The 57,671-nt window shown below is 66.6% G+C and carries 46 protein-coding genes (1 of these 46 running past the window's edge); 23 read left to right on the top strand and 23 right to left on the bottom strand.

The genetic code is table 11. The annotated features are described in order from the left end of the window. A protein-coding gene (locus N5J73_RS09535) for an MliC family protein (RefSeq protein ID WP_049447135.1) crosses the window boundary here: on the top strand, positions 1-3 show its 3' end. The gene continues 690 nt to the left of window position 1, outside the view; only the last 3 of its 693 coding nucleotides appear in the window; its start codon lies off the left edge, out of view; its stop codon occupies positions 1-3. 119 nt (positions 4-122) lie between these two features. Here the strand turns inward: N5J73_RS09535 and yeiP are convergent, their stop codons facing one another. The 5 genes from yeiP to N5J73_RS09510 all read right to left on the bottom strand — a co-directional run bounded on the left by yeiP (position 123) and on the right by N5J73_RS09510 (position 3,695). Next, complete coding sequence (gene yeiP, locus N5J73_RS09530) at positions 123-689, bottom strand: elongation factor P-like protein YeiP (protein ID WP_005409468.1); 567 nt, start codon at positions 687-689, stop codon at positions 123-125. 49 nt (positions 690-738) lie between these two features. After that, positions 739-1,509 carry an SDR family oxidoreductase gene (locus tag N5J73_RS09525; RefSeq protein ID WP_043399005.1) on the bottom strand — a complete coding sequence of 257 codons (771 nt, stop codon included), beginning with the start codon at positions 1,507-1,509 and terminating at the stop codon, positions 739-741. Positions 1,510-1,609: 100 nt separating this feature from the next. Next, positions 1,610-2,506: a hydroxymethylglutaryl-CoA lyase gene (locus tag N5J73_RS09520; RefSeq protein WP_049447131.1), complete on the bottom strand. Its 897-nt coding sequence runs from the start codon at positions 2,504-2,506 to the stop codon at positions 1,610-1,612. Beyond that, positions 2,503-2,904, bottom strand: coding sequence for a VOC family protein (locus N5J73_RS09515; protein ID WP_049447130.1), 402 nt, complete (start codon positions 2,902-2,904; stop codon positions 2,503-2,505). The genes N5J73_RS09520 and N5J73_RS09515 overlap by 4 nt, the downstream gene beginning before the upstream one ends. A 2-nt stretch (positions 2,905-2,906) precedes the next feature. After that, a complete protein-coding gene (locus N5J73_RS09510; RefSeq protein ID WP_049447128.1) occupies positions 2,907-3,695 on the bottom strand; it encodes an enoyl-CoA hydratase/isomerase family protein in 789 nt (262 codons plus the stop codon). A gap of 119 nt (positions 3,696-3,814) precedes the next feature. Here N5J73_RS09510 and N5J73_RS09505 point away from each other — a divergent pair, with 119 nt between their 5' ends. From N5J73_RS09505 to N5J73_RS09495, 3 genes are read left to right on the top strand one after another with little or no spacing between them, the layout of a single operon-like run. Beyond that, entirely contained in the window at positions 3,815-4,069 is a 255-nt protein-coding gene (locus tag N5J73_RS09505) for a FeoA family protein (RefSeq protein ID WP_010482534.1), read from the top strand. Beyond that, positions 4,066-5,931, top strand: a complete 1,866-nt coding sequence (locus N5J73_RS09500) for a ferrous iron transporter B (protein WP_049447125.1) — start codon at positions 4,066-4,068, stop codon at positions 5,929-5,931. Before N5J73_RS09505 ends, N5J73_RS09500 begins: the two co-directional genes overlap by 4 nt. Beyond that, entirely contained in the window at positions 5,931-6,176 is a 246-nt protein-coding gene (locus N5J73_RS09495; protein ID WP_049447124.1) for a DUF6587 family protein, read from the top strand. Before N5J73_RS09500 ends, N5J73_RS09495 begins: the two co-directional genes overlap by 1 nt. Before the next feature lie 65 nt (positions 6,177-6,241). Here the strand turns inward: N5J73_RS09495 and N5J73_RS09490 are convergent, their stop codons facing one another. From N5J73_RS09490 to N5J73_RS09475, 4 genes are all read right to left on the bottom strand, one after another. After that, the gene (locus N5J73_RS09490; RefSeq protein ID WP_049447122.1) at positions 6,242-6,703 is read right to left on the bottom strand and encodes a DUF4304 domain-containing protein; all 462 of its coding nucleotides are present in this window, start codon (positions 6,701-6,703) and stop codon (positions 6,242-6,244) included. Positions 6,704-6,841: 138 nt separating this feature from the next. Continuing rightward, positions 6,842-7,423: an NAD(P)H-dependent oxidoreductase gene (locus tag N5J73_RS09485; RefSeq protein ID WP_049447173.1), complete on the bottom strand. Its 582-nt coding sequence runs from the start codon at positions 7,421-7,423 to the stop codon at positions 6,842-6,844. Between the two features lie 56 nt (positions 7,424-7,479). Next, positions 7,480-7,875 carry a MerR family transcriptional regulator gene (locus tag N5J73_RS09480; RefSeq protein WP_049447120.1) on the bottom strand — a complete coding sequence of 132 codons (396 nt, stop codon included), beginning with the start codon at positions 7,873-7,875 and terminating at the stop codon, positions 7,480-7,482. A 4-nt stretch (positions 7,876-7,879) separates the two neighbouring features. Beyond that, entirely contained in the window at positions 7,880-8,659 is a 780-nt protein-coding gene (locus tag N5J73_RS09475) for a 3-oxoacyl-ACP reductase (RefSeq protein WP_049447119.1), read from the bottom strand. A 72-nt stretch (positions 8,660-8,731) separates the two neighbouring features. On the opposite strand from N5J73_RS09475, the gene dapB reads away from it, so the two are divergent. The 5 genes from dapB (at position 8,732) to N5J73_RS09450 (ending at position 15,675) form a co-directional block, all read left to right on the top strand. Continuing rightward, the gene (dapB, locus tag N5J73_RS09470; protein WP_080354883.1) at positions 8,732-9,451 is read left to right on the top strand and encodes a 4-hydroxy-tetrahydrodipicolinate reductase; all 720 of its coding nucleotides are present in this window, start codon (positions 8,732-8,734) and stop codon (positions 9,449-9,451) included. Between the two features lie 309 nt (positions 9,452-9,760). Next, a complete protein-coding gene (gene carA, locus N5J73_RS09465; RefSeq protein WP_014646993.1) occupies positions 9,761-10,888 on the top strand; it encodes a glutamine-hydrolyzing carbamoyl-phosphate synthase small subunit in 1,128 nt (375 codons plus the stop codon). 149 nt (positions 10,889-11,037) lie between these two features. Then, entirely contained in the window at positions 11,038-14,280 is a 3,243-nt protein-coding gene (gene carB, locus N5J73_RS09460) for a carbamoyl-phosphate synthase large subunit (protein WP_279940865.1), read from the top strand. Between the two features lie 8 nt (positions 14,281-14,288). Continuing rightward, the gene (gene greA, locus N5J73_RS09455; RefSeq protein ID WP_170272484.1) at positions 14,289-14,753 is read left to right on the top strand and encodes a transcription elongation factor GreA; all 465 of its coding nucleotides are present in this window, start codon (positions 14,289-14,291) and stop codon (positions 14,751-14,753) included. A 4-nt stretch (positions 14,754-14,757) separates the two neighbouring features. Beyond that, positions 14,758-15,675, top strand: coding sequence for a phosphoglycerate mutase (locus N5J73_RS09450; RefSeq protein ID WP_049447113.1), 918 nt, complete (start codon positions 14,758-14,760; stop codon positions 15,673-15,675). 37 nt (positions 15,676-15,712) lie between these two features. Here the strand turns inward: N5J73_RS09450 and N5J73_RS09445 are convergent, their stop codons facing one another. Both N5J73_RS09445 and N5J73_RS09440 read right to left on the bottom strand, forming a co-directional pair. Then, positions 15,713-16,720: a DUF1176 domain-containing protein gene (locus N5J73_RS09445; protein ID WP_160314181.1), complete on the bottom strand. Its 1,008-nt coding sequence runs from the start codon at positions 16,718-16,720 to the stop codon at positions 15,713-15,715. A gap of 51 nt (positions 16,721-16,771) precedes the next feature. Further along, the gene (locus tag N5J73_RS09440) at positions 16,772-17,815 is read right to left on the bottom strand and encodes a DUF1176 domain-containing protein (RefSeq protein ID WP_049447109.1); all 1,044 of its coding nucleotides are present in this window, start codon (positions 17,813-17,815) and stop codon (positions 16,772-16,774) included. Between the two features lie 122 nt (positions 17,816-17,937). Here N5J73_RS09440 and recJ point away from each other — a divergent pair, with 122 nt between their 5' ends. Both recJ and N5J73_RS09430 read left to right on the top strand, forming a co-directional pair. Further along, positions 17,938-19,695, top strand: coding sequence for a single-stranded-DNA-specific exonuclease RecJ (gene recJ, locus N5J73_RS09435; RefSeq protein ID WP_049447106.1), 1,758 nt, complete (start codon positions 17,938-17,940; stop codon positions 19,693-19,695). 144 nt (positions 19,696-19,839) lie between these two features. After that, the gene (locus N5J73_RS09430) at positions 19,840-22,752 is read left to right on the top strand and encodes a VIT domain-containing protein (protein WP_164078684.1); all 2,913 of its coding nucleotides are present in this window, start codon (positions 19,840-19,842) and stop codon (positions 22,750-22,752) included. Positions 22,753-22,854: 102 nt separating this feature from the next. On the opposite strand, the gene N5J73_RS09425 is transcribed toward N5J73_RS09430, so the two are convergent. Next, complete coding sequence (locus N5J73_RS09425; RefSeq protein ID WP_049447101.1) at positions 22,855-24,054, bottom strand: acyltransferase family protein; 1,200 nt, start codon at positions 24,052-24,054, stop codon at positions 22,855-22,857. A gap of 175 nt (positions 24,055-24,229) precedes the next feature. Here N5J73_RS09425 and N5J73_RS09420 point away from each other — a divergent pair, with 175 nt between their 5' ends. From N5J73_RS09420 to N5J73_RS09385, 8 genes are all read left to right on the top strand, one after another. Beyond that, entirely contained in the window at positions 24,230-25,090 is an 861-nt protein-coding gene (locus tag N5J73_RS09420; protein ID WP_049447100.1) for a LytTR family DNA-binding domain-containing protein, read from the top strand. 162 nt (positions 25,091-25,252) lie between these two features. Then, positions 25,253-26,378, top strand: a protein-coding gene (prfB, locus tag N5J73_RS09415) for a peptide chain release factor 2 (protein ID WP_014037064.1) whose coding sequence is annotated in 2 segments (ribosomal slippage) — positions 25,253-25,327 and positions 25,329-26,378 — 1,125 coding nt in all. Because the reading frame shifts where the segments join, the coding sequence is not laid out codon by codon here. A 154-nt stretch (positions 26,379-26,532) separates the two neighbouring features. Beyond that, entirely contained in the window at positions 26,533-27,315 is a 783-nt protein-coding gene (locus tag N5J73_RS09410; protein ID WP_049447098.1) for a helix-turn-helix transcriptional regulator, read from the top strand. A gap of 617 nt (positions 27,316-27,932) precedes the next feature. Then, positions 27,933-29,318 (top strand): NAD-dependent succinate-semialdehyde dehydrogenase, encoded by a 1,386-nt coding sequence (locus N5J73_RS09405; RefSeq protein ID WP_049444803.1) that lies wholly within the window; start codon positions 27,933-27,935, stop codon positions 29,316-29,318. Positions 29,319-29,381: 63 nt separating this feature from the next. Then, positions 29,382-31,022 carry an acetolactate synthase large subunit gene (locus N5J73_RS09400; RefSeq protein ID WP_049444802.1) on the top strand — a complete coding sequence of 547 codons (1,641 nt, stop codon included), beginning with the start codon at positions 29,382-29,384 and terminating at the stop codon, positions 31,020-31,022. Between the two features lie 251 nt (positions 31,023-31,273). Beyond that, the gene (gene lysS / locus N5J73_RS09395; protein WP_049444799.1) at positions 31,274-32,785 is read left to right on the top strand and encodes a lysine--tRNA ligase; all 1,512 of its coding nucleotides are present in this window, start codon (positions 31,274-31,276) and stop codon (positions 32,783-32,785) included. Between the two features lie 205 nt (positions 32,786-32,990). Next, positions 32,991-34,130, top strand: coding sequence for a two-component system response regulator (locus tag N5J73_RS09390; protein WP_006364528.1), 1,140 nt, complete (start codon positions 32,991-32,993; stop codon positions 34,128-34,130). After that, on the top strand, positions 34,123-36,855 hold the full coding sequence (locus tag N5J73_RS09385) for a response regulator (protein ID WP_049444796.1): 2,733 nt from the start codon (positions 34,123-34,125) through the stop codon (positions 36,853-36,855). Before N5J73_RS09390 ends, N5J73_RS09385 begins: the two co-directional genes overlap by 8 nt. 12 nt (positions 36,856-36,867) lie before the next feature. Here N5J73_RS09385 and N5J73_RS09380 read toward each other — a convergent pair whose 3' ends face one another. From N5J73_RS09380 to betI, 5 genes are all read right to left on the bottom strand, one after another. Beyond that, positions 36,868-37,737 carry a crotonase/enoyl-CoA hydratase family protein gene (locus tag N5J73_RS09380; protein WP_012480080.1) on the bottom strand — a complete coding sequence of 290 codons (870 nt, stop codon included), beginning with the start codon at positions 37,735-37,737 and terminating at the stop codon, positions 36,868-36,870. A gap of 200 nt (positions 37,738-37,937) precedes the next feature. After that, complete coding sequence (locus N5J73_RS09375) at positions 37,938-39,614, bottom strand: long-chain fatty acid--CoA ligase (RefSeq protein ID WP_049444794.1); 1,677 nt, start codon at positions 39,612-39,614, stop codon at positions 37,938-37,940. A gap of 235 nt (positions 39,615-39,849) precedes the next feature. Beyond that, positions 39,850-41,532, bottom strand: coding sequence for a choline dehydrogenase (gene betA, locus N5J73_RS09370; protein WP_049429885.1), 1,683 nt, complete (start codon positions 41,530-41,532; stop codon positions 39,850-39,852). Positions 41,533-41,633: 101 nt separating this feature from the next. Next, a complete protein-coding gene (betB, locus tag N5J73_RS09365; protein WP_049444792.1) occupies positions 41,634-43,106 on the bottom strand; it encodes a betaine-aldehyde dehydrogenase in 1,473 nt (490 codons plus the stop codon). Positions 43,107-43,144: 38 nt separating this feature from the next. After that, positions 43,145-43,735, bottom strand: coding sequence for a transcriptional regulator BetI (betI, locus tag N5J73_RS09360; RefSeq protein WP_005409501.1), 591 nt, complete (start codon positions 43,733-43,735; stop codon positions 43,145-43,147). A gap of 170 nt (positions 43,736-43,905) precedes the next feature. On the opposite strand from betI, the gene N5J73_RS09355 reads away from it, so the two are divergent. Beyond that, positions 43,906-45,456, top strand: coding sequence for a BCCT family transporter (locus N5J73_RS09355; RefSeq protein ID WP_029379823.1), 1,551 nt, complete (start codon positions 43,906-43,908; stop codon positions 45,454-45,456). 90 nt (positions 45,457-45,546) lie between these two features. Here the strand turns inward: N5J73_RS09355 and acnA are convergent, their stop codons facing one another. Further along, complete coding sequence (gene acnA, locus N5J73_RS09350; RefSeq protein ID WP_049444790.1) at positions 45,547-48,300, bottom strand: aconitate hydratase AcnA; 2,754 nt, start codon at positions 48,298-48,300, stop codon at positions 45,547-45,549. A 301-nt stretch (positions 48,301-48,601) separates the two neighbouring features. Between acnA and N5J73_RS09345 the strand changes: the two genes are divergently transcribed. From N5J73_RS09345 to acnB, 3 genes are read left to right on the top strand one after another with little or no spacing between them, the layout of a single operon-like run. Beyond that, a complete protein-coding gene (locus tag N5J73_RS09345; protein ID WP_005409505.1) occupies positions 48,602-48,826 on the top strand; it encodes an AbrB/MazE/SpoVT family DNA-binding domain-containing protein in 225 nt (74 codons plus the stop codon). Positions 48,827-48,832: 6 nt separating this feature from the next. After that, positions 48,833-49,231, top strand: a complete 399-nt coding sequence (locus N5J73_RS09340; RefSeq protein WP_005409506.1) for a type II toxin-antitoxin system VapC family toxin — start codon at positions 48,833-48,835, stop codon at positions 49,229-49,231. 43 nt (positions 49,232-49,274) lie between these two features. Further along, complete coding sequence (gene acnB, locus N5J73_RS09335) at positions 49,275-51,866, top strand: bifunctional aconitate hydratase 2/2-methylisocitrate dehydratase (RefSeq protein WP_049444787.1); 2,592 nt, start codon at positions 49,275-49,277, stop codon at positions 51,864-51,866. A gap of 84 nt (positions 51,867-51,950) precedes the next feature. Here the strand turns inward: acnB and N5J73_RS09330 are convergent, their stop codons facing one another. From N5J73_RS09330 to N5J73_RS09310, 5 genes are all read right to left on the bottom strand, one after another. Further along, the gene (locus N5J73_RS09330) at positions 51,951-52,322 is read right to left on the bottom strand and encodes a hypothetical protein (RefSeq protein WP_152906644.1); all 372 of its coding nucleotides are present in this window, start codon (positions 52,320-52,322) and stop codon (positions 51,951-51,953) included. 238 nt (positions 52,323-52,560) lie between these two features. Continuing rightward, positions 52,561-53,634 (bottom strand): chemotaxis response regulator protein-glutamate methylesterase, encoded by a 1,074-nt coding sequence (locus tag N5J73_RS09325; protein WP_099589497.1) that lies wholly within the window; start codon positions 53,632-53,634, stop codon positions 52,561-52,563. After that, positions 53,631-54,227, bottom strand: a complete 597-nt coding sequence (cheD, locus tag N5J73_RS09320) for a chemoreceptor glutamine deamidase CheD (RefSeq protein ID WP_008264676.1) — start codon at positions 54,225-54,227, stop codon at positions 53,631-53,633. The genes N5J73_RS09325 and cheD overlap by 4 nt, the downstream gene beginning before the upstream one ends. Beyond that, entirely contained in the window at positions 54,224-55,093 is an 870-nt protein-coding gene (locus N5J73_RS09315) for a CheR family methyltransferase (protein ID WP_049448390.1), read from the bottom strand. Before N5J73_RS09315 ends, cheD begins: the two co-directional genes overlap by 4 nt. A gap of 37 nt (positions 55,094-55,130) precedes the next feature. Next, a complete protein-coding gene (locus N5J73_RS09310) occupies positions 55,131-57,413 on the bottom strand; it encodes a methyl-accepting chemotaxis protein (protein WP_107379544.1) in 2,283 nt (760 codons plus the stop codon). Positions 57,414-57,671: the final 258 nt, after the last annotated feature.

Raw genomic sequence — 57,671 nt, 5'->3', positions numbered from 1 at the left:
TAAGCCTTCTGTAGAGCCGAGCCCACGCTCGGCTCTACACGATCGCTGCATCCGATGCGCTGTCCGCTGCCTGCGGCGAACACGCCGCAAGCAGGGACAGCCAGCCGATCAGCGCGAGGCGCTTAGTCGGCACGGCCCGCGAATTCACCGGTCGCGGTGTTCACCAGCACGCGCTCGCCGTTGACGATGTACTCCGGCACCATGATCTCGATGCCGGTGTTGAGCTTGGCCGGCTTCGGGCGCTTGGTGGCGGTGCCACCCTTCAGTTCCGGCGGCGTTTCGATCACTTCCAGCACCACCGAGGCCGGCAGCTGGATCGCCACCGGCTGCTCGTCGATCACCTGCACGTAGATGCCGGTCAGGCCGTCGGTGATGTAGCCGGCGTCGTCGCCGATCACGTCTGCGTCCAGGGTGTAGGGGGTGTAGTCCTCGTCATCGAGGAACACGAACGCGTCGCCGTCCTTGTACGAATAGGTGGACTGGCGGCGCAGCAGTTCGACCTCGACCAGGTTGTCGTCGGCATCGAAGCTGGCGTCGAGCTTGTTGCCGCCCGGCACGCTGTACATGATGAAGCGGAAGCGGACGTTGCCGCCGCGACCCTGCGGCGAGCTGCGCTCGATGTCGCGGATCTGGTACACGCCGTTGTTGTACTCGACGACGTTGCCCTTCTTGATGTCGTTGGCTTTCATGGTGATCTAGGTCGTTGGGGGAGGGCGCCGTCCCGGCGCCCGTGGGGAATCACTTCGGAGCGAGGCGGGTAGCGCCGTCCAGGCGGATGGTCTCGCCGTTGAGGTAGGTGTTGCCGAGGATGAAGCCGACCAGGCTGGCGAAGTCTTCCGGCTTGCCCAGGCGCGACGGGAACGGAATCGAGGCGGCCAGCGACTGCTGCACGGCTTCGGGCATGCCGTCGACCATCGGTGTCCAGAACACGCCCGGAGCGATGGTATTGACGCGGATGCCGAACCGCGACAGTTCGCGTGCCATCGGCAGCGTCATCGACACCACGCCGCCCTTGCTGGCGGCATATGCGGCCTGGCCGATCTGGCCTTCATAGGCGGCGATGCTGGCGGTGTTGATGATCACGCCGCGCTCGCCGTCGGTGCCGGCTTCGTTGTGCTGCATGCGGTTGGCCGCAGCCTTGGCGACGTTGAAGCTGCCGACCAGGTTGACCATCACCGTGCCCTGGAAGCCGGCCAGCGGCATCGGGCCTTCCTTGCCGAGCACGCGGCCGGCGCCGAGGATGCCGGCGCAGTTCATCGCCACGTTCAGGCCGCCGAGGAAATCGTGGGCCTGGTCGATGGCCGCAGCCACGGCCGCCTCATCGCTGACGTTGACGTTGAAATAGCGGGCCTTGTCGGCACCCAGCCCGGCAACGGCGGCTGCGCCCTTGTCGTCGTTGAGGTCGAACAGGGCTACCTTGCCGCCCTGGGCGACGAGGTGCTGGGCCACGGCCAGGCCGAGGCCGGAGACGCCGCCAGTGATCACGGCACGTACGGAAGACAGCTGCATTGAACGGTCCTGCAGGTTCGAGAACCGCCGATTCTAACGGAAGCCGCGACCGCCGCTGTTGTGCACTGCGCCGCCTTTGCTGGGCGGCGCAGTGCGGTGGTCAACCGGCCGCGGCCAGCGCCTGCCCGGTACGGCTGGCGGTGGCGCGTCCGAGCAGGCCGGCCAGCCAACGGCCGGTCTCGGCCAGTGCCAGCAGGTCCACGCCGCTGTCCAGCCCCAGGCCCTGCAGCAGGTAGACCACGTCTTCGCTGGCCACATTGCCGCTGGCGCCCTTGGCATACGGGCAGCCACCGGCGCCGGAGACGGCGCTGTCGACCACGCGCACGCCTTCCTCCAGGCAGGTGGCGATGTTGGCGATGGCCTGGCCGTAAGTGTCGTGGAAGTGCACGGCCAACGCCGCCATCGGAATCTCGGCCGCCACCGCCTGCAGCATCGCGCGTGCCTTGCGCGGGGTGCCGACACCGATGGTGTCGCCCAGCGAGATTTCGTAACAGCCCATCTGGTGCAGGGCGCGTGCAACACGCACCACGTCGGCCAGCGGCACTTCGCCCTGGTAGGGGCAGCCGAGCACGGTCGAGACGTAGCCGCGCACGCGCACGCCATCGGCGGCGGCGCGGCGCAGGATCGGTTCAAAGCGGGCCAGCGACTCGTCGATGCCGGCATTGGTGTTGGTGCGGTTGAACGCCTCGGACGCGGCGGTGAACACCGCTACTTCCTCCACGCCCACCGCACGGGCGCGGTCGTAGCCCTGTTCGTTCGGCACCAGTACCGGGTAATGGATGCCGGGCCGGCGCTGGATGCCGGCATAGACCTCGGCGGCGTCGGCCAGCTGCGGGATCCACTTCGGGCTGACGAAACTGGTCGCTTCGATGCTGCGCAGGCCGGTAGCCGACAGGCGGTTGATCAGTTCGACCTTGTCGGCGGTGGAGACCGACTGCTTTTCGTTCTGCAGGCCGTCACGCGGGCCGACCTCGACGATGCGGACGTAGTCGCTCATGCGGCCACCCCGGCGGCGGGGTGGTGGCAGACCGCCTCGATGTTGTTGCCGTCCGGATCGAGCACGAAGGCGGCGTAGTAGTCGGGGTGGTACCACGGGCGCAGGCCCGGCGCGCCGTTGTCGCGGCCGCCCGCGGCGAGGGCGGCGGCATGGAAGGCGTCCACCTGGTCGCGGCTGGTGCAGGCGAAGGCCACGTGCATGCCGTGGCTGGCGGTGCCGCCATTGCCGAGCCAGAAGAATGGCTTGCCATCGCTGCCGAAGCCGATGTGGTCGTGGGCGCCGGTCTGTTCGGCGGTCACTTCCATCACCACGCCGATCTGCAGCGGCGCCAGCGCCTGCAGGAAGAAGGTCTTGCTGCGCGCCAGGTCGGCGCTGGTCAAACCAAGATGATCGAGCATGTTCAGGCTTCCGTGACCCAATGGGGGGCGCGCTTGTCAAGGAAGGCGCCGAGGCCTTCCTGGCCCTCGGCGGACACCCGCAGGCGCGCGATCAGGGCGGCATTATCGCGATCCAGCGTGTCGCGGTCATGGCTGTCGCGGACCTGCCGCACCAGTTGCTTGGCGCTGGACGAGGCGATGGGGCCGGCCTTGTCGAGCAGGGCCAGCTGGCGTTGCAGTGCCTCGTCCAGGCGTTCGGGCTCGACCAGCTGGTGGACCAGGCCGATGCGCAGCGCGGTGTCGGCGTCGAAATGCTCGCCGGTGGCGAACCAGCGGCGGGCCTGGCGCGGGCCGATGGCCTCGATCACATAGGGCGAGATCACCGCCGGCAGCAGGCCGAGGCGGCTTTCGGTCAGGCCGAAGCGGGCCGAGGTGCTGGCGATGGCGATGTCGCAGCAGGCGACCAGGCCGACGCCGCCGCCGAAGGCCGCACCGTGGACCCGGGCCAGGGTCGGCTTGGGCAGCTCGTCCAGGGTGCGCATCAGCCGCGCCAGCGCCAGTGAGTCCTCGCGGTTGTCGGCCTCGCTGGCCGCAGCCATGCCGCGCATCCACTGCATGTCGGCGCCGGCCGAGAAGGAGGCGCCGTGGCCGGCCACTACCACCGCGCGCACCGAATCATCGTGGCCGGCGGCCTCCAGTGCGGCGGTCAGCCGGGCGATCAGCCCGGCGTCAAAGGCGTTGTGCAGCTCCGGCCGGTTCAGCCAGAGGGTGAGGACGGCGCCGCTGCGCTCGATCTGCAAAGCATCGTTCATGGGATTCCAGGGTCACTCCATACCTGTATGGATCATAGCGGGCCATTGGTCATGGGCCATGACGCGACGCGGGAATGTTAGAATCGAGAACCATTTACATCCAGCAGAGAACACGCTAGATGACGCTGTCCGAACTGCCGCTGCACACCTCGGCCGTGGTCGAGTCCGTGCAGGACCTGCATGCCAACGATGCCATTGCCCGTCGCCTGCGCGAGCTGGGCTTCGTGAAGGGCGAGGAAGTACGCCTGGTGGCCAAGGGTCCGGTGGGGGGCGAGCCGCTGCTGGTGCAGGTCGGGTTCACCCGTTTCGCGCTGCGGATCAGTGAAGCCAAGCGGATCGTGGTCGACGCCGCCAGCCAGGAACGACGCGCATGACTGCTACTGCCACTACCGCCCCGCTGCGCGTTGCGCTGGTCGGTAACCCCAACAGCGGCAAGACCGCATTGTTCAACCAGCTGACCGGCAGCCGGCAGAAGGTTGCCAACTACACCGGCGTCACCGTCGAGCGCAAGGAAGGCCGCCTGCGTGCGCCGTCCGGCCGTGAATTCGCGGTGCTCGACCTGCCGGGCGCCTACAGCCTGCATCCGGCCAGCCTGGACGAGGCGATCACCCGTGACCTGTGCCGGGGCTTCTACCCGGGCGAAGCCGCGCCGGACGTGCTGCTGTGCGTGATCGACGCCACCAACCTGCGCTTGCACCTGCGTTTCGCGCTGGAACTGCGCGAGCTGGGCAAGCCGATGGTGGTGGCGCTGAACATGGTTGATGCGGCCCAGCGCCGTGGCATCCAGGTGGATGTGGCCGCGCTGGAGCGCGAGCTGGGCGTCCCGGTAGTGGAAACCGTGGCGGTGCGCAAGCAGGGCGCCAAGGCCCTGGTCGAACGCCTCGATGCGATGGTGCCGCACCTGGATGCGCCGGTGCCGGGCCCGGAAGGTGGCATCGACTACCACGCCAAGGTGCGCGAGATCCTGTCGGTGGCCGTGCGCATGCCGGCGCGGACCGCGAAGATCGACGACGCGCTGGACCGCTGGCTGCTGCATCCGGTGTTCGGCCTGGTCAGCCTGGCGGTGGTGATGTTCCTGATCTTCCAGGCGGTGTACGCCTGGGCGACGCCGTTGATGGATGGCATCGAGGCCGGCTTTGCCTGGTTGGGCACCTTCGTTGGCAGCGTGCTGCCGGAAGGCCCGCTGGCCAGCCTGCTGACCGACGGCATCATCGCCGGTGTCGGTGGCGTGGTGGTGTTCCTGCCGCAGATCCTGATCCTGTTCTTCTTCATTCTGGTGCTGGAGGAATCCGGCTATCTGCCGCGTGCGGCGTTCCTGCTCGACCGCATGATGGCGGCCGCCGGCCTGTCCGGCCGCTCGTTCATCCCGCTGCTGTCCAGCTTCGCCTGCGCGGTGCCGGGCATCATGTCCACGCGCAGCATCCAGGACCCGCGTGACCGCCTGGCCACGATCCTGGTGGCGCCGCTGATGACCTGTTCCGCACGCCTGCCGGTGTACGCGCTGCTGATCGGTGCGTTCATCCCGCAGAAGACGGTGTGGGGCGTGTTCAACCAGCAGGGCCTGGTGCTGTTCGGCTTGTACGCGGCGGGCATCCTCAGCGCGCTGGCGATGTCGTGGATCATGAAGAAGTGGCGCCGCGACAAGAGCGAGCATCCGCTGATGCTGGAGCTGCCGTCGTACCGGTTGCCGCACGTGCGCGACCTGGCGGTGGGGCTGTACGAGCGCGGCATGATCTTCCTCAAGCGCGTCGGTGGCATCATCCTGGCGCTGACCATCCTGTTGTGGGTGCTGCTGTCGTTCCCGGCGGCACCGGCCGACGCCACGATGCCAGCCATTGATTACAGTTACGCCGGCCAGATCGGCCATGCGATGGCGGTGTTCTTCGCGCCGCTGGGCTTCAACTGGCAGATCTGCATCGCGTTGATTCCGGGCCTGGCCGCGCGCGAGGTGGCGGTGTCTTCGCTGGCCACCGTGTATGCACTGTCGGCCGCCGATGACGATGCGGCCAGCCAGGCGCTGACCCCGTTGATCAGCGATGGCTGGTCGCTGGCGACGGCTCTTTCGCTGCTGGTCTGGTACATCTACGCCCCGATGTGCATCTCGACGCTGGCCACCATCAAGCGCGAGACCAACTCGTGGAAGCAGATGGGCTTTGCTGCGTTCTACCTGTTTGCCGCAGCCTACGTGGCGGCGCTGATCACCTACCAGGTGACCAAGGCGCTGGGAGGCGGCTGATGGATACCGGCCTGCTGATCCAGTACCTGATCATCGCGGTGGCCGTGCTGGTCAGTGTCTGGGTGGTGCTGAAGAAGCAGTTTCCCGGCACCGTGCGCAAGCTGCGTGGGGTATTGGCGCTGGCGCTGCTTAAGCCGGGCCGCGCTGCCTGGCTGCAGGCGCTGGGGCGGAAGGTCGCGCCGCCGGCGAGCGGGGGTGGTGGCGCCTGTGGCGGTTGCGACAGCTGCGGGCCGACGAAGAAGTAGCGTCGAGCCATGCTCGACCGCGGCCGCCTTGTGGGTGCGAACCTTGGTTCGCACGATCCCGGGGTTCAGACCTCTTTGCGGATGATCGCGCGAAAGCGTCCCTCCTGCTGCATCCGCCGTACCGAAGCGCGGTTCCCATGGATTGCCGCGAAGCCCGCCACGTCGGCAAGGGCATTGAGCAGCAGGCGCTTCATCGCGTTGCGATCGCCAGCTTCGAGCAGGTCATGAAGGTCCTGTTGGGTGAAGACCCGGCGCAGCCCTGGCGTCTCTTCGATCCGCCAGTCCACATGGGGGGTGGGAATGCTGGTGCGGTACCTGAAGGCCTTCTCGAGGTCGCACGGTTCAAGCGGGTGCTCAAGCAGCTCCGCAAAGTAGAGCCCGGCATTTACATAGAAGCCCCTGCCGTGACTGGCGGCTTGGTGATTTACGACAAGCGAAGCGCCGTCCAGCAACCGGTAGCGTGTGGTCGTTGTCCCGGCAAAGCCTGTTTTCCTGGCACATCTGCTGAAGACTGTCGCGGATTTCATGCGTTCTGCCTGGGCCGGACGAAGGGTCCACAGCCTTGAGGCGCAGTGATTTCAGGTCAATTGGCAAATGCGACACGCGCAACGAGCGCCCCAGGTGGGTGCGAACCTTGGTTCGCACGCCTTGCCCGTGGCCTGGATCTAGCCGGCCCGCGCTCCCAGCTCCGCTGCCAGCGCCAGCCACTTGCTGCGCTGCGCCGGGGTGCTGCTGCGCACCGCGCCCACGCGGCTGACCCGCACCGGGCGGATGCCACAGAACTCCAGGATGGTGGCGCGGATCTGGGTGATGCCCGGGTCGCGGTAGATCCAGCGGTAGTACCAGGGCGGCGTGTCCAGCGTGGTGATCACCCGCGCGCTGCGCCCGGCGAGCAGGCGGTCCCACCACACCGAATCGCGCCGGTAGCGGAAGGCGTATCCCGGCAACAGCACGCGATCGAAGAAGCCCTTCAGCAGCGCCGGCATCGCGCCCCACCAGGTGGGATAGACCAGGACCAGGTGATCGCAGGCTTGAATCGCCTCGGCGGCGTCCTGCAGATCGGCCTCCAGCGGCTGGATCTGGCGGTAGCCGTGGCGCAGAACCGGGTCGAATTCGAGATCTCCCAGTGCGATCAGGCGCACTCGGTGGCCGGCGTTCTCGGCGGCCGTGGCATAGCGCTGGGCGAGGGCGCCGCACAGGCTGTCACGGTCAGGATGGCCGAGCAGGATCAGGATGGAACGGGACACGCGCAACCTCGGGCAATGGAAAGTGCGCGAGACTGCGGTCTGCCCCTGGGGCAGAGTCAAACCCCGGTGGTGCAGCCGCCGGGTTCCAGTACGCAGTCGCCGCTGCCGGAGTGCAGCCACCGCTGAAGTTCGTCGCTGACCTGCTGCAGATCGCGCTCGACCTGTGCAAGCCGTGCCCGTTCGCTGGCAACGCGGCCGCGCTGCTGCTCCAGCAAGGCCAGCACCGCTGGCCAGTCGAGCCGCCCGTCGCGGCCCTGCAGGCGTGAGATCGACGCAAGCGTGATACCCAGCCCCAGCGCCTGGCGGATCAGCTGCACCCAGGCCACGTCCTGTTCGCTGTAGTCGCGATATCGGTTCAGGCGCGGCACCGGCGGCAGCAGGCCGCGTGCTTCGTACAGGCGGATGGCCTTGGCACTGGCGCCGGTCAGGCGGCTGACTTCGGAGATGCGCATCGGCTCAGTCCCGCACGAGTCCGCCATCGACCACCAGATTCTGGCCGGTCACCGCGCGCGACCAGGGGCTGGCGAAGAACAGTGCGGTATCGGCGAACTCGGCCGGGGTGGTGACGCTGCGCAGCGGGGTGTTGGCGGCGATGTAGTCGAACACCGCTTCCGGCGTGGCAGCACTGGCATCGGTGGTACGCAGCAGGCCGCCGGACAGCATGTTCACGGTGATGCCATGCGGGCCGAGGTCACCGGCCAGCGTGCGGGTCAGTGCCAACAGGGCGGCTTTGGCCGCGGTGTAGTCGTGGTAGGGCACCACCGGGTTCTGGAACAGGTTGGTGCCGATGTTGATCACGCGGCCGAAGCGGCGGGCCTGCATGCCGGGCAGGGCGGCCTGCACGGTGTTCAGCGCGCCGCGCACGCTGCCCTCGAACTGCGCCTGGAAGGCCGGCCAGCCGATAGCGGCGGCGCCGTCGCGGGCATCACCATTGAACGAGAACGCAGCGAGTGCGTTGTTGACCACCGTGGTGACGCCCTGGCCGAAGTGGGCCAGGGCATGCTGCAGCATCGCATCGACCTGGCTGCGATCAGTGACGTCGGCCGGCAGTGCGATTGCCTGTCCGCCCAGCTCGGTGGCCAGCGCCCGTGCGGCGCCTTCGCTGCGGTGATAGTTGACGATGACGCGCGCACCCTGCGCAGCGAACGCGCGGGCGATGTGCTGGCCAAGGCCGCGGCCGGCGCCGGTGACCAGCACCAGCTGTTCGCTGATCTGCATGACGGAGCTGCCATCCATTGCATGAAAGGGCATGCAGCGTAGCAGCGATGGCGCTTGCCGGAGCGGGCGTGCTGCCGCTAGCCTGCAGGCATGAACCAGACTCCCCTGCGATTGCTCATTCACGGTGCCTCCGGGCGCATGGGCCAGGCCCTGCTGCGGTTGGCCGCCGAACATCCCGAAACCCTGCAGATCGTGGCCGCAGTGACCGGCCGTGCGCCGGCGCAGCGCGTGGTCGACGGCGTGCCGTTCTTCGGTGCCAGCGAGCTGCCCGGCGCGCCGGTGTTCGATGTGGCGATCGACTTCAGCCTGCCGGAGGGCTTCGACCCGCTGCTGGCGTTGTGCGTGGAGCGGGGTGCCGGGCTGGTGTCGGGGACCACCGGCATCTCCAGCACGCAGCGCCAGGCGCTGGAGGCTGCGGCGGCGAAGATCCCGCTGGTCTGGGCCTCGAACTTCAGTCTGGGCGTGGCGGTGCTGGACGAACTGGTCGAGCGCGCGGCGCAGGCGCTGCCAGGCTGGGGCTGCGACATCGTCGAGTCTCACCACACCCAGAAGAAGGACGCGCCGTCGGGTACCGCACTGACCCTGGGTGCGGCCGCGCAGCGGGGTGGGGCGGAACCGCATTACGCCAGCCTGCGTGCCGGTGACATCGTCGGCGAGCACCTGGTGCAGTTCACCGGGCTGGGCGAGCGCATCGAGCTGGTGCATCGGGCCACCAACCGCGACATCTTCGCCCGCGGCGCCCTGTTCGCCGCCCGCCAGCTGCAGGGCCGGGCCCCGGGCAGCTATCGGGTAAGGGACCTGCTGCAGTAAGTCGGTAGTGCCGGCCGCTGGCCGGCAACCTCATGAAGCCCGACGGCAAGGGAATTGCCGGCCAGCGGCCTGCAGTACCGGGTGGCGGACCCCGCATACGCCGCCGGATTGAAATGAATGCGCAATCGCCTGTTCATCAAGTGCGATAACCGCTGGCGCGAGCGCCCCGGCAGCGCTACAATTCGCACTCGCCGAATCACGAAAGCCGGACCGGTCCCAGACCGTACGTCCGCGCTTTTTTGCAACCGGATTTCCGTGAAGCGCAGGCGTGACTTCGGCAGCCCCCTCGGTAGCCAAAGTGAGATTCCCGTGACCCAAGCCGCAATCCTCGTCCTCGAAGACGGCACCGTATTCGAGGGCGAATCCGTAGGCGCGCCCGGCCTGTCCGTCGGTGAGGTGGTGTTCAACACCGCCATGACCGGCTACCAGGAAGTGCTGACCGACCCGTCCTACGCCCGGCAGATGGTCACGCTGACCTATCCGCATATCGGTAACACCGGCATGACCGACCAGGACAATGAAGCGTCCAAGGTGTGGTCGGCCGGTCTGATCGTGCGCGACGTTCCCCGTCGTCCCAGCAACTGGCGCAGCCAGGTGTCGCTGCAGGATTGGCTGATCCAGCGTGGCGTGGTCGCCATCGCCGGCATCGACACCCGCAAGCTGACCCGCATCCTGCGCGAGAAGGGCGCGCAGAACGGTGCGCTGATGGCCGGTGACATCGACGTGGAAAAGGCACTGGAAGCCGCCCGCAAGTTCCCGGGGCTGAAGGGCATGGATCTGGCCAAGGTCGTCACTACCGAGAAGACCTACACCTGGACCGAGGGCCAGCTGGACCTGGATGCCAACGCCTTCGTCAGCGTGCCGGCCCGGTTCAAGGTCGTGGCCTACGACTTCGGCGTGAAGACCAACATCCTGCGCATGCTGGCCGAGCGTGGTTGCGAAGTGACCGTGGTGCCGGCGCAGACCCCGGCCGCCGAAGTGCTGGCGCTGAAGCCGGATGGGGTGTTCCTGTCCAACGGCCCGGGTGACCCGGAACCGTGCGACTACGCCATCGAAGCGATCAAGACCTTCATCGACGTGAAGATCCCGACCTTCGGCATCTGCCTGGGCCACCAGCTGCTGGGCCTGGCCTCGGGCGCGCAGACCATGAAGATGGGCCACGGCCACCACGGTGCCAACCACCCGGTGCAGGACCTGGACAGCGGCCGGGTGATGATCACCTCGCAGAACCACGGCTTCGCGATCGATGAAGCGACCCTGCCGCCGACCCTGCGCGTGACCCACCGTTCGCTGTTCGATGGCACCAACCAGGGCGTGGCCCGCACCGACGTGCCGGCGTTCTCGTTCCAGGGCCACCCGGAAGCGTCGCCGGGCCCGACCGATGTCGGTCCGCTGTTCGACCGCTTCGTGGTGCTGATGGAGCAGGCCAAGGCGTGATCAGTACGCCGCCGGCCCCCCGGTGGCGTCGCGATGGACCGTAAACCGCCGCAACGCTGCTGCCTCTGGCGCGGCGCTGCGGATCAAGATTCCTGATCGACAGCGTGCGATCACCCCCCTTGTCACGCTGTACTGACTTAGAGAAGAAAATGCCCAAGCGCACTGACCTCAAGACCATCCTCATCATCGGTGCTGGCCCGATCGTCATCGGCCAGGCCTGCGAGTTCGACTACTCCGGCGCCCAGGCCTGCAAGGCCCTGCGTGACGAGGGTTACCGCGTGGTGCTGGTCAACAGCAACCCGGCCACGATCATGACCGACCCGGAGATGGCCGACGCCGTCTACATCGAGCCGATCAACTGGCAGACGGTCGAGAAGATCATCGCCAAGGAAAAGCCCGATGCGCTGCTGCCGACCATGGGTGGCCAGACCGCGCTGAACTGCGCGCTGGACCTGGCCGACCACGGCGTGCTGGAGAAGTACAACGTCGAACTGATCGGCGCCAAGCGCGAAGCGATCCGCATGGCCGAAGACCGCGAGCTGTTCCGCGTCGCCATGGGTGAGATCGGCCTGGAATGCCCGACCGCCGCCGTCGCCCACACCCTGGACGAAGCGCTGGAGATCCAGACCCGCGTCGGCTACCCGACCATCATCCGCCCCAGCTTCACCCTGGGCGGCAGCGGTGGCGGCATTGCCTACAACCGCGAAGAGCTGGTCGACATCGTCAGCCGCGGCCTGGAACTGTCGCCGACCACCGAAGTGCTGGTGGAAGAGTCGGTGCTGGGCTGGAAGGAATTCGAGATGGAAGTGGTCCGCGATACCGCGGACAACTGCATCATCGTCTGCTCGATCGAAAACCTTGACCCGATGGGCGTGCACACCGGTGACTCGATCACCGTGGCCCCGGCGCAGACCCTGACCGACAAGGAATACCAGCGCCTGCGCGATGCCTCCATCGCCGTGCTGCGCAAGATCGGCGTCGATACCGGTGGCTCGAACGTGCAGTTCGGCATCAACCCGAAGACCGGCCGCGTGGTCGTCATCGAGATGAATCCGCGCGTGTCGCGTTCCTCGGCGCTGGCTTCCAAGGCCACTGGCTTCCCGATCGCCAAGGTCGCCGCCAAGCTGGCCGTGGGCTACACCCTGGACGAACTGAAGAACGAGATCACCGGTGGCCTGACCCCGGCCTCGTTCGAGCCGTCCATCGATTACGTCGTCACCAAGATCCCGCGCTTCGCCTTCGAGAAGTTCCCGGCCGCCGATGCCCGCCTGACCACCCAGATGAAGTCGGTGGGCGAGGTGATGGCGATGGGCCGCACTTTCCAGGAGTCGGTGCAGAAGGCCCTGCGTGGTCTGGAAACCGGCAAGGTCGGCTTCGACCCGACCGGCCTGGACCTGGCCAACGAAGAAGACCTGCAGACCCTGCGTCGCGAGCTGAAGGCGCCGGGCCCGGAGCGCCTGTTCTTCGTCGCCGATGCGTTCCGCGCCGGCATGAGCGTGGAAGAGATCTACGCACTGTCGTTCATCGACCACTGGTTCCTGGACCAGATCGAGGAAATCATCGCTGCAGAAGGCGAAGTCGCTGCCGGTGGCATCGACGCGCTGGACGCCGCACGCCTGCGCAAGCTGAAGCGCGCTGGCTTCTCCGACGCGCGCCTGGCACAGCTGACCGGCACCAACGAAGCCGCCATCCGCGCGCTGCGCCGTGCGCACAAGGTGCGTCCGGTCTACAAGCGCGTGGACTCCTGTGCAGGTGAATTCTCCACCGGTACCGCCTACCTGTACTCGACCTACGAGGACGAGTGCGAGGCTGCACCGAGCAACCGCGACAAGATCATGATCCTGGGTGGTGGCCCGAACCGCATCGGCCAAGGCATCGAGTTCGACTACTGCTGCGTGCACGCGGCACTGGCGCTGCGCGAGGATGGCTATGAAACCATCATGGTCAACTGCAACCCGGAAACCGTGTCGACCGACTACGACACCTCCGACCGCCTGTACTTCGAGCCGCTGACCCTGGAAGACGTGCTGGAAATCGTCGAACTGGAACAGCCGAAGGGCGTGATCGTGCAGTACGGCGGCCAGACCCCGCTGAAGCTGGCGCGCGCGCTGGAGGCCAACGGCGTGCCGGTGATCGGCACCAGCCCGGACTCGATCGACCTGGCCGAAGACCGCGAGCGCTTCCAGCAGCTGGTCGACAAGCTCGGCCTGAAGCAACCGCCGAACCGCATCGCCCGCAACGACCAGGAAGCCCTGCTGCTGGCCCGCGAGATCGGCTACCCGCTGGTGGTTCGCCCGAGCTACGTGCTGGGCGGCCGTGCGATGGAAATCGTCTACGGCGAAGCCGACCTGGCCCGCTACGTGCGCGACGCGGTGAAGGTGTCCAACGATTCGCCGGTGCTGCTGGACCGCTTCCTCGACAACGCCGTCGAGTGCGACGTCGACATCATCGCCGACAAGGAGGGCAACGTCCTGATCGGTGGCGTGATGGAGCACATCGAAGAAGCCGGCGTGCACTCGGGCGATTCCTCCTGCTCGCTGCCGCCGTACTCACTGTCGGCTGAGACCCAGGCCGAACTGCGTCGTCAGGTGGTGGAACTGGCCAAGGCCCTGAACGTGGTCGGCCTGATGAACACCCAGTTCGCGATCCAGACCAGTGACGAAGGTGCCGACACCATCTACCTGCTGGAAGTGAACCCGCGTGCCTCGCGCACCGTTCCGTTCGTGTCCAAGGCCACCGGCATGCCGCTGGCCAAGATCGCCGCCCGTTGCATGGCTGGCAAGAGCCTGGCCGAGCAGGGCGCAACCAAGGAAATCGTGCCGGACTATTACTCGGTGAAGGAAGCGATCTTCCCGTTTGCCAAGTTCCAGGGCGTCGATCCGATCCTCGGGCCGGAGATGCGCTCCACCGGTGAGGTGATGGGCGTGGGCCGCACCTTCAACGCCGCCTTTGCGCGTGCGCAGGAAGCCGGTGGCATCAAGGCCCCGCTGGTCGGCAAGGCCTTCGTCTCGGTGCGTGATCCGGACAAGAAGCGCGTGCTGCCGGTGGCCAAGGCGCTGCTGGCGCGAGGCTACAGCCTGGTCGCCACCCGTGGCACCGCCGCGTGGCTGCAGCAGCACGGCATGGACTGCGAGATCATCAACAAGGTGGTCGAAGGCCGTCCGCACATCGTCGACTCGATCAAGAACGGTGAGATCGTCTACATCGTCAATACGACCGAAGGTCGTTCGGCGATCAACGACTCGTTCTCGATCCGCCGCGAGGCGCTGCAGCATCGCGTCACCTACTCGACCACCATTGCCGGCGCCAAGGCGCTGGTGGATTCACTGGAATTCCGCGGCACCGGCCCCGTCTGGTCGCTGCAGGAGCTGCACAAGGAGTTGAATGCATGAGAGCCCCCATCACGATGAAGGGCGCGCAGCGTCTGCGCGATGAACTGGATCACCTGAAGTCGGTCAAGCGCCCGAAGGTGATCGCCGCGATCGCCGAAGCGCGTGAGCACGGCGACCTGAAGGAGAACGCCGAGTACCACGCCGCGCGCGAGGAGCAGGGCTTCATCGAAGGCCGCATCAAGCAGCTGGAAGGCGAGCTGTCGCACGCCGAGATCATCGACGTGAGCAAGCTCAACGCCGGCTCCAAGGTAGTGTTCGGCGCCAGCGTGACGCTGGCCGACGTGGAAACCGACGAGGAGAAGAAGTACCAGATCGTCGGTGACCTGGAAGCGGACATCAAGCTGGGCCTGATCGCGATTTCCTCGCCGGTGGCGCGCGCGATGATCGGCAAGCTGGAAGGCGATTCGATCGTGATCGACGCACCGGCCGGCCAGCGTGAGTACGAGATCGTCAGCGTCAGCTACGTGGACTGACCACGTGGCGACGGCGACCCTGCTGTTGCCTGCACGCAGCCGCTTTGCCGCGGCTGCGCTGCCGGACGATGTGACACGTGCGCTCGGCCGTGCCACCACGGTGCAGGTCGCGCCGGGCGAACGTGCGCAGCTGACGCGCCATTTCACGGTGGCCGCGCCGCACTGGCCGGTGGCCGCGTTGACCCGCCAGCGCGACGTCGGCGATGCCGCCGGCGCCAGCTGGCTGCGTGCCGATCCGGCCTGCATGGTGCCGGACATGCACGGCGCAAGGATGATGGCCTACGGCGAAACGCTGCGGCCGACGTTGGCGGACTGCCTGGCCCTGTTGCCGGTGCTGCAGCCGCTGTTCGCCGATGCCGGGTTCGTGCTCGATGCACCCGATCCTTCGCGCTGGTACCTGCGCCTGCCGATCGACCTGGCCCTGCCGGACTTCGACAGTCCGGACGAGGTTCTCGGCGATGACCTGTTCTCGCACCTGCCGGAAGGCGAGGGCGGCCGTCGTTGGCGGGCGCTGATGACCGAGGCGCAGGTGCTGCTGCACAACCATTCCTGGAACCAGCAGCGCGCCTCGCAGGGACAGCAGCCGATCAATTCGCTGTGGTTCTGGGGCGGTGGCGTGATGCCGGTGTCGGTCAGCACGCCGCACGCACAGGTGCGCAGCCGCGATGCCTTGCTGCAGGGCCTGGCTCTGGCGGCTGGCGTAGCCGTGGATGGCGAGCAGGCGGTGGATGCACTGGTCGACCTGCGCCAGCTGCGCTCCCTGCAGCAGCTCGGCAATGATGCGATCCGTCCGCTGTTGGCCGCGCTGAAGCGCGGCGAGCTGCAGCGGCTGGTGCTGGATTTCGAGGACGGCCCGCAGTTCCAGCTGGACCGCGGCCAGCGCTGGCAGTTCTGGAAGAAGCCGCGCCAGCTTCACGAGTGATTTCCCTGTAGAGCCGAGCCCACGCTCGGCTTCATCACTACTGGACGTCCGTAACGTAGGTCGGCAACGCCCAGTGCCCGCGGCTCCGGGTGGAGCAGTCATTACCCAGATACGTCGCGCTCAGGACCAGGCGCGAGCCGTCCCACGCCCAATGCCGGTTCGTGCCGCACGCATTGGTAGCGGTCACAACGCCTTCTTCAAGAAATACGGCGTACGGGTAGAGCGGAAACAGCGTGCTCGGGGTGATCAGCGTGGGCGCAAACGGTGGACGGTCGCGGATCAGCCAGGTGCCCGCCGGCACGATGTAGCGGTCGGTTGCACAGTTCAACAGCGCCAGGACATGGCTGGCATCCACCCGCTCGATGCGGAGTTGGCGTGACGACATCCGGTCGCACGCGTTTCCCGCGGCGGCCACCGGTTGCAGCTGCTGCAGCAGATCCGCCCGCTCGGCCAGCTGCGCATCGCTTTCCTGTGCTTCGACCAGAAGCGGCGGTGCCTTCAGGGGCGGCGCGGCAACCGCAGCCGGGACCTTCGACTCCGGCAGTGAGCCCTTGCGCACCAGCGCGCCGGGTGTATCCAGCCGACCTTGTGCTTCGTCCATCTTCAGCAGCAGCGTGCGGATGCCGCGGCCAGACAGCGGCCACGCGTGGCCCGAGGCATCGCTCATCTCGACGCGCTTGCCCTTCAGCAGCGCCTCGATCATGGCGGTCACGTAGCGGGTGGGCAGCTCCAGGGCAGGGTCGAGCGCTTCGCTGTGGCCGATGGCACCGAGGTCCTTTCCGTCCACGTGCAGTCGCAACGTTCCTTCAGGGGCCACCGCTGTAGGGGTCGCAGGCGCGTCCTCTCCGCCCTCGGCCATGGACAGCCTTGCGCTGACCGCCGTGCGCGGCCCGCCGCTGCGTTCGATCAGCGCGCTCAGCATCAGCGGCGCCAGTGGACCGTAGGCTGCCAGCCGGCAGGTGCGGGTGTTGTCGCAGGCCATCACGCCGTCGCCCTCCACCAACGACGTGCCAGCCGGTTCGGCAGCCGGGGCAACCGAGGCCATCGTCAGCGACGCAAGCAGCAGCGGCGTGCATGACAGTGAAGATGCATGCATTCAGCGCACCTCACTGAGCAGGGTTGGCAGCATCCAGTGCCCGCCCGGCATGCCACGGCACAGGCCGGTACTGAACGCACTGCTGGGCTGGAATCTCTGGCCATCCCATGCCCAGTCCGAGCCGGAAACGCAGTCGCCGATGCCGCGGCCTTTGTAGCGCGCGTAGAGCGTGCGTTCGACGCGCGAGAAGCCCTCTGCTTCCATCGTGACCGTCTGCGGGGCGAACGGGGGCCGGTCGCGCGCGATCCAGAAGCCATTGCTGTAGTTGTACGCGCCCATCTGGCACAGCGCCTGCACCAGTACGTGGTGCTCGTCCAGCCGCTCGATCACCATTTCCGGGGTGCCCGTGTACTCGATCAGGCGCGGACAGTCGTCACTGTCGCCGAGCGTGGCGATCAGGGCGTCGCGCAGCGCTTCGCTGCTTCCCAGTCCGCGGTCACCGGAACGTGGCGCCGCCAGCGCCGCGCTCACGATCACCGGCTTGGCACGCGCAGCCGGCACAGTCGTTTCGGCACGCGTACCCCTCCGCGCCAGGGCGCCGGGTGTTCCGATCCGCCCTTGTGCCTCGTCCATCTTCAGCAGTACGGCGGCAGCCCCACGGTCGGAAATCGGCCAGCGCGTGCCGTTGCTGTCGATGACCTCGATGCGGGCCTGGCCGGGCAGGGCGGCGAGCAGTGCTTCAACCTGCGCGGGCCGCAGCGCCACGGCCTCGTCGGCACCGGTGTCCTGCACCGGGCCCAGATCACGGCCGTTCACCTGCAGGCGCAGCGCGCCTTCAGGCATTGCGCTTTCGCCATCCTCGCCCACCCGCAGCCGCGCCTTCACTGCCGTACCGGGGCCGCCTGCACGTTCCAGCATCAGGCCCAGCAGGCTGTCTGCGTTTTCCGGGCCATAACCCGCGGCACGGCAGGTGCCGGTGTTGTCGCAGGCCAGGAACCAGTCGTGGTGCACGAACTCGATACCGGGTGTGACCAGCGTGTTTCCAGCGTGGGAGGCGAGTGGCAGCAACAGGCCGACAATCAGTGCGGACAGCGGGCGATGCATGGCGAATTCCGTTTCAGAAGCGAACAAGCATGGGCGATCGCCACCTCTGCGCCAAGCCCGGGAAGAGCCGGACCAGCCGGGCGGGGTATCATGCCCGGGTCTTCCGTAACCCGGCGATGCCGATGTCCCTTGCCGCCGATGCTGTGCAGCCCGCCTTTGATACGCCGACGATCCGCCGCCGCGATGCGGTAATACCCGGCAATTGGCCGGACGGCACGCTGCCGCTGTTGGCGCGGCTCTATGCCAGCCGTGGCGCAGGTACACCGGAGTTGGCGCAGCCGAAGCTGGGCAATCTGCACGCGCCTGAGCTGCTGACCGGCATCGACGATGCGGTGGGCCTGTTGGTTGAGGCCATCGCCAACGACAAGCGCATCCTGGTGGTTGGCGATTTCGACTGCGATGGCGCCACTGCCTGTGCGGTCGGCGTGCGCGGCCTGCGCATGCTGGGCGCGCAGCATGTCTTCCACGCAGTGCCGAACCGAATGGTGCACGGCTACGGCCTGTCGCCGTCACTGGTGGACGAGCTGGCCGCGCTGAAGCCGGACCTGCTGGTCACGGTTGACCACGGCATTGCCTGCCACGCCGGTGTCATCGCGGCCAAGGCGCGTGGCTGGCAGGTGCTGGTCACTGACCATCATCTTCCCGGTCCGCAGCTGCCGCCGGCCGATGTCATCGTCGATCCCAATCTCGACGGCGACGCTTTCCCCAGCAAGTCGTTGGCCGGTGTCGGCGTGATCTTCTATGTGCTGATGGCGCTGCGCCGGCAGATGCGCGAGGCCGGCGTTTTTGCCGATGGCAAGGGGCCGGACCTGACCACGCTGCTGGATATGGTGGCGGTCGGCACCGTCGCCGACCTGGTGGCGCTGGATCCGAACAACCGTGCACTGGTCAGTGCGGGCCTGCGCCGTCTGCGCGCAGGGCAGGGCTGTGTCGGCCTGCGTGCGCTGATCGAAGCCAGCGGCCGTGACGCCACGCGACTGACCGCCACCGATATCGGCTTCGCACTCGGCCCACGCCTGAACGCGGCGGGCCGGCTGGAAGACATGGCGCTGGGCATTGCGCTGCTGCTGACCGAAGACCCGCGCCAGGCGCGCGAGATCGCGCAGACGCTGGAGCAGATCAATTCGGAACGGCGCGCCGTGCAGCAGTCGATGACCGACGACGCCGAGCAGGCATTGACCCGCGTGGTGCTGGACATGGCCGGCCAGCGCCCGGTGGCGGCCTGCCTGTTCGATGCGGACTGGCATCCGGGCGTGGTCGGCCTGGTCGCGTCGAAGATGAAGGATCGCCTGCATCGCCCGGTGATCGCCTTCGCCCCGGCCGAACCCGGCGCCGACACCCTGCGTGGCTCAGCCCGCTCGATTCCCGGCCTGCACATCCGTGACGCACTGGCGCTGGTCGACGCGCGTCATCCGGGCTTGATCGAACGTTTCGGTGGCCATGCCATGGCGGCTGGACTGAGCCTGCGGCTGGATCACGTCAATGACTTCAAGGCCGCCTTCGTCGCCGTGGTACTGGAAATGCTCGACCCGGCGGCACTGCAGCAGCAGGTCCTCAGCGACGGCGAACTGGCCGCGGACGAACTCGACCATCGCCACGCTGATGCGCTGCGTCTGGCGGGCCCTTGGGGCCAGGGCTTCCCCGAGCCGCTGTTCGACGGCCACTTCGAAGTGGCCAACTGGCGCGTGCTGAAGGAGCGCCACCTCAAGCTGGAACTGCGCCTGCCGGGCGTGCCCGGCACGATCAACGCGATCCACTTCGGCGGCTGGCACGGCAACGCGCCGGGTCGCCACGTGCATCTCGCCTATCGTCTCGCCTGCGACGACTATCGTGGTGGCAGCGCCATCCAGCTGATAGTCGAGCACTGCCTGCCCGCCTAGAAAAGGGGGACGGAGGGGATTAAGCCGTTTCTGCCTTGTTTGCCAATTGCGACTTAATCCCCTCCGTCCCCTTTTTGGGGTCCCGCCAACCCCGTTCCGGTAGCTCGTGCGTTCAACGGTTCACGATCCCACTGGAGTCCGGTCATGGTCTTCGCCCGTAGCTGCACCGTGTTGTTGCTGGCCCTCGCGGCCTGGCCCGCTGGCGCGCAGTCGCCGCCGATCTCCCGGCCGCAGGCCGCCACGCCTCTCCTGATCGCGCCCGCTGCCGAACAACCGGTGCAACTGCAGCGTGCCCGCATCGAGGGCGAAGTCCAGGCCGGCGTCGCCCAGACCCGGATCTCCCTGGAATTCCACAATCCGAACCGGCGCGTGCTGGAGGGCGAGTTGCAGTTCCCGCTGGGCGACGGTCAGCAGATCAGCGGCTTCGCGCTGGATATCAACGGCGAGATGCGTGACGCGGTGCCGGTGCCCAAGGACCGCGGCCGCCAGGTGTTCGAGGAGATCGCCCGCCGCGGCGTCGACCCGGGCCTGCTGGAACAGACCGCCGGCAACCAGTTCCGGCTGCGCATCTACCCGCTGCCGGCCGGTGGCAGTCGGCGTGTACAGCTGGTGATTCGCGAGCCGTTGGCCTTCGCCGGCCAAGGCTGGCAGTGGACGCTGCCGCTGCAGTTCGCCGCCGGTGCAGCCTCGGTTGAACTGAAGCTGCAGGCGCCCGGCGCGACCACTGCAGGTACCGCGCCATTCCGCATCAGCGCGGGCCAGATGCAGTGGCAGGGCAAGGGCGCGCAGTTGCCGAAGCAGCTGCAGTGGAGCCTGCCGGCAGCCCGCCAGGCGCAGGTGCAGGTGGCGCCCTGGGAGGATGGCCATTACCTGCTGGCGCAACTGCCGGTGGCGGCCAGCAGCAGGCCCCGTACGCTGCCCAGCGAGATCGGCCTGCTGTGGGACGGCTCCGGTTCGGCGGGGCAGCGCGATCGCACGCGTGAGTTCGCACTGCTGGATCACTACTTCGCCGCGATGGGCGACGGCACCGTGGCCTTGACCGTGCTGCGCGATCGCGCCGAGCCGGTAAGGCGCTTCCGCATCCGCGCCGGTAACTGGAGTGAGCTGCGTGCGGCATTGCAGGCCGTACGCCCGGACGGTGCCAGCGCGCTGGCGCAGTGGCAGCCGCAGCCGGGCGTGAAGGAATACCTGCTGGTCAGCGATGGCCTGCTGACCTATGGGCCGGAACAGCTGCCGGCGATGGCGCCGTACCAACGCCTGTTTGCGGTCAGCAGCGCCGGTGCGCGCACCGATGCCGTGCGACTGCGTGGCTGGAGCCAAGCGCATGGTGGTCGCTTCGTCGCGCTGGGGAAGGATGTCGAATTGGCCGCCCGTGAGCTGCTGTCGTCGCCGCTGGATGTGCAGGTCGATGCAGGACGCGGCGTGCAGGACGTGGTGATCGATCGTCGCAGTGAAGCCCAGGGCTGGTTGTGGCTGCATGCACGACTGGCGGCCGACGGTGTGCCGATGCGGGTGCGCGTGGGTGGCGGCGAATGGCAGGCGCTGCCCGCCACGCAGAAGAGCAACGACGGAGAACTGCTGGCGGGCTTGTGGGCGCAGGCGCGCCTGCAGCAGCTGGCCGCCGATCGCCGTGGCAACCGCGAGGCGATGCAGCGCCTGTCTCAACAGTTTGGCCTGGTGGGGCCGGATACCTCGCTGATCGTGCTGGAGACACTGGAGGACTACCTGCGCTATGCGATCCGCCCTTCGGGCACGCTGCGCGCCGAGTACGACGCCAGGTTCGCAGTGCAGGTAAGAGATCGCGCCGCTGCTGATCGCCAGCGCCTGGATGAGGTGGCGGCACGCTGGAAGGAGCGCCAGCAGTGGTGGAACCGCAGCTGGCCGAAGGGAATGCCGCCGCAGGCAAAAGGCGGGGCACTGGAAGTGGCGTCCGCGGACCACGCGATGGAATCAGCGCCGGTGGCGATGCTCGCCGCGCCGGCCCCGGCGGCACCACCCGCCCCGGCACCGATGGCCGCCGCCGCCGAGCAGCGCACGGAAGCCAGCAGCGCGCGTGCGCGTCGCTCAGCACCTGCATCGAACATGGCCCTCGATTCAATCACGGTCACTGGTGGCCGTGTCGCTGCGCCCGCTGCCGCCAACGAGGGCGAGCTCGGCATCCAGTTGGCGGCCTGGCAACCGGACTCGGCCATCGCCAAGCGCCTGCGCGAGGGGCCGCCGTCGCAGTTGTATGACCGCTATCTGGCCGAGCGCGATGCCCACGCCGACAGCAGCGCATTCTTCCTCGATGTGGCCGACTTGCTGCTGGAGCAGGGCCAACGCGACCTGGCGCTGCGCGTGCTGTCGAATCTGGCAGAGATGGACCTGGACAATCGCCACCTGCTGCGCGTGCTCGGCTACCGCCTGATGCAGGCTGATGCCCCCGCATTGGCGGTGCCGGTGTTCGAGCAGGTGCTGATGATGGGCCAGGAAGAGCCGCAGAGCTTCCGCGATCTTGGCCTGGCGCTGGCGGCGGCCGGCAAGCCGCAGCAGGCGCTTGCGCCGCTGTACCAGGTGGTGGTGCGGCCGTGGGACAGCCGCTTCGATGGCATCGCCCTGATCGCACTGGATGAGCTGACCAACCTGGTGGCCCGCAGCACGCCCCGGCTGGATACCACCGGCATCGACCCGCGCCTGCTGCAGGCGATGCCGCTGGACCTGCGCGTGGTGCTGTCGTGGGATGCCGACAACAGTGACATGGACCTGTGGGTGACCGACCCGAACGGCGAGCGCGCGTATTACGGCAACCGCCTGACTTACCAGGGCGGGCAGATGTCGCAGGACTTCACCGGCGGTTATGGTCCCGAGCAGTTCTCGCTGCGCAACGCCAAGCCCGGCAAGTACAAGGTGGAAGCGAATTACTTCGGCAGCCGCCAGCAGCTGGTGACCGGTGCCACGACCCTGATGCTGCGCCTGACCACCCATTGGGGCACGGCAAAGCAGAAGGACCAGATGGTGACGATGCGGTTGAAGGATCGCGCCGAAACCGTGCTGGTGGGCGAGTTCGAGGTGCGTTGAACGCTCGGACACCCGTGTAGAGTCGAGCTGGCTCGACTGCCTTGATGCAGAGCCGGGCCCATGCTCGGCTCATGGCAGAGGCAGCCGAGCGTGGGCTCGGCTCTACACTACCGCGGCGCGCGCGATCGGCGCCGCAGGTGGATCGGCACGCAGGCCGAACAGGGGCCGCAGCCAGCGCGAACGACGGATCAGCAGTTCATGGATCAGCAGGCAGCCGCCGACGGTACCGCCGAGCAGCAGGGCCGGTTCGGCCCACGGCCCCAGCTGTAGCGGCTTGAGCCAGAACAACAGCACGATGATCAGGCTTTGGTGCAGCATGTACCAGGGATAGATCGCCTCGGTGCAGTACGGCAGCCAGCGGAACGGGCGGTCGAGGACGACCTTGCCCCAGCCCAGGATGGTCAGCAGCGCGGTCCAGACGTACAGCGACTGGCTGGTCCTGCCCTGCAGATCCCAGAACGCTTCGGGCCATTGCCGCAGCGAGGAGTCAGCCGGCAGTACCTGGCCGAGGATGCGCAACCCCAGATACCAGGCGATCGCGGCCAGCGCCAGCCATAGCGTGGTGCGGCGCAGGGCGACCACACGCTGCCAGAACACCGGCTCGCGACCGAGCAGGTAGCCTGCCAGGAACACCGTTGCGTATTTGGCGTGCTGGTACCAGTCGCCAAGCAGGGCATTGGTGGACGGATAGATCGGCTCCAGCCAGATTACCCAGGCCAGCAGCAGGGCGGACGGCAGGCCGATCAGCAGCATCGGCGATGCAGCGCAGAACGCCACCGCGCGGCGCACCACCGGCCTTCCCAGCAATGGCATTAACAGGGCCAGGGCCAGCGTGTAATTCCACAGATAGGCCAGGTACCACAAGTGGTTCCAGGTGATGCCGTACTGCCAGCCGGCGAAACTCCCTTCCGGCCACGGCCGCACCTGCCAATAGCGCAGCAGGAAGTGGCCGAAGCCGGGTGCCACGTGGCCGTTGGCCACCCCTTCGCAGTAGGGCTGGATCGGCACGATCACGAACATGCCGAACAGCAGCGGCAGCAGCAGCCGCCACGTGCGCAGGCCGGCAAAGCGCAGCAGCCTGCCTTCCGGCCGCATCAGGGCGATGGCGATACCCGAGATCAGGAACAGCAGCGACATCCGCCAGCGGTTGACGAACAGCATCGGCCACTGCAGCCATTCGGCGGTATGCACGCTCTTGAGGTGGAAACCCCAGTCGTCCACATAGGCCATGCCGGTGTGGTAGAGGATCAGCAGGGCGAAGGCGAACACGCGCAGGGCGTCGATGTCGTGGCGTCGGGTCATGGTGGTGGTGTGCCGGAAGGTCGAGCCAACGTGACGCCGCCCGGCCCGTGCAGCCACTGCCGAGGGGCCGCCGGAACCCGCGCAGTGACCAATGGCGGGGGTGGCGGGACCAATGGAGCCGCTACCCTTGGTCCCTTGAGGCAGGCTGGAGCACCGCAACGACATGGATGCAGCAATGACCCAGGGCCGACCACCGCGCTGGCGTACTTCGACCCGCCTGCTGGTATGGGCGGCGATCCTGTCGGCTTCAGCGGTGACCAATGCGCTGGTGGAAGTGATGGATGCCAGTCGCCGCGGCGCCGATCTCGGCTTGTGGGAGCCGATGATCTGGGAGTTCAGCAGCCTCGGTCTGATCCTGTTGACCCTGCCGCTGCTGTGGTGGGGCTGCGAGCGCTGGCCGCTGCATGCCGATACCTGGAAGCGGCGATTGCCGCTGTACCTGCTGGCCAGCGTCGGCTGGTCGCTGTTGCATGTGGTGGGGATGATGCTGCTGCGGCACCTGGCCTATGCGTCGCTGGGCCACCGCTACCAGGACGATGCCGGCTGGCTGGAGCGTTTTGCCTACGAATACCTGAAGGATGTGCGCACGTTTGCGATGTTCGTGGCACTGGAGCACTTTGCCAGCTGGTTCGGCCGGCGCAGGCAGGGTGAGGCGAGCCTGCTGGCCGAGCCCGACGTTGGCCCGCCAGTGGAGCCGGTCGAGCGCCCCCAGCACTTTCTGGTGCGCAAGCTGGGCAAGGAGTTCCTGGTTGCCACGGCCGACGTGGAATACGCGCAGGCGGCGGGCAACTACGTGAACCTGCGGGTGCGCGGCCACGATTACCCGTTGCGGATCACCATGGCGGTGCTGGAGCAGCGGCTCGATCCGGCAGTGTTCCTGCGCCCGCACCGCAGCTGGCTGATCCACCGTGACCAGCTGCGCTCGATCGAGCCGCTGGACGGGGGCGAGGCCCTGCTGCACATGGCCGACGGGGCGAAGGTGCCCTGCAGCCGGCGGCAGCTGCCGCTGCTGCGGCAGGCGCTGGGCGGAGGGTAGCGTCGACTGTCAGTCGACTGCTGTTCGTTCAGATTCTGGTGAAGCCTGCGCTGCGCGCGATAGTCGACTCTACCGAGGCGCGGGCGGGGGGCGGGCCTCATGCCGGGAGTCGCCCGCCTGCGGTATCATTACCAGTCATCTTTTGAATGCATAACCGCCGACATGATCGAACTGAATCCTGTCCGCCAGCGCATCACCGATCTGACCGATCGCGTGCTGTCGCTTCGGGGGTATCTTTGACTACGACGCCAAGAAAGAGCGTCTTGAAGAAGTAACGCGGGAGCTGGAAAGCCCCGACGTCTGGAACAACGCCGAGTATGCCCAGAACCTGGGCCGCGAGCGTTCCAGCCTGGAAAAGACCGTGGGCGGCATCGCCTCGGTGCTGGATGGCCTGAACGACGCCACCGAACTGCTCGAACTGGCCGAGTCCGAGCAGGACGAGGACACCGCACTGGCGGTGGTCGCCGACCTGGACAAGCACCAGGCGCACGTCGAGAAGCTGGAATTCCAGCGCATGTTCTCCGGCGAGATGGACAATGCCGCCGCGTTCGTCGACATCCAGGCCGGTGCTGGTGGCACCGAAGCCCAGGACTGGGCCGAGATCCTGCTGCGCATGTACCTGCGCTGGTGTGAATCGCGCGGCTGGAAGACCGAGCTGATGGAAGTCTCCGGTGGCGACGTCGCCGGTATCAAGTCGGCCACGCTGCGCGTGGAAGGCGACTATGCCTACGGCTGGCTGAAGACCGAGACCGGCGTGCACCGCCTGGTGCGCAAGTCGCCGTTCGACTCGGACAACCGCCGCCACACCAGCTTCACCTCGGTGTTCGTGTCGCCGGAGATCGATGACAACATCGACATCACCATCAACCCGGCCGACCTGCGCACCGACGTGTACCGTTCGTCCGGCGCCGGTGGCCAGCACGTGAACAAGACCGAGTCGGCGGTGCGAATCACCCACATCCCGACCAACATCGTTGTGGCCTGCCAGACCGGCCGCAGCCAGCACCAGAACCGCGACAACGCGATGAAGATGCTGGCCGCCAAGCTGTACGAGCTGGAGATCCAGAAGCGCAACGCCGAGAAGGACGCGGTGGAAGCCACCAAGTCCGATATCGGCTGGGGCAGCCAGATCCGCAACTACGTGCTCGACCAGAGCCGTATCAAGGACCTGCGCACCGGCATCGAACGTTCGGATACGCAGAAGGTGCTCGACGGCGACCTCGACGAATTCGTCGAAGCCAGCCTGAAGGCCGGCCTGGCCGTGGGCTCCAAGCGCGTCGATGCCTGATCGACGCGCCTGCGCGGATATCGTCACCCTCGTGCGCAACGCCGAGGGTGGCTGATCACGCTTCCGGTAGAGCCGAGCCCATGCTCGGCTGCTGTTGGCGCAGTAGCAGATGCGTCGAGCATGGCTCGACGCTAGAACGGGTACGGCGGTAGCGATGATGCGCAGCGAAAGTGAACGCAAGGAACTCGGCGGCTTCCTCAAGGCCTGCCGCGCCCGTGTCGACCCCGCCACGCTCGGCCTGCCGGGCGGGCGCCGGCGCACCCCGGGCCTGAAGCGCGAGGAAGTGGCGTTGGCGATCGGGGTCAGCGTCAGCTGGTACACCTGGATCGAGCAGGGCCGCGAAGTGCGCGCCTCGCCCGAAGTGCTGGAGCGCCTGGCGCAGGTGTTGCGCATGAGCGACGACGAGCGCGCCTATGCATTCGCGCTGTCCGGCTACGGCGTGCCTCTGGAATCGCCGGACGAGAGCGTGACCGACGGCCTGCGCCAGCTGGTGGAGGCGATGCAGCCGATCCCGGCCTACGTGCGCAATACCCGCTTCGACATCCTGGCCTGGAACCCGGCCATCGCCGAGCTGTTCGTGGACTACAGCCGGCTGGCGCCGCATGAGCGCAATACGCTGCGGCTGATGTTCCTGTACCCGCCGTACCGCACGCTGATTCTCAACTGGGAAGAAATGACCCGCGGCCTGCTGGCGGGTTTCCGTGCGGCGATGGCGCAGGCGCCGGACAAGGCGCCGTTCCTGGCGCTGGTGGAAGACATCGCCGCGCACAGCGAAGAGTTCCGCCAATGGTGGCCGGAGCACGATGTGCGGCGGTTCGACGAAGGGGCGAAGAAGCTCAACCACCCCACGCGCGGGCTGCTGGACCTGCAGTACGTGGCGCTGGTGCCGGAGAGCCGGCACGATCTTTCCCTGGTTACTTACCTTCCGCGAAGGTAGGTTGGTCGGCAGGGCTGCGCCCTGCACCCGCAGAGGCTTCAAGCCAAGGCAACAGCAACAGCAACAGCGAGCATCCTTGGGATGGCGGGGCGGTGTGGGCTGGCAGGATACGCCGTGAACCCATCCATGGGGGCTCGATGGCGCCATCCATGGCGCCAACGGTCCTGCCAACCCCCACCGCCCCGCCTCAGACAAATTTCGCGCGGCTGTTGGTAGGTGTCGACCTTGGTCGACACATCTGTCAGATATCGAAAGAAATTCCGGGGTCAGATCCCAAGAGTATTCCCGACAGATCGCGGAAATCTGTCGAAGGCGGGGTGGGTCCGGTCGAGGGGGCGTGAGCCGCATGGATGCGGCGACCGAGCTTACATGGACGTACTTGCAGCGCCCCCCTCAACCGGACCCACCCCGCCAACCCACGGAATGCCAGCTTCTGCCGTTGACGTTGCTCTGGCTTCGGCGGGTGCAGGGCGCAGCCCTGCCGGCACCTCCCCCCATTCAGACAGGTAAGTGCCGGTCACAGGATAAGCAGACGCCTTGTTGCCTCCGCCAATCGGGTCCACATTCCTGTGCAGGAGACGGGCCACCGCCCGTTGTCGAGACAACAGGAGCCCTGCATGTCCGCTGCCCCCAGCACTGCCATTTCCCGCGATCCGGCCACCGGCCAGCAGATCGCCAGCCATCCTTTCGCCACCGACGCCGAACTGGAAACAATCCTCGGCCGCGGCCAGGTCGGTTTCGCGGCCTGGAGTGCCAAGAGCCTCGAACAGCGCGCGGATGTACTGCGTGCGATGGCGGCGGTACTGCGCCGCGACCGTGAAAAGCTGGCTGCGCTGGCTACCGCCGAAATGGGCAAGGTCCAGGCCGAATCCCTGGCCGAAATCGAGAAATGCGCCGTGCTGTGCGACTGGTACGCCGACAACGGCGCGAAGTTCCTGCGCGACGAACCGACACAGGTGCCCGACGACAAGGCTTACGTGTCCTACCTGCCGCTGGGCGTGGTGCTGGGCATCATGCCGTGGAACTTCCCGTACTGGCAGGTGATGCGCGCGGCGGTGCCGATCCTGATGGGCGGCAACGGCTTCCTGTTGAAGCCTGCCGAGAACATCGTCGGTACCGCGCAGCTGCTCGACGCCGCCTGGCGCGACGCCGGGTTGCCGGAAGGTACCTTCATCGCCGCGAACATCAGCCGCGAGGGCACCAGCCGTGCCATTGCCGACGACCGCATCGCGGCGGTGACCCTGACGGGCAGCGTGGCTGCCGGCCGCAGCATCGCCGCCCAGGCCGGGCAGGCGCTGAAGAAGGTGGTGCTGGAACTGGGCGGCTCGGACCCGTTCATCGTGCTGGCCGACGCCGATCTGGACGCTGCCGTCGATGCGGCCGTGGCTTCGCGCTTCCAGAACACCGGGCAGGTGTGCATCGCCGGCAAGCGCATCATCGTTGAAGACGCGATATACGACCGTTTCGTGGCGCAGTTCTGCCAGAAGGTGCAGGCGCTGACCATCGGTGATGGCCGTGAAGCGGGCAACCGCATTGGCCCGATGGCCCGCCAGGACCTGCTGGAACAGCTGGACGCGCAGGTGCGCGCTTCGGTGGACGCGGGCGCGAAGCTGCTGGTCGGTGGCCATCAGCTGGATCGCCCGGGCGCTTTCTATGCCCCCACCGTGCTGGCGGACGTGGAGCCGGGCATGCAGGCCTTCGACACCGAAACGTTCGGTCCGGTGGCCTCGATCAGCCGCGCACGCGATGCCGACCATGCGGTGGAGCTGGCCAACCAGAGTGAGTTCGGCCTCAGCGGCAACCTGTGGACCGGCGACCGCGCCCGTGCGATGCAGCTGGCGCGCCGGCTGCAGACCGGTGGCGTGTTCGTCAACGGTTTCTCCGCCTCCGATCCGCGCGTGCCGATCGGCGGCGTGAAGAAGAGCGGCTTCGGCCGCGAACTCTCGCACTTCGGCATCCGCGAGTTCGTCAACGCGCAGACGGTGTGGTTCGACAAGCATTGACGCGCAGCTTCCATCCTTCCTGCAACGATCCATCACCAGTCCAGCGAAAAGGACGGCATTCCAATGTCCAAGGGTTCAGATCTGCTTGTCGCCGCGCTTGAGAACGAAGGCGTCGAGCGCATTTTCGGCATTCCCGGCGAAGAGAATCTCGACGTGGTCGAGTCGCTGCGCCATTCCAGCATCGAGCTGGTCATCACCCGCCACGAACAGGCGGCGGTGTTCATGGCAGCCACCTATGGCCGCCTGACCGGCAAGCCCGGAGTGTGCCTGGCCACGCTCGGCCCGGGCGCGCTCAACTTCACCACGGGCGCGGCCTATGCGCTGCTCGGTGCATGGCCGGTCATCATGATCACCGGCCAGAAGGGCATCGTTGCCAGCAAGCAGGCGCGCTTCCAGATCGTCGACATCGTCAGCACCATGAAGCCGCTGACCAAGCAGGCGCGGCAGATCGTCTCGGCGCGCACAATCCCAACCATCGTCCGCGAGGCATTCCGCACGGCGCTGGAAGAGCGGCCCGGTCCGGTGCTGCTGGAGCTGCCCGAGGACATCGCGGCTGATGAGGTCGGGGACGTGGCGCTGATTCCGCCGCACGCGGTGGATCGTCCCATTGCCAGTCCGGAGGCGTTGGACCGCGCGGCGGAGATCATCCGCAACGCCAAGCGACCGTTGCTGATGATCGCTTCTGCGGCGTCGCGGCCGCAGTCCAGCGAAGCGCTGTCGGCGTTCGTGCTGCGTGCCGGTATTCCGTTCTTCACCACGCAGATGGGCAAGGGCGCGGTGGCCGGTGGATCGGGCCTGTACATGGGCACTGCGGCGCTGACCGAGCGCGACTACGTGCACATGGCCATCGACCAGGCCGACGTGATCGTGACCATCGGCCACGAGGTCACCGAGAAGCCGCCGTTCGTGATGCGCCCGGGGGGGCCGACCGTGATCCATATCGGCTATTCGCAGGCGGCGGTGGAGCAGGTGTACTTCCCGCAGGTGGAAGTGATCGGTGATATCGGCCGCGCGCTGACCCAGCTGGCCGACCGCATCGAAGGCGCGGTACCGAATGCCGATGCGCTGCTGCCGCTGCGCGCGACGATTCTGGAGCACTTGGCCGATCGTGCCGAGGAAGCTGGATTCACACCTCAACGGCTGGTGCACGACGTGCGCCAGGTGATGCCGCCGGACGGCATCGTGGCGCTGGACAACGGCATGTACAAGATCTGGTTTGCGCGAAATTACCGCACCCATGTGGCCAACACGCTGCTGCTGGACAACGCGCTGGCGACCATGGGTGCGGGCCTGCCGTCGGCGATCATGGCCTCGATCCTGTATCCGCAGCGGCGGGTGCTGGCGGTGTGCGGTGATGGCGGTTTCATGATGAACAGCCAGGAGCTGGAAACGGCGCGTCGGCTGGGTCTGAACCTGGTGGTGCTGATCCTCAACGACGGCGCCTACGGCATGATCCGCTGGAAGCAGGCGGTGGATGGCTTCACCGACTACGGCATGACCTTCAGCAATCCCGATTTCGTGAAGTATGCCGAGGCTTATGGCTGCAAGGGGCATGAGGTGACGGCCATCGAGCAGTTCATCCCGACGCTGGAGGCGGCCTTCAATGAGGGAGGGGTGCACCTGGTGTCGGTGCCGGTCGATTACTCGGAGAACCAGCGGGTGCTGGTGGACGAGCTGCGGCAGGCGTTTCCCGGCAACGGCTGACGCCGGGCCAGGCGCTCCTGTGGGTGCCGACCTTGGTCGACGGACCGCCGGCCAAGGCAGGCGCCTGCCGGGGCATCGGTTCCCGGAATCTGGTAGGTGTCGACCTTGGTCGACACGCGGACCGCCAACCAAGGTTGGCGGCCATCTGGGCGGGTCCGGCCCCGGGGCCGGGGCAGGGCGGTTTTGGTATGCTGGGCAACCGGCTGTGCCGGGCGCAGCATCCCCCCTCACTACACGATTCCCGCAGATCCATGAGCGAAGCTACCGATACCCCCCCCGTCGACGAAAACAAGTTGATCGCCGAGCGCCGTGAGAAACTCAAAGCGCTGCGTGGGCAGGGCATCGCGTACCCGAACGACTTCCGTCGCGAGGACTTCGCCGGCCGCCTGCAGGAAGAATTCGCCGATGCCGAACAGTGGACCGCCGAGGCCCTGGAAGGCAACGGCCGCCAGGTGAAGATGGCGGGCCGCCTGATGGCCAAGCGCATCATGGGCAAGGCCAGCTTCGCGCAGATCCAGGACGAGTCCGGCCGCATCCAGCTGTTCCTGCAGGGCACGGTGCTGGGCGATGCCTATACCGCCTTCAAGGGCTGGGACGTGGGCGACATCATCGCCGTCGAAGGCGGCCTGACCCGGACCAAGACCGGCGAGCTGTCGGTCAAGGCCGAATCGATCCGCCTGCTGACCAAGTCGCTGCGCCCGCTGCCGGACAAGTGGCATGGCCTGGCCGACGTCGAGCAGCGTTACCGCCAGCGTTACGTCGACCTGATCGTGACCCCGGAGTCGCGCGCGGTCTTCATCAAGCGCTCGAAGATCATCCGCGCCATGCGCGCGTGGCTGGACAACCGCGACTTCCTGGAAGTCGAGACACCGATGATGCATTACATCCCCGGCGGCGCGGCGGCCAAGCCGTTCACCACCCATCACAACGCGCTGGACCTGGACCTGTACCTGCGCGTGGCGCCTGAGCTTTACCTCAAGCGCCTGACCGTGGGTGGCCTGGAGCGCGTGTACGAGATCAACCGCAACTTCCGCAATGAAGGCGTCAGCACCCGCCACAACCCGGAATTCACCATGATGGAGCTGTACGAGGCCTACGCCACGTACAACGAGATCATGGACCTGACCGAAGGCGTGATCCGTGACGTTGCCAAGGCCGTCAACGGTGGCACCGAGGTCGAATGGGACGGCTCGAAGATCGACCTGGGCCCGGCATTCCGCCGCTGGCGCATGGACGAGGCGGTGCGCCATCACAATCCGGAAATCTCCGCCGCGGACTGCACCGACCGTGACGCGCTGCTGCGCCATTGCGAGCGCTTGAAGATCCGCGTCAAGCCGTCTTACGGCTGGGGCAAGCTGCTGCTGGAGATCTTCGAGGCCACTGTCGAGCACACCCTGATCCAGCCGACCTTCATCACCGATCATCCGGTGGAAGTCTCGCCGCTGGCCCGCGCCAACGACAACGATCCGGGTTACACCGACCGCTTCGAGCTGTTCGTCAACGGCAAGGAACTGGCCAACGGCTTCTCCGAGCTGAATGACCCGGAAGACCAGGCCCAGCGCTTCCAGGCCCAGGTGGCCGCGAAGGAAGGTGGCGACGACGAGGCCATGCACTACGACGCCGACTACATCCGTGCGCTGGAGTACGGCATGGCTCCGACCGGCGGCCTCGGCATCGGTGTCGATCGCCTGGTGATGCTGCTGACCGGTAGCAGCTCGATCCGTGACGTGCTGCTGTTCCCGTACATGCGTCCGGAGCAGTAAGTCGTCTTTTTGACTCCTGTTTGTGCGCGCCGTCGCGAAATGAGACGGCGCGATTGACGCCTCCCGCACTCGGCGTATCGTTAATGCACTACCTTGACGTCTGTTGTGGCTTGATCGGCGTCAGGGGGAGTGCGCACTGTGGAGAGTCCGCTTCACAATGTGATGACGATCATGAACCGGGACGCATGACACGGGAGTCAGGCCGATGCAGGGTGCGAGCGTTCGCAGCGGCAGGGTATCCTCGCCTGCTGATGATCCAGCATGGTCGAGAAACCAGGCAGAGTACGCGTTGAACATCGTCATTGTTGACGACCAGACGTCCGCCCGGACGATGCTGCGTCACGTCATCGAGGACATCGCGCCCGAACTGAGCGTGTATGACTTCGGTGATCCGCTGACCGCATTGGCCTGGTGCGAGGCGCATCCGGTCGACCTGCTGCTGCTCGATTACCGCATGCCGGAGATGGACGGGCTGGAATTTGCCCGTCGTTTCCGCCGTCTGCCCAAGCACCGGGACATTCCGGTGATCCTGATCACCGTGGTCGGCGATGAGCCGATCCGGCAGGCCGCGCTGGAAGCGGGCGTCATTGATTTTCTGGTCAAGCCGATCCGCCCACGCGAACTGCGTGCGCGCTGCTACAACCTGCTGCAGCTGCGCCAGCAGACCGAGAACGTGAAGCAGCGGGCGTTGTCGCTGGAGCAGCGCCTGCTGGCGAGCATGCACGAGGTCGAGGAACGCGAACGCGAGACCCTGTCGCGATTGGCGCGGGCGATCGAGTTCCGTGATGCCGGCACCAGCGCCTACCTTGAGCGCATGGCACGCGTGGCGGGGTTGATTGCCGAACAGCTCGGCCTGCCCGAAGACGACGTCCGCCTGATCGAGATGGCGGCGCCGCTGCACGACATGGGCAAGATCGCCATTCCCGATGCGGTGCTGCTCAAGCAGGGCAAGCTCAACGACGAGGAGCTGGCGATCATGCGCCGGCACCCGCGGATTGGCCATGAGCTGCTCAGTGGCAGCCAAAACCGTTTCATCCAGGTCGGTGCGCTGATCGCGCTGCGCCACCACGAGCGCTATGACGGCAGTGGCTATCCTGATGGCCTGGTCGGTGAGGCGATCCCGCTGGAAGCGCGCATCGTCGCCGTCGCCGACGTTTTTGATGCCCTGATTTCGCCCCGTCCGTACAAGGAAGCATGGACCATGGAAGCCACACTGGCTTATCTGTACGCCCAGCGTGGCCGCCTGTTCGATCCACGTTGCGTGGATGCGCTGATGCGCGGCCACCAGCAGTTGATGGATATCTGCGCCCAGCACTCGACGGCATCGACGCGACCGGGTGGGTGACGTGCAGGACCTGTTCGCACGCGTGAAGCGCCGGTTGGCGCAGCGTCCGGATTCGGAGCATGGCCAGGCGATCGTGCGAGTGGCGCTGATCTCGCTGATCCTGGTCTATGTGGTCCTGTCGGGCGCTCGACTGCACCGCCTGGAGCAGTACCAGGGCGTGCTGGCAACGGTGTTGACCGGGATGGGCCTGTCGCTGCTGCTGTTCGGCTGGCTGCTGTGGAAGCCTGACCGCTCCGATCCACGGCGGGCCATCGGGATGCTGGCCGACTATGGCCTGATCGCAGTCGGCATGATCCAGATGGGCGAACCGCTGGCGTGGGTGTATGCGGTGGTGATGTGGGTCACGGTGGGCAACGGCCTGCGCTTCGGGTCGCGTTACCTGGCCGCTGCCATCGTGCTGGCGATGGTCAGTTTCGGCACTACCGTGCTGTTGACCCCTTACTGGCAGGCCAACCTGGGCCTGGCCATTTCCCTGTGGTTGGGGTTGCTGGCAGTACCGTTGTGCTGCTCCTCCCTGCTGCGCCGAAGGATGCGACATCCGACCATGGATACGACTCCCGCCGCTGGCTCCGACAAGCGCTCGCTGCTGGCCCGCTTCAAGCAGCGCCTGTCCGGGCGCGAGGACAGCGAGCACGCGCAGAACCTGATCCGCATCATCATCACGGCGCTGTTCATCAGCTATCTCGGCTGGCGCTCGCTGAGTGGTGGCGGTGAGGCGCTGACGGCGACCTGGCTGATCCTCGCTTTCGAGCTGACCATCTCCGCCGGCCTGCTGACCGCGATCCTGGTCAATCCGGGCGTGTCGCATGTGCGCCGGGTGATCGGCATGCTGACCGACTACACCTGCATGGCCTGGATCATGACGATCCAGGGCGAGCCGGCCGCGCCGCTGTATGCGGTGATGCTGTGGGTGACGATCGGCAACGGCATGCGCTACGGCAGCACCTACCTGCGTGTGGCCACGGCCATGGGCTGCCTCGCCTTCCTGTGTACGGTGATGCTGTCGCCGTACTGGCGCAGCCACGATTATCTGGGCTGGGGCCTGCTGCTGGGCCTGGGCGCGATTCCGCTGTACTTCGATTCGCTGCTGCATGCCTTGACCCGGGCGGTGGCCGAGGCGCGCCAGGCCAACGAAGCCAAGAGCCGCTTCCTGGCCAACATGAGCCATGAGTTCCGCACGCCGCTGAACGGGCTGGCCGGCATGACCGAAGTGCTGGCCACCACCCGCCTGGACGACGAACAGCGCGAGTGCCTGAACACCATCCAGGCCTCGACCCGCAGCCTGCTGGCGCTGGTGGAAGAGGTGCTGGACATCTCCGCGATCGAAGCCGGCAAGGTGCGCGTGGAGTGGCACGAGTTCGCGCTGGCCGACGTGCTGCAGGCAATCAACCTGATCCTGACCCCGCAGACCCGTTCCAAGTCGCTCGATTATCGCGTGCAGGTGGACGACAACGTGCCGCCGCGCCTGCTGGGTGATGCCGGGCATCTGCAGCAGATCCTGCTGAACCTGATGGGCAATGCGGTCAAGTTCACCGACAGCGGTTACGTGCATCTGCGCGTGTCCAGCCCCGATGCGCTGGGCAGCGAGCGGATGCGGCTGCGATTCGAGATCGTCGATACCGGCATCGGCGTACCTGTGGCGTTGCGCGGGCGCCTGTTCAATGCCTTCGAACAGGGCGATGTCGGCCTTGCCCGACGCCATGAAGGCACCGGTCTGGGCACCGCCATTGCCAAGGGCCTGGTGGAATCGATGGGCGGGCAGGTCGGCTATGCGCCGAACAGCCCGCGCGGCAGCGTGTTCTGGGTCGAGATCACACTGGACGTCGCAGACACCTCTTCAGCCCCGACGGTTCCGTCCGAGGTGGCTGAAGCCGGCAATGTCATCGCGTTTTCCAACCCCTTCCTGCGCCATCGCGCACGGGTGCGCAGCCTGCGGGTTCTGGTGGCCGACGACCATGAAGCCAACCGCATGGTGCTGCAGCGGTTGCTGGAGAAGGCCGGCCACAAGGTTACCTGCGTCAATGGCGGTGCCGAAGTGCTCGATACGTTGGAGCAGGCCAGTTACGACGCCGCGATCGTCGATCTGCACATGCCCGGCATGAGCGGACTCGACCTGCTCAAGCAGCTGCGGGTGATGCAGGCCAGTGGCATGCCTTACGTGCCGGTCATGGTGCTGAGCGCGGACGTCACCCCCGAATCGATCCTGCGTTGCGAGCAGGCCGGTGCCCGCGCCTTCCTTGCCAAGCCCGTGGTGGCCACCCGCCTGCTGGAAGTGCTGGCCGATGTTGCCGCCAACACCCGCGCCGAGTCCGGCATCCAGTCGGTGCCGGCACTGCCGGTCGGCGATGGCGTGCTCGATACCGCTGTACTGGACGAGTTGGCATCACTGGGCATGGGCGATGGCTTCGAACGCAAGTTCATCGACCAGTGCCTGGCGGACGTGGACGCGAGCATGGGCCAGCTGCAGGGCTGCGGCGAGCGCCAGGCGTGGGAGGATTTCCGCGAGCACGCCCACGCGCTGCGTGGCGTGGCGAGCAACCTGGGGCTTGTCCAGGTTGCCGCCTCCAGTGGCGAAATCATGCGCATGGCGGACTGGCAGCTTAAGGGTGAATGGAGCTCCCGCCTCGGCAACCTGGCGACCGCGCTGCGCAACGGCAGGAATGCGTTGGCCGCCCGTAGTGCGGGGGCACCACACCGCGACGACAGCGAGCGCAGCCCGTCCTGACCCGCCAGACGATCAGGCCGGGTCGCCATTGCGCCGGGCCTGCGCCCGTACCAGCCGATCCATGGTGCGCAGGGACTTCTCGCCCAGCTGCATGGCGGTGTCCACCCAGATCTCGGTGATCCGCATCATTTCATGCAGCGGCACCATGGTGGCGATCTCGTTGACCTCACGCATCGCCGCCCACGCGTGCGGAATGCGCCGGCTTTCCTTGATCACCTGTTCGACTGCGGCAACGCCTTCGCCCACCGGCACCACGATGTCGACCAGGCCCATTTCCTTCAGCTGGCTGGCGGTGTAAAGGTTGCCTTCCAGCATGATCTTCTCGGCCAGTCGTGGGCTGATCCGCTGGCACAGGAAGGAGTAGGCGCCCATGCCCGGGAACAGGTCGAACAGCACCTCCGGCAGGCCCATCAGCACGCCTTCCTCGGCGACGATGGTGTGGCAGCTGAGTGCAGCCTCGAAGCCGCCACCCAGTGCATTGCCCTGGACCAGGGCGATGCTGTGGGCACGGGTTCCCAGGCCGGCATGGAAGGCATGCACGCCGCGCACGCAGCGCTGGGCATAGTCGAGCAGGCGGGCGCGGTCGCCTTCGCGGATCAGGCGGCAGAACAGTTCCAGGTCGCCGCCCAAGTTGAATACGTCACTGTCCGAGGCAAGAACGACATGGGGTGACAGAGCGTGCGAGGCGCTGAGGCGATCGCCCAGTTCGCGCTGGTAGTCGACGATGTCATCGACCAGGCGCGAGGCGAAGCACGGGCGGCCCGGCTGGTTGACCAGGTTGGCGTGCATGTGGATCCAGTAGACATCCCGCTCGGGCTCTTCGGTGATGCGCAGGGTAGGGTGCTGCGAGGGGCGGGTGATGATGGGGCGTACTGCGGACATGGGAGTTCTCCGTGTGACCGTCCGGCCAACCGCAGAGCGGACGGAGAGGAGTGGAGGGGGCGAGCTGAACGTGCGGCGGCGACTGATTCTATGCACCCGTCGTGAACCGCCCGCAAGCACTGAACCGGCCATGTTCCGGCAATAAAAAGACCCCGTCGTCTCCGGCGGGGTCCCTGTCCTGCTCGCTTGCCCGGAAACCCTTACTGGGCGGGCGTATCACGCAGCTCGCGACGGAGAATCTTGCCGACGTTGGTCTTCGGCAGCTCTTTTCGGAATTCTACGATTCTGGGGTGCTTGTAACCGGTCAGGTTTGCCCGCGCATGTTCCTTGACCATTTCCGCGGTCAGGTTCGGGTCCTTCTTCACGATCACGACCTTGACCACTTCGCCGGACTTCTCGTCCGGGACACCGACGGCAGCGACTTCCAGCACGCCCGGCATCATCGCGATGACGTCTTCGACCTCGTTCGGGTACACGTTGAAGCCGGACACCAGGATCATGTCCTTCTTGCGGTCGACGATGTAGAAGAAGCCCTGTTCGTCCATCTTCGCCATGTCGCCGGTGTGCAGCCAGCCGTCGGCGTCGATGGCGGTGGCGGTTTCCTCCGGCCGCTGCCAGTAGCCCTTCATCACCTGCGGGCCCTTGATGCACAGCTCGCCCACTTCGCCCAGCGCCAGGATGTTGCCGTTGTCGTCCTTGATACAGGCGTCGGTGGACGGGATCGGCAGACCGATGGCGCCGTTGTACTCGGGCAGGGTGAGCGGGTTGATGCAGGCTGCCGGCGAGGTTTCGGTCAGGCCATAGGCTTCGACCAGGGTCACGCCGGTCACCTTCTTCCAGCGTTCGGCCACGGCACGTTGAACCGCCATGCCACCGCCCAGGGTGAACTTGACCGACGAGAAGTCGATCTCGTCGAAGCCCGGAGTGTTGAGAAGGCCGTTGAACAGCGTGTTGACGCCGGTGATGGCGGTGAAGCGGGTGCCCTTGAGCTCCTTGACGAAGCCCTTCATGTCGCGCGGGTTGGTGATCAGGTGGTTGCAGCCACCGAACTTCATGAAGACCAGCCCGTTCGCGGTCAGCGCGAAGATGTGGTACAGCGGCAGGGCAGTAATGATCACTTCCTTGCCCGGCTCGATGCCCGAGGTCGACAACCATGCCGACGCCTGCTGCATGTTGGCGATCAGGTTGCGGTTGGTCAGCATCGCGCCCTTGGCAACGCCGGTGGTACCGCCGGTGTACTGCAGGAAGGCAATGTCGTCGTGGTCGATCTCGACCTTCGGAAGCGTATGGCGGCTGCCCAGCTTGAGCGCCTGCTTGAAGCGGACGGCGCCCTTGATGTGGTAGTTGGGAACCATCTTCTTGACGTACTTCAGCACGAAGTTGACGATCGCGCCCTTGGCACCGAGCAGGTCGCCCAGGCCGGTGGTGATCACGTGCTTGACCGGCGTATCGGCGATGACCTGCTCGACGGTGTCGCCGAAGTTGTCGACCACCACCAGCGCACTGACGCCGGCGTCGACCAGCTGGTGCTTGAGTTCGCGCGCGGTGTACAGCGGGTTGACGTTGACCACGGTCAGGCCGGCGCGCAGCACGCCGAAAGTGGCCACCGGGTACTGCAGGCAGTTGGGCATCATCAGGGCGACGCGGTCGCCCTTCTTGAGCTTGAGCTCACCCAGCAGGTAGGCGGCGAACCGGGTGACCAGCGCATCGGTCTCACCGTAGGTGAGCACCTTGCCGAAGCTGGAGTAGGCGGGGCGGTCGCGGAATTTCGCGACGGAAGCGTCGAAGACCGAGGCGACCGAATGGAACTCGTTGACGTCGATTTCGGCGGGAACGCCTTTCGGATAGCTCTGCAGCCAGGGACGATCCAGACTCATATTCCCCCTCCAGGAATCGTGATGTTTTAGGTTTCGGCCCTGAGCGTAGCGACAATGGCCGTTCATTGCAGCATACCCCGCCGTAGGGAAAACGCGAAGAGGGGTTCGCGGAGGCTGCAACGGTAGGTGCCGACCTTGGTCGGCACGGGATTGCGAGGGGGGCGCTGTGGAGATGTGCCCACCAAGGTGGGCACCTACCGGTTTGGGGTGTGAGTCGGCAGAAGAGCCGTCTGCGTCAGCCCTGCTTACGCACCGGTGCACCATTGGCCTTGTAGTACGGCGCAGTGCTGCGCGCCAGCGGGGTGCGGCCGCGGATCACGTCGGCCAGCTTCTCGGCCATCATGATGGTCGGCGCGTTGAGGTTGCCGGTCACCACCTGCGGCATGATCGAGGCATCGACGATGCGCAGGCCTTCCAGCCCGTGCACGCGGCCCTGGCCGTCGACCACTGCCATCGGGTCATCGGCGTGGCCCATCTTGTTCGAGCACGACGGGTGGTAAGCGGTCTCGGCATGTTCGCGGACGAACGCATCGATCTGCGCATCGGTCTGCAGCGCGCTGCCCGGGGAAATCTCGCGGCCGCTGTACGGTGCCAGCGCCGGCTGCGCGAAGATCTCGCGGGTGATGCGGATCGCCGCGCGGAACTCGCGCCAGTCCTGGTCGTGCGACATGTAGTTGAACAGGATGCTCGGATGTTCGCGCGGATCCTTCGAACGCACATGGATGCGGCCGCGGCTGGGCGAGCGCATCGAACCGACGTGCATCTGGAAGCTGTGCGCCTTGATCGGGTTGGAGCCGTTGTAATTGATGGCCACCGGCAGGAAGTGGTACTGCAGGTTCGGCCAGTCGAATTCGGCGTCGCTGCGGATGAAGCCACCGGCCTCGAACTGGTTGCTGGCGCCGATGCCGGTGCCCAGGAACAGCCACTCGGCGCCGATAGCCGGCTGGTTGTACAGCTTCAGTGCCGGCGCCAGCGAGACCGGCTTCTTGCACTCGTACTGCAGGTACATCTCCAGGTGATCCTGCAGGTTGGCGCCGACGCCCGGCAGGTGGTGCACCAGGTCGATGTCCAGGCTGCGCAGCAGGTCGGCCGGGCCGACACCCGAGCGCTGCAGGATCTGCGGCGAGGCGATGGCGCCGCCACACAGCAGCACTTCGCGGCGCGCGGTGGCACGCTGCGGCTGGTCGTTGTGCAGCCACTGCACGCCCACCGCACGCTTGCCCGAGAACAGGATGCGGTCGGTCAGCGCGTGGGTGACGATGGTCAGGTTCGGGCGCGGCTTGGCCAGGTCCAGGTAACCACGGGCGGTGCTGGAGCGACGGCCCTTCGGGGTCACCGTGCGGTCCATCGGGCCGAAGCCTTCCTGCTGGTAGCCGTTCAGATCGTCGGTGCGCGGGTAGCCAGCCTGCACGCCGGCTTCGACCATCGCAGCGAACAGTTCGTTGTTGCCGGCCTTCGGCGTGGTCACGCGCAGCGGGCCGTCGCCACCGTGGTAGTCGTTGGGGCCGATGTCACGGGTTTCCGCCTTGCGGAAGTACGGCAGGCAGTCCAGGTAGGTCCAGTCTTCCAGGCCCGGCATGCTGGCCCAGTTGTCGTAATCCATCGCGTTGCCACGGATGTAGCACATGCCGTTGATCAGCGACGAGCCGCCCAGGCCCTTGCCGCGGCCGCAGTCCATGCGGCGGTTGTTCATGAAGGGCTCGGGATCGGTCTTGTACGCCCAGTTGTAGCGCTTGCCCTGCAGCGGGAAGGCCAGTGCCGCCGGCATCTGGGTACGGAAGTCGAGCCGGTAGTCCGGGCCACCGGCTTCCAGCAGCAGCACGCTGACATCGGCATCTTCGGTGAGGCGGGTAGCCAGCACGTTGCCGGCCGAACCGGCGCCGATGATGATGTAGTCGTACTCGTTATGGGTGCTCATGGGTGTCTCCTGCAGGCCGGGGCGCGCTGCGTGCAGGCGTCCCGGCGGAATGTCGGATCGGCGCGGTGGCCGGACGAGGGGGCGTGCTCGGGGCGCGCCGGTCAGAACACGCTGGCGTAGTCGCCCAGTTCCACCTGCACCGACTTGATGCGGGTGTAGTGGCCAAGGGTCGAGATGCCGTTTTCGCGGCCGACGCCGGATTCCTTGTAGCCACCGACCGGCATTTCGGCCGGCGATTCGCCCCAGGTGTTGATCCAGCAGATGCCGGCTTCCAGGCGGTGGATGATGCGGTGGGCGCGGCTGACGTCCTTGCTGACCACGCCGGCGGCGAGGCCGAAGGTGGTGTCATTGGCGCGACGCACCACTTCGTCTTCGTCGTCGTAGGCGAGGATGCTCATCACCGGCCCGAAGATCTCTTCCCGGACAATCGTCATGTCATCGCGGCAGTCGGAGAACACGGTCGGCAGCACGTAGGCGCCATTGGCCAGCGCGCCCTCGGTGGCACGGCCACCGCCGGTCAGCAGGCGGGCGCCTTCGGCCTTGCCGCTTTCGATGTAGCGCAGCACGTTTTCCATGTGCGGGAAGCTGGTCAGCGGGCCGAAGTTGGTTTCGGCGGCCATCGGGTCGCCGATGCGGATGCGCTTGACGCGCTCGACCACGGCGGCCTCGAATGCAGCCAGCATGCTGCGCGGCACGAACACGCGGGTGCCGTTGGTGCAGACCTGGCCGGAGCTGAAGAAGTTGGCCATCACCGCGATGTCGGCGGCGCGGTCCAGATCGGCGTCATCGCAGATCACCAGCGGCGACTTGCCGCCCAGTTCCATGGTCACTTCCTTCAGCGACGAGGAGGCGGCGCTGGCCATCACCTTCTTGCCGGTGGCGACGCCGCCGGTGAAGGAGATCTTCTCGATCACCGGGTGCTCGGTCAGCCACTGGCCGATCTCGCGGCCCGGACCCTGCACGACATTGAACACGCCGGACGGCAGGCCGGCTTCGGTGTAGATCTCGGCCAGCCGGATCGCGGTCAACGGGGTTACTTCCGACGGCTTGAACACCATCGCGTTGCCGGCAGCCAGGGCCGGCGCCGACTTCCACATGGCGATCTGGATCGGGTAGTTCCAGGCACCGATGCCAGCGACCACGCCCAGCGGCTCGCGACGGGTGTAGAAGAAGCTCGATTCGCGCAGCGGCAGCTGGATGCCTTCGATGGCGGTGGCGAGGCCGGCGTAGTACTCGACCACGTCGGCGCCGGTGACGATGTCCACGGTGGTGGTTTCGGCCAGTGCCTTGCCGGTGTCCAGGGTTTCCAGGTGGGCCAGTTCGTCGTTGCGCTCACGCAGGAGCTCGACCGCGCGGCGCAGGATGCGCGAACGCTCCATGGCCGTCATCGCCGCCCACACCTTCTGGCCTTCGGCCGCGCTCTGCACGGCGCGCTCGACGTCGGCCTGGCTGGCGACCTGCACTTCAGCGATCACCTCACCGGTTGCCGGGTTGACGGTCTTGAAGGTCTTGCCGCTGGTGGCATCGACGCGCTGGCCGTGGATGTAGAGCTGTTGGACGGGCAGGGTGGTCATGGGGCGTACTCCTTGGAAGGGGGCGGGTGCTGAAGCGCTTATAGCGCGACAGCCTGCAACTGGAAGTCGATGTAGCCGTAAGCGATGCGCCGGGACTTCTCGGCATTGAACTGGCCGCCGACCAGGCTGCCGCGCAGCCACAGGCCATCGATCATCGCGGCCAGGCCGCGGGCGGCCAGGCGGGCCTGCGGGTGGGGCAGCAGGCGGTTGAACTGGTGGCACAGGTTGGAGAACAGGCGCTGGTCGTTGGCGCGCTGCAGCCGGGCCAGTTCCGGCTGGTGCATGCTCGCGGCCCAGAAGGTGAGCCAGACGCGCATGGCGGTGCCGTTGATCTGGCTGTCGTCGAAGTTGCCATCGACGATGGCGCGCAGCTGCTCGCGCGGGTCGTCGCTGGCGTCGGCGCGGTAGCGGGCGACGGCGTCCTTCAGCTCACGCAGGATCTGCCGCATTGCAGCATTGAGCAGGCCGTCCTTGTCGCCGAAGTAGTGGGCGACGATGCCGCTGGACAGCCCTGCCTTCTTCGCGATGGTGGCGACGGTCGCATCGGCCATGCCGATCTCGTCGATGGTCTGGAAAGTGGCCCGGATCAGCTGCTCGCGCCGTACCGGTTCCACGCCTTTCTTCGGCATTGTCTCTCCACGGATTGCGACCCGAAGGATCGGCCTGCCTGCCATTATGCTTTTTATTGATTGAACGTTCAATCAATAAACCCTAGGATGCGCTCGCGCCCCACGCCATGGGCCCGGTTTACCGGTCCGGCCCCGCCCATGTGCTCCCTCGGACTTGATGAGACGACCCCATGTCTTCCCTGGCTCATCCCAAGCGTTCGCCCCTGCGCTTGAACCGTTTTGTCTTCTTCAGCTCCTCGGTGTCGATCGGCATCCTCGGGCTGCTCACCGTTCTCTATCCCGAAGGCAGCGAGCACTGGCTGCAATGGGCGCAGGCCGAGGTGTCGGCCGCGTTCGGCTGGTGGTACATGCTGCTGATCGTGCTGTGCCTGGGCTTCGTGCTGTGGCTGGCGTTCTCGCCGTATGGCCGCATCCGCCTGGGCCACAACGAGGAATCACCGGCCTTCGGCTACGTCGCCTGGGTCTCGATGCTGTTCTCGGCTGGCATCGGCATCGCGCTGCTGTACTACGGCGCCTACGAGCCGCTGGACCATTTCCTCAATCCGCCCGGGCAGCCCGGCGGCACCGTGGCCGCCGGCCGCGAGGCGATGGTGCTGACCTTCCTGCACTGGGGCCTGCACGGCTGGGCGCTGTATGCGCTGGTCGGCGTGGCGCTGGGCTATTTCGCCTACCGCCGCGATCTGCCGCTGGCGCTGCGCTCGGCGCTGTACCCGATCTTCGGTGAGCGCATCCATGGCCGCATCGGCGACATGGTGGATGGCTTCGGCATCCTGGCCACGCTGATCTCGATGGTGACCAACCTCGGCATCGGCGCGCTGGTGGTGCAGTCCGGCCTGGTCTACCTGTTCCACATCCCGGATACGCCGCAGGTGCTGGTGGCGATCGTGCTGGTGATGATGGTGGTGGCCACCATCGGCGTGGTTGCAGGCGTGGAAAAGGGCATTGCCTGGCTCTCCAACCTCAACGTGCGCCTGCTGTGCGGCCTGCTGCTGTTCGTGCTGGTCACCGGCCCGACCCTGCACCTGTTCGACGGCTTGATCCAGAACACCGGCGATTACCTCGGTGCGTTCGTGCGCAAGAGTTTCGACATGTACCTCAACGACCCGAAGGGGCGTGAGTGGATGGGCTCGTGGACGCTGTTCTACTGGGCCTGGTGGATCGCCTGGGCGCCGTTCGTCGGCCTTTTCGTGGCGCGCATCTCGCGGGGCCGCACCATCCGCGAGGTGATCATGGGCGTGCTGCTGATCCCGCTCGGCTTCACCCTGGCGTGGCTGTCGATCTTCGGCAACACCGCCATCGACCTGGTGCTCAACCATGGCCAGGCGATCCTGGGTGACGTGGCCCAGCACGATGCGGCGATGACGCTGTTCAAGCTGCTGGAATACCTGCCCGGCGCGCCGTACGTGGCCGGTGCTGCGGTGGTGATTGGTTTCGTGCTGTTCCTGACCCCGGTCGATTCGGGCACGCTGATGATCGCCAACCTGTGTACCCGTCGCGTTGACGATGGCGTGGAAGATGGGCATGACGCGCCGATCTGGCTGCGCGTGTTCTGGGCGGCGGGCATCACCGTGGCCAGCGTTGGCCTGCTGCTGGCCGGCAACTTCAGCGCGATGCAGACGGCGGTGGTGCTGTGCGGCCTGCCGTTCTCGTTCACCCTGGCGTTCTACATGTGGGGCCTGCTGAAGGCGCTGCGCACCGACCCGGACGCACCGCGCCGCTGAGCGCTTCCGCAGAGCCGAGCCCATGCTCGGCTCCACAGGAGACATCGCAAACGGAAAGGGCCGGATCCGTGCGGATCCGGCCCTTTTTCGTTACTTGCTGGCCAGCTGGCGCAGCACGTACTGCAGCAGACCGCCATGACGGAAGTACTCGACTTCCTTCGGGGTCAGCAGCATCACCGAGACCTCGAAGGTCTTCCTGGTGCCGTCGGCCTTGGTCGCGGTGACCGTGGCGCGCTTGCTGGCACCGTCCTGCAGGCCGGTGATGTCGATCACTTCCGAGCCATCCAGGCCCAGAGACTGCGCGTTCTCGCCGTTGCGGAACTGCAGCGGCAGCACGCCCATGCCGACCAAGTTGGAGCGGTGGATGCGCTCGAAGCTCTCGGCGATGACTGCCTTCACCCCCAGCAGCAGGGTGCCCTTGGCCGCCCAGTCGCGCGACGAGCCGGTGCCGTATTCCTTGCCGGCCAGCACCACCAGCGGCACCTTGTCGGCCTTGTACTTCATGGCCGCATCGTAGATCGCCAGCTTCTCCGGCTGACCGCCGCCGGCCGGGTAGTACAGGGTGTTGCCGCCTTCCTCGCCACCGAACATCAGGTTCTTGATGCGGATGTTGGCGAAGGTGCCGCGGACCATCACGTCATCGTTGCCGCGGCGGCTGCCGTAACTGTTGAAGTCGGCCGGCTGCACGCCGCGCTCCTGCAGGAAGCGGCCTGCCGGCGAGTCCTTCTTGATGTTGCCGGCCGGGGAGATGTGGTCTGTGGTGATCGAATCGCCGAACAGGCCCATCACGCGTGCACCATGCACGTCGTCGATGCTGCCGGTCTGCATGGTCATGCCATCGAAGTACGGCGGGTTCTTGATGTAGGTGGAGGCATCGCTCCACTCGTACAGGTTGCCGTCCGGCGAGGCGATGGTGTTCCAGCGGGTGTCACCCTTGAACACGTCGGCGTAGTTCTGCTTGAACATCTCCGGGCCGATGGTCGCGGCGATGACATCGCCGATTTCCTTGTTGCTCGGCCAGATGTCGCGCAGGAACACCGGCTGGCCATCGCTGCCGGTACCGAGCGGCTGGGTGGTCAGGTCGATGTCGGTGGTGCCGGCGATGGCGTAGGCCACCACCAGCGGCGGACTGGCCAGGTAGTTCATCTTCACTTCGGGGTGCACGCGGCCCTCGAAGTTGCGGTTGCCGGACAGCACCGAGGTGACCACAAGATCGCCGGCGGCGATGCCGGCGCTGACTTCGGTCGGCAGCGGGCCGGAGTTGCCGATGCAGGTGGTGCAGCCGTAGCCGACCACGTAGAAGCCGATCTTCTCCAGTTCCTTCAGTACGCCGGCCTTTTCCAGGTAGTCGGTGACCACGCGCGAGCCTGGACCCAGCGAGGTCTTCACCCACGGCTGGCGGTTCAGGCCCTTGGCGGCCGCGTTGCGGGCCAGCAGGCCGGCACCGATCATCACCGCCGGGTTGGAGGTGTTGGTGCAGGAGGTGATGGCCGCGATGACCACCGCGCCATCCTTCAGCCGCACCTTGCGGCCTTCGATCTCGATGTCGGCGAAGCCCTTGGCCAGCTGCTCGTTGCCGACCGCGGCGCCACCGCCCTCATTGACGAACGAGGAGACATCGTCGCTGCGCTTGTCGCGGTTGGTGGTCAGGCCAACCAGCGCTTCGCGGTAGTTCCTCTGTACGTCCTCCAGCAGCACGCGGTCCTGCGGGCGCTTGGGGCCGGCCAGCGACGGCTTCACCGTGCCCATGTCCAGTTCCAGCGTGGTGCTGTACTGCGCGTGCGGGCTGCCCGGCTCGTGCCACAGGCCCTGCGCCTTGGCGTAGGCTTCGACCAGATCGATCTGTTCTTCGCTGCGGCCGGACAGGCGCAGGTAGTTCAGCGATTCGGCGTCGATCGGGAAGATGCCGCAGGTGGCGCCGTATTCCGGGGCCATGTTGCCGATGGTGGCACGGTCGGCCAGCGGCAGGTGCTGCAGGCCATCACCGTAGAACTCTACGAACTTGCCGACCACGCCGAGCTTGCGCAGCATCTGGGTAACGGTCAGCACCAGGTCGGTGGCGGTGGCGCCCTCGGGCAGCTTGCCGGTCAACTTGAAGCCCACCACCTGCGGGATCAGCATCGACGACGGCTGGCCGAGCATGGCCGCCTCGGCCTCGATGCCGCCCACGCCCCAGCCGAGCACGCCGATGCCGTTGATCATGGTCGTGTGGCTGTCGGTGCCGAACACGGTATCGGGGTAGGCCACCGCCTTGCCATCCTCGTCCGCGGTCATCACCACGCGAGCCAGGTTTTCCAGATTCACCTGGTGCACGATGCCGGTGTTGGGCGGCACCACCTTGAAGTTGTCGAAGGCCTTTTGGCCCCAGCGCAGGAAGCCGTAGCGTTCCTGGTTGCGCTGGAATTCGATCTTGCCGTTGAGGTCCAGCGCGTCGGGCTTGCCGAACACGTCGACCTGCACCGAGTGGTCGATGACCAGCTCGGAGGGAATCTGCGGATTGATCTGCTCCGGCGAGCCGCCGAGCTTGACCACCGCATCGCGCATCGCGGCCAGGTCGACCACGCAGGGCACACCAGTGAAGTCCTGCAGGACCACGCGCGCCGGCATGAAGGCGATCTCGGTGTCCGGTTCCGCCGCCGGGTTCCAGCGGGCCACGGCTTCTATGTGGTCCTTGCCGACGGTGATGCCGCCATCCTCGTGCCGGAGCAGGTTCTCCAGCAGGATCTTCATCGAGTAGGGCAGGTGGGAGATGTCGAAGCGCTGGCCCAGCGTGGGCAGGCTGAAGTAGTCGTAGGTCTTGCCGCCAACGTTCAGCTGGCTTCGGGTGGAGAACGAATCGCTCATGCGGGGTAACTCCTTCTTGCGGATGGCTTGCAGTGGCCCGCGCATGGGCGGACCTGCTTGCGTTTGCCGCGGGCCTGGTGGCCCCGGAAGTTCCAGTATGAACCCGAAACTGAATGGATTCACCCGGGCCGGGTTCGGCCTGCGGCATCGGTTCCAGACTACAGGGGAGGGTGTATGGCGCATGTCACGTTTGTGGCCGATCCTTTGCGAGGCAAGGGCTGGCGGGGTGCCGGTCCTGTTCAGGGTGGAAGTATGCCCAAGGAAGTATGTATAATTTGTGCATACTCTGGAGGACCTACCCATGGAAGCCACTGTTGCAGAACGCGGACAGATCACCCTGCCCAAGGCGGTGCGTGATGCCCTCGGCCTGACCAAGGGCACGCTGCTGAAGGTCGAACTGGACGGCAGCCGCATCATCCTGCGCAAGAGTGTTGACGATGCCATTTCACGGGCGCGCGGCAAGTTCGCGCTGGACGGCTTTGAGTCGTCCGACGCGGCGGTGCGTGCGGTGCGTGACGAGGAATAAGCCGTGATGATCGCCGTCGATTCGCCGGTACTGGTCGAGCTGCTCAGCAATGGTCCGCAGGCCGATGCGGTGGAAGCCATCCTCCGGCAGAGCCTGGTCGGCGGCCGCGTGGTGGTCTGTGGCGCGACCCTGGCCGAAGTCTGCGCATCGCTGCGCGGCGGTGCCGAAGTGCTGGAAGCGCTGGAAGAGATGGGCGTGCACTTCAACCCGATGGAAGCCAAGTCGGCGCTGCGCGCCGGCGAGATGCACCGTCGTCATCGCCAGCGCGGCGGCAGCCGTCGCAGTCTGGACGAATTCATGGTCGGCGCCCACGCACTGCTGCAGTGCGACGGCCTGATCACCTGGAACGACACGTTTTACCGCGACTACTTCAAGGGCCTGAAGCTGATCGTGCCGCAAGCCTGAGCCCACATTGTTTTTTCAACCTACGCATTACCCGGGAGTTGTCATGTTGGAAGCCTACCGCCACCACGTCGCCGAGCGCGCTGCGCTTGGCATCCCGCCGCTGCCGCTGAGCGCGCAGCAGACGGCCGATGTCATCGAACTGCTGAAGAACCCGCCGCAGGGCGAGGCCGAGTTCCTGCTCGACCTGCTGACCCATCGCGTGCCGGCCGGCGTCGATGACGCGGCCAAGGTCAAGGCCTCGTACCTGGCCGCGATCGCGCTGGGTAGCGAGCAGAACCCGCTGATCAGCCGCGAGCGCGCCACCGAACTGCTGGGCACCATGCTGGGCGGTTACAACGTCGCGCCGCTGGTGCAGCTGCTGGACGACGCCAGCGTCGGCACCATCGCCGCCAACGGTCTGAAGAAGACCCTGCTGGTGTTCGATGCCTTCCATGACGTGCAGGAAAAGGCCAAGGCCGGCAACGCCAACGCCAAGGCCGTGCTGCAGAGCTGGGCCGATGCCGAGTGGTTCACCAGCAACCCGGAAGTGCCGCAGAGCCTGACCGTCACCGTGTTCAAGGTGCCGGGTGAGACCAACACCGACGACCTGTCGCCGGCGCCGGACGCGACCACCCGTCCGGACATTCCGATGCACGCCCTGGCGATGCTGAAGAACAAGCGCGACGATGCGCCGTTCACCCCGGAAGAAGACGGCAAGCGCGGCCCGATCCAGCAGATCCTGTCGCTGAAGGACAAGGGCCACCTGGTCGCCTATGTCGGCGACGTGGTCGGTACCGGCTCCTCGCGCAAGTCGGCCACCAACAGCGTGCTGTGGTGGACCGGTGATGACATTCCGTTCATCCCGAACAAGCGCGCCGGTGGCGTCTGCCTGGGTTCGAAGATCGCCCCGATCTTCTACAACACCATGGAAGATGCCGGCGCACTGCCGATCGAGCTGGACGTGTCGAAGATGGAGCACGGCGATGTGGTCGAGCTGCGTCCGTACGAAGGCAAGGCGCTAAAGAACGGTGAAGTGATCGCCGAGTTCCAGGTCAAGTCCGAAGTGCTGTTCGACGAAGTGCGTGCCGGTGGCCGCATTCCGCTGATCATCGGCCGTGGCTTGACTGGCAAGGCGCGCGAAGCGCTGGGCCTGGCCCCGACCGATCTGTTCCGCCTGCCGGTGCAGCCGGTCGACACCGGCAAGGGCTTCTCGCTGGCGCAGAAGATGGTCGGCCGCGCCTGTGGCCTGCCGGAAGGCCAGGGCATGCGCCCGGGCACCTACTGCGAACCGAAGATGACCTCGGTCGGCTCGCAGGACACCACCGGCCCGATGACCCGTGACGAGCTGAAGGACCTGGCCTGCCTGGGCTTCTCGGCCGACCTGGTGATGCAGTCGTTCTGCCACACCGCCGCTTACCCGAAGCCGGTGGACGTGAAGACCCACCACACCCTGCCGGAGTTCATCTCCACCCGTGGCGGCGTCTCGCTGCGCCCGGGCGACGGCGTGATCCACAGCTGGCTCAACCGCATGCTGCTGCCGGACACCGTCGGTACCGGTGGTGACTCGCACACCCGTTTCCCGGTGGGTATTTCGTTCCCGGCCGGTTCGGGCCTGGTCGCCTTCGCTGCTGCCACCGGCGTGATGCCGCTGGACATGCCGGAGTCGGTGCTGGTGCGCTTCAAGGGCAAGATGCAGCCGGGCGTGACCCTGCGTGACCTGGTCAACGCGATCCCGCTGTACGCGATCAAGTCCGGGCTGCTGACCGTGGCCAAGGCCGGCAAGAAGAACATCTTCTCCGGCCGCATCCTGGAAATCGAAGGCCTGCCGGAGCTGAAGGTCGAACAGGCGTTCGAACTGTCCGACGCCTCGGCCGAGCGTTCGGCGGCCGGTTGCTCGGTGCGCCTGAACAAGGAACCGATCATCGAGTACCTGACCAGCAACATCACCCTGCTGAAGTGGATGATTGCCGAGGGTTACCAGGATCCACGCTCGCTGCAGCGTCGCATCGAGAAGATGGAAGCGTGGCTGGCCAACCCGCAGCTGCTGGAGCCGGATGCCGACGCCGAGTACGCCGCCGTCATCGAGATCGACCTGGCCGACATCCACGAGCCGATCGTGGCCTGCCCGAACGACCCGGACGACGTGAAGACCCTGTCCGAGGTGGCCGGCGCCAAGATCGACGAAGTGTTCATCGGTTCGTGCATGACCAACATCGGTCACTTCCGTGCGGCGGCCAAGCTGCTGGAAGGCAAGCGTGACCTGCCGACCCGCCTGTGGGTGGCCCCGCCGACCAAGATGGACGCCTCGGAGCTGACCAAGGAAGGCGTGTACGGCACCTTCGGCGCCACCGGTGCACGCATGGAAATGCCGGGCTGCTCGCTGTGCATGGGCAACCAGGCGCAGATCCGTGAAGGCTCCACCGCGATGTCGACCTCGACCCGCAACTTCCCGAACCGTCTGGGCCGCAACACCAACGTGTACCTGGGTTCGGCTGAACTGGCCGCGATCTGCTCGCGTCTGGGCCGCATCCCGACCAAGGAAGAGTACATGGCCGATGTGGGCGTGATCGCCGCCAGCGGCGCGGAGATCTACCGCTACATGAACTTCGACCAGATCGAGGAATACCAGGACGTGGCCAAGACGGTCGCTGCCTGATGCGGTAGTGCCGGCCGCTGGCCGGCATCCCGTTGAAACGAAGAACCCCCGGTGAAAGCCGGGGGTTTTTGTCTGCTGCATCCGCTATTGCACGGTCCAGTCTGCGTTGCCCTGCAACCGACGGCCGCCGATCAGCACGTAGCCGCGCTTACCGGAGACATCCATCTCGAACCAGGGCAATCCATCACGGTCAAGTGGACGCACGTAGGCCTGGCGCTTTGCACGGTTGAACTCGATGTAGTAGCGGCGATGCACGTTGGGATACGGCGGGATCAACGCGCCTTTCCAGCTGACGCTTACCGCGCCGGGGTCTTCGCGACCCACCAGCATCAGCATGAAGAACGCATCACCCTGCTTGGCCTCGAAGTAGAACAGATCGCCACTGGCGCTGGCGGGTGCCAGTGGCAATGAAAGCAGTACGGCCGCCAGGGCGGCCTTCCATATGCCTTTGATCATGTGCAGCATTCCTTGTGCAATACCGCTATCAAAGCACACATGCGGGTAGCGCGTTGAAACGAAGAACCCCGATGAAAGCCGGCACCTTTTCTTGTTGCCTGATGGCCTGTAGCGCCGAGTCCATGCTTGGCTGCTGTTCGTGCGATGCGCGATGAGTCGAGCGCGGCTCGACTCTACAAAGGCATCCACGCATGGCGTGGATCTACTGCCCGCGGAGTCCTTGAGCCGCGGCGCGCAATCAGCCGCGGGCGAGCGCCAGCAATCGCTCGGCAATCCGTTCCAGCGGCACCTGTTCCTCGGCGGCGCCGAGCTTGAACGCTGCACCGGGCATGCCCCAGACCACGCTGGTGGCCTCGTCCTGCACCAGCGTCGGTGCGCCGGCGCGACGCATTTCCAGCAGTCCGCGTGCGCCATCGTCGCCCATGCCCGTGAGGATGGCGCCAATGGCATTGCCGCCGGCGTTCTGCGCGACCGAGCGGAACAGCACGTCCACCGCAGGCTTGTGCCGGTTCACCGCTGGGCCGTCGTCGACGCGGCAGCGCCAGCGTGCACCGTCACGGATGATCCGCAGGTGCTTGCCGCCCGGCGGCAGGTAGGCGTGGCCAGGCAGCACCGCTTCGCCGTCGCTGGCCTCGCGCACGGCCATGGCCGAGTGGCGGTCCAGGCGTTCGGCGAAGGCACTGCTGAAGCTGGCCGGCAGGTGCTGGGTCATCACCACGGCTGGGCCATCGGCGGGCATGCCTTCCAACACCACGCGCAGGGCTTCGGTGCCACCGGCCGACGAGCCGATCGCGATCAGGCGGTCGGTGGTGCGGAACTGCGGTGAGGCAGGGCGCATCGAGGGGGCTGTGTCCAGCGTGAGCTTCGGGACTGCAGCGCGCACCAGCGGACGTACGCGCGAGCGCGCCGCCATCTTGACCTTGGCGATGATCTCGTCGGCGTAGGCCTGCAGGCCGCGCGCCACGTCCAGCTTCGGCTTGGAGACGAAATCCACCGCACCCAGCGCCAGTGCCTGCAGGGTGGTGTCGGCGCCGCGCTCGGTCAGCGAAGAGATCATCACCACCGGCAGCGGGTGCAGGCGCATCAGGTTTTCCAGGAACGCCAGCCCGTCCATGCGTGGCATTTCCACGTCCAGGGTGATCACGTCCGGGGCCAGGCGCTTGATCTTCTCGCGCGCCAGCAGCGGGTCGGCGGCGGTGCCGACCACGTCGATGGCCGGATCGCTGGACAGGATTTCCGTGAGCATCTGCCGCACGACGGCAGAGTCGTCGACGATCAGGACCCGGCAGGGGGCGTTGCCGGTCAGGGTCATTCGAACAACTCCACGCCACCGGTGACCGGGGCCTTGGACAGGCGCGCACGCACGGCCGATTCGGTGGCAGCCACTTCGGCTTCGTGGGCATGCGGCAGGCGCTGCACCACCACGCGGCCGGTATCGGCGAAGAACCAGATCTTGCGCGGATGGATGCCGCACAGGTCCTCGGCGATGATCGGAATATGCTCGGCCTGGAGGTACTGGCGCACGAACTCGGCGTTACGGGTACCGACCGGATTGCTGGTGAATCCCTTGAGCACGTTGGCGCCGCCGAACACCTTGGCCTCGATGCGCTTGCGGTGTGCGCCGCGCTTGAGCATGTCGTTGATCAGCAGTTCCATCGCATAGCTGCCATAGCGCGCGGGTGCGCCGTCGCCGGCGTTGCCTTCGGGCAGCAGGAAATGGTTCATGCCACCGATTTTCAGCACCGGGTCGCGCAGGCAGGCGGCCACGCAGGAACCCAGCGTTGTGGTCAGCGCGGTGGTGTCGTCCACCACCAGGTACTGGGTCGGCAGCAGCTTGGCGGCGATGGTCTTGAAGCGCGCATCCTGGTAGCGCATCACATCATCGGTACGCAGTGAGGCGTTCATGCACCGGCCTTTGCCGCACGGCGGTACAGGGTGCGGCCGCAGGGCTGGATCAGGTCGGCGGCGTGCAGGTAATTCTCCGAGTGCCCGGTATAGAGCAGGCCATCATCGGACAGGTGCTGGACCAGGCGACCGAGGATGGCACGCTGGGTCGGCTTGTCGAAGTAGATCATCACGTTGCGGCAGAACAGCGCGTCGAATGGTCCGCCGACGTCGTAGCGCGGGGCGAGCAGGTTCAGCGGGCGGAACTCGATCAGCTCGCGCAGCGCCGGCAGCACGCGGCACTGACCCTCGTTGGGGCCGCTGCCGCGCTGGAAGTAGCGGCGGCGCAGGTCCGGATCGAGGCTGGTGACGCGATCGATGTTGTAGATGCCACGACCGGCGGTGGCCAGCACCTGGGTATCGACGTCGGTGGCGATGATGCGTACCGGCGGTTTCAGGGTGCCGAAGGCCTCGCAGGCGGTGATCGCCATCGAGTAGGGCTCTTCGCCGGTGGACGCCGCGCACGACCACAGCAGCAGCGGCGTGCGGCTGGAGCGCTGCTGCAGCTCCTCGCGCAGCTTGTCGAAGTGATGCGGTTCGCGGAAGAACGAGGTCAGGTTGGTGGTCAGGGCGTTGGTGAACGCCTGCCACTCGTCACCATCTTCCTGCTCCAGATGGTCCAGATACTGCTGGAAGCTGCGCATGCCCAGCGTGCGCAGGCGGCGCGACAGGCGGCCATAGACCATGTCGCGCTTGGCCGGAGCGAGGGCGATGCCCACGCGCTGGTAGATCAGGTCGCAGACGCGGCGGAAATCACGGTCGGCGAACTCGAATTCGCGCGGGCCGGTGACGATGGGAGTAGGACTTTGCACGGGGGACGTGTCCATCGGCAGAGGCGGCGGCCGAAGCCACCGCGGGTGGGTCTCAGAATTCCTGCCAGTCGCTGTCGCTGGCGACGAAGGTGCTGGCGTTGCTGCCGGTACGGCGTACCGGTGCCGGTGCCGGCGTCGGAGCCGGCTGTGGGCGCGCCACGACGGTGGCAGCACGGACCGGCTCGACACGTGCGGCCACCGCCTTCATCGCGGCGGCGACCTGGTTGTCCAGGCGGAAGATCGCCACGGCGTCGGCCAGCTGGCCAGCCTGTTCTTCCATCGCACGTGCGGCGGCAGTGGCTTCCTCCACCAGCGCGGCGTTCTGCTGGGTGGTCTCGTCCATCTGCACCACGGTCTGGTTGACCTGCTCGATGCCGGCGCTCTGTTCCTGCGAGGCCGCAGAGATCTCGGCCATGATGTCGGTCACGCGCTGCACCGAAGCGACGATCTCGCCCATGGTGCTGCCGGCCTGGTGGACCAGGCTGGAGCCTTCGGCGACCTTGCCGACCGAATCATCGATCAGGCCCTTGATCTCCTTGGCGGCGGCGGCGGAGCGCTGGGCGAGGGTGCGCACTTCGCTGGCGACCACGGCGAAGCCGCGACCCTGTTCGCCGGCACGGGCAGCTTCCACCGCGGCGTTCAGCGCCAGGATATTGGTCTGGAAGGCGATGCCGTCGATGACACTGATGATCTCGGCGATCTTCTTCGACGAGGCTTCGATGGCCGACATCGTGGTGACCACCTGGCCGACCACGCTGCCGCCTTGGGAGGCAACACCCTGCGCGCCGATGGCCAGCTGGTTGGCCTGGCGGGCGTGCTCGGCGTTCTGGCGCACGGTGGAGGTCAGTTCCTCCATCGATGCGGCGGTTTCTTCGAGGTTGGCGGCCTGCTGCTCGGTACGGCGCGACAGGTCACTGTTGCCTGAAGCAATCTCACCGGCGGCCAGGGTGATGCTGGAAGCGCTGGCCTGGATCTGGCCGACGATCCGGGTCAGCTGCGTGACGGTCGTATTGGCGTCGTCGCGCATGCGCGCGAACACACCCTGGTAGTCGCCGTGCATGCGCGCGGTCAGGTCGCCTTCGGCGATGGCCGACAGCAGCTGCGAGAGCTTGCCGAGGTTGTCATCGCTGACCGCCATCATGGCGTTGAGGTTTTCCAGCATCAGGCGGAAATCGTGATCGAAGCGCTGCGCATCACCTCGCTGGCTGAAGTCGCCAGCGGCGGCGGCGCGGGCCAGCTGCTTGATCTCGGCGTTGATGCGGCCGAGGTTGGCCTTGACCGTGTCGATGGTGGTGGTCATCGCCGCCTTCTCGCCGGGGTAGCGCGCGATGTCGCGGCTCAGATCGCCGACCGCATACTGCTGCACCACGTCCAGCACGTCGTGCAGGGTCTGCACATGGCCGCCCACCAGGGCATTGGTTTCCTGCACCATCAGCCCGTACTCGCCGGGGAAGGCGCTGGCGTCGATGCGATAGCTCAGTTCGCCGCCGTCGTGGCGGCGCGCCATTTCGCGCTGGCCGCTGATTACTGCGTGCAGCTGCCGCTGCATGGCGGACATGGCGTCCAGCAGGCGGCCGGTTTCGTCATGCGGCTGCGGGCCGATGTGGCTGTCCAGCTTGCCGCGGGCGATACCCTCGGCCACGGCCGTTGCCTGCTTCAGCGGCACGGCGATGCGGTTGCCGATGAGCCAGCTCAGCGCCAGCACGATCAACACCAGCACGCCACCGGAGACGGCCATGATGGCGGTGAACACCAGCGCCTGCTTCTGCACGTCGTCCATGTAGACGCCACTGCTGACCACCCAGTTCCAGGGCGCGAACAGGCCGGCGTAGGCGACCTTCTCGACCTCGTCCTTGCTGCCGGGCTTTGCCCAGCGGTAGGTGACGAAGCCACCGCCGGCCCTGGCTGCTTCGACCTGGTCGTAGTAGATGCGCACGCCGTCGTCGGTGCGGAAGTCCTTCATGTCCTTGCCCACCAGGTCCTTGCGGAACGGGTGCATGAGCAGGCGGTATCCGGTGTCGTAGATGTTGAAGTAGTAGGCATCGTTATCGGCGCGCATCACTTCCAGCGCCTGCAATGCGGCGCTCTTGGCAGCGTCCTCGCTGAGCTCGCCGGTGCCGGCCAGCCGGTGGTAATGCTGGAGGATGCCGTAGCTGAGTTCGACCTGGGTCTTCAGCGCGGTCTTGCGGGTCTCGGTGAGGTCGAGGTACTGCATGCGGGCGGCGATCACCGAGAGCGCGATCACGCCGAGCGCGATGAGCAGCGTCAGCAGGTTGAGCTTGCGCCGGACGGAGAGATTGCTGAAGTAGTGTTGCCAGCGATGCAGGAGATTCATCGAGCAGGACCAGGTCGAAACGGGCGGGCGGCGCCGAGCCGGTCACGGCGGGACGAGCGGTGACAACCCCGTTATCGGCCGCTGGGGCGGGGGATTGAGGTGAGGCGTTCGAACGTATTCAGGTTTCCTTGCAGCGGCGGCTGCGGCGCTGCCTGCGGCAGGCTGGTTTTGAAGCAACAGCAACAGCAACAGCAACGGCGCTTGGTCGGTGGTCAGGGGTTGCGAGAAGGGCCGGGCCAGGATTGGTTGGCGGGGGAC

This window comes from Stenotrophomonas sp. GD03654, assembly GCF_029845105.1.
In the GTDB taxonomy this organism is placed as follows: Bacteria; Pseudomonadota; Gammaproteobacteria; order Xanthomonadales; family Xanthomonadaceae; genus Stenotrophomonas; species Stenotrophomonas africana.
The sequence above is the reverse complement of the archived record's forward strand: the minus strand, read 5'-3'. Positions and strand labels throughout refer to the sequence as shown.

What these genes read in the sequence shown, in the direction of transcription:
- yeiP (WP_005409468.1), bottom strand. Translation starts at nt 689, where the DNA reads ATGAAAGCCAACGACATCAAGAAGGGCAACGTCGTCGAGTACAACAAC.
- N5J73_RS09525 (WP_043399005.1), bottom strand. Translation starts at nt 1,509, where the DNA reads ATGCAGCTGTCTTCCGTACGTGCCGTGATCACTGGCGGCGTCTCCGGC.
- N5J73_RS09520 (WP_049447131.1), bottom strand. Translation starts at nt 2,506, where the DNA reads ATGAGCGACTACGTCCGCATCGTCGAGGTCGGCCCGCGTGACGGCCTG.
- N5J73_RS09515 (WP_049447130.1), bottom strand. Translation starts at nt 2,904, where the DNA reads ATGCTCGATCATCTTGGTTTGACCAGCGCCGACCTGGCGCGCAGCAAG.
- N5J73_RS09510 (WP_049447128.1), bottom strand. Translation starts at nt 3,695, where the DNA reads ATGAACGATGCTTTGCAGATCGAGCGCAGCGGCGCCGTCCTCACCCTC.
- N5J73_RS09505 (WP_010482534.1), top strand. Translation starts at nt 3,815, where the DNA reads ATGACGCTGTCCGAACTGCCGCTGCACACCTCGGCCGTGGTCGAGTCC.
- N5J73_RS09500 (WP_049447125.1), top strand. Translation starts at nt 4,066, where the DNA reads ATGACTGCTACTGCCACTACCGCCCCGCTGCGCGTTGCGCTGGTCGGT.
- N5J73_RS09495 (WP_049447124.1), top strand. Translation starts at nt 5,931, where the DNA reads ATGGATACCGGCCTGCTGATCCAGTACCTGATCATCGCGGTGGCCGTG.
- N5J73_RS09490 (WP_049447122.1), bottom strand. Translation starts at nt 6,703, where the DNA reads ATGAAATCCGCGACAGTCTTCAGCAGATGTGCCAGGAAAACAGGCTTT.
- N5J73_RS09480 (WP_049447120.1), bottom strand. Translation starts at nt 7,875, where the DNA reads ATGCGCATCTCCGAAGTCAGCCGCCTGACCGGCGCCAGTGCCAAGGCC.
- N5J73_RS09475 (WP_049447119.1), bottom strand. Translation starts at nt 8,659, where the DNA reads ATGGATGGCAGCTCCGTCATGCAGATCAGCGAACAGCTGGTGCTGGTC.
- dapB (WP_080354883.1), top strand. Translation starts at nt 8,732, where the DNA reads ATGAACCAGACTCCCCTGCGATTGCTCATTCACGGTGCCTCCGGGCGC.
- carB (WP_279940865.1), top strand. Translation starts at nt 11,038, where the DNA reads ATGCCCAAGCGCACTGACCTCAAGACCATCCTCATCATCGGTGCTGGC.
- N5J73_RS09445 (WP_160314181.1), bottom strand. Translation starts at nt 16,720, where the DNA reads ATGGCCTCGGTTGCCCCGGCTGCCGAACCGGCTGGCACGTCGTTGGTG.
- N5J73_RS09440 (WP_049447109.1), bottom strand. Translation starts at nt 17,815, where the DNA reads ATGCATCGCCCGCTGTCCGCACTGATTGTCGGCCTGTTGCTGCCACTC.
- recJ (WP_049447106.1), top strand. Translation starts at nt 17,938, where the DNA reads ATGTCCCTTGCCGCCGATGCTGTGCAGCCCGCCTTTGATACGCCGACG.
- N5J73_RS09430 (WP_164078684.1), top strand. Translation starts at nt 19,840, where the DNA reads ATGGTCTTCGCCCGTAGCTGCACCGTGTTGTTGCTGGCCCTCGCGGCC.
- N5J73_RS09425 (WP_049447101.1), bottom strand. Translation starts at nt 24,054, where the DNA reads ATGACCCGACGCCACGACATCGACGCCCTGCGCGTGTTCGCCTTCGCC.
- N5J73_RS09420 (WP_049447100.1), top strand. Translation starts at nt 24,230, where the DNA reads ATGACCCAGGGCCGACCACCGCGCTGGCGTACTTCGACCCGCCTGCTG.
- N5J73_RS09410 (WP_049447098.1), top strand. Translation starts at nt 26,533, where the DNA reads ATGATGCGCAGCGAAAGTGAACGCAAGGAACTCGGCGGCTTCCTCAAG.
- N5J73_RS09405 (WP_049444803.1), top strand. Translation starts at nt 27,933, where the DNA reads ATGTCCGCTGCCCCCAGCACTGCCATTTCCCGCGATCCGGCCACCGGC.
- N5J73_RS09400 (WP_049444802.1), top strand. Translation starts at nt 29,382, where the DNA reads ATGTCCAAGGGTTCAGATCTGCTTGTCGCCGCGCTTGAGAACGAAGGC.
- lysS (WP_049444799.1), top strand. Translation starts at nt 31,274, where the DNA reads ATGAGCGAAGCTACCGATACCCCCCCCGTCGACGAAAACAAGTTGATC.
- N5J73_RS09390 (WP_006364528.1), top strand. Translation starts at nt 32,991, where the DNA reads ATGCAGGGTGCGAGCGTTCGCAGCGGCAGGGTATCCTCGCCTGCTGAT.
- N5J73_RS09380 (WP_012480080.1), bottom strand. Translation starts at nt 37,737, where the DNA reads ATGTCCGCAGTACGCCCCATCATCACCCGCCCCTCGCAGCACCCTACC.
- N5J73_RS09375 (WP_049444794.1), bottom strand. Translation starts at nt 39,614, where the DNA reads ATGAGTCTGGATCGTCCCTGGCTGCAGAGCTATCCGAAAGGCGTTCCC.
- betA (WP_049429885.1), bottom strand. Translation starts at nt 41,532, where the DNA reads ATGAGCACCCATAACGAGTACGACTACATCATCATCGGCGCCGGTTCG.
- betB (WP_049444792.1), bottom strand. Translation starts at nt 43,106, where the DNA reads ATGACCACCCTGCCCGTCCAACAGCTCTACATCCACGGCCAGCGCGTC.
- betI (WP_005409501.1), bottom strand. Translation starts at nt 43,735, where the DNA reads ATGCCGAAGAAAGGCGTGGAACCGGTACGGCGCGAGCAGCTGATCCGG.
- N5J73_RS09355 (WP_029379823.1), top strand. Translation starts at nt 43,906, where the DNA reads ATGTCTTCCCTGGCTCATCCCAAGCGTTCGCCCCTGCGCTTGAACCGT.
- acnA (WP_049444790.1), bottom strand. Translation starts at nt 48,300, where the DNA reads ATGAGCGATTCGTTCTCCACCCGAAGCCAGCTGAACGTTGGCGGCAAG.
- N5J73_RS09345 (WP_005409505.1), top strand. Translation starts at nt 48,602, where the DNA reads ATGGAAGCCACTGTTGCAGAACGCGGACAGATCACCCTGCCCAAGGCG.
- N5J73_RS09340 (WP_005409506.1), top strand. Translation starts at nt 48,833, where the DNA reads ATGATCGCCGTCGATTCGCCGGTACTGGTCGAGCTGCTCAGCAATGGT.
- acnB (WP_049444787.1), top strand. Translation starts at nt 49,275, where the DNA reads ATGTTGGAAGCCTACCGCCACCACGTCGCCGAGCGCGCTGCGCTTGGC.
- N5J73_RS09330 (WP_152906644.1), bottom strand. Translation starts at nt 52,322, where the DNA reads ATGATCAAAGGCATATGGAAGGCCGCCCTGGCGGCCGTACTGCTTTCA.
- N5J73_RS09325 (WP_099589497.1), bottom strand. Translation starts at nt 53,634, where the DNA reads ATGACCCTGACCGGCAACGCCCCCTGCCGGGTCCTGATCGTCGACGAC.
- cheD (WP_008264676.1), bottom strand. Translation starts at nt 54,227, where the DNA reads ATGAACGCCTCACTGCGTACCGATGATGTGATGCGCTACCAGGATGCG.
- N5J73_RS09315 (WP_049448390.1), bottom strand. Translation starts at nt 55,093, where the DNA reads ATGGACACGTCCCCCGTGCAAAGTCCTACTCCCATCGTCACCGGCCCG.
- N5J73_RS09310 (WP_107379544.1), bottom strand. Translation starts at nt 57,413, where the DNA reads ATGAATCTCCTGCATCGCTGGCAACACTACTTCAGCAATCTCTCCGTC.